The following is a 56,320-nucleotide window of genomic DNA, read 5'->3' on the forward strand; positions in this document are numbered from 1 at the left end:
GGCCCCCCCGGGCGGCCGGCCCAAAACCCCACCCCGCGCTGGCGCCCCCCCACCCCCCGCCCCCCCCCCGCGGTTCGACTCGCTGGCGCTCTCGCGCCGAGCGTCGCTTACTGGCTGAACAGCTTCTTGTACAGCGCGGACGAGTTCGGGACCGTGACGGGAATCGTGGCAACGTCGCTGTAGATCACACCGTTGGGGCCGCCCGACGGGGTATTCCAGTAACCGGCGTAGATAACGCTCGAGCCGCCCGCCTGGATCCAGTCATGCATGCCCTGAACGAACGCCGTATCGTCGCCGCGCCCGCTCGAGGCCGTGGAATCGGCCCACTCCGTGTACGCTTCCGGCTTGTTGTGCTGACGCGCAAAGTTGCGCAGGAACGCGAGGCCTTCATAGCCGTTCAGGATGTTGTTCCAGCCCGTGTTCCACTGGTCATAGGTATCCATCCCGATGACGTCGACGACATCATCGCCAGGGTAGGCCGTCGTCCAGTCGAATTTCGGGCTCGAGCCCCACGCGAGGTTCCATTCGAAGTGCAACACGTTGCATTGCGAACGCATCACTTGAACGACGTGCCGGTACGCTTTGACATAGGTGGCTGCGCCGCTCGTCACTGCCGACCAGGGGTACCACGTGCCGTTCAATTCCCAGCCGAGCCGGATGACGACTCGTTGCGGGGCGCCGGTCTTGGCGGCCAGATTGGCGGCGAGCTGCTTGAAGTAGGTGTCGTACGTGCCGTTCGCGACGGCGGCGAGCGTGCTCGGGCTGTCCGAGATCGGCATCAGCGGAACCGTGACGATTTCATAGCGGTTCGGGTTCGAAGCCAGCCACGCTTTCGTGCTCGTGCTGAAGTAGTAGGGCGACGCGATCGTGCTCCACGAGCTTTGATCGACGAACGTCACGCGGTACATGACGTCCTTGCCGAGCCACTTGCTGAAATCGTTGTATTGCGTGATGTAGCTGTCGCTGCCCATGTGCAGGCCGATGCCGGCGGCTTGCGCACCGGTGCAAACACCCGTGAGGAGTGCGGCGGCGAGGGCGATGTTACGCAGAAACTTCGTCTTCATGAGAAACTCCAAAATATCGAAATAAAGAGTGAGCGAATTATCGAGGGGCGGCAGCTCACAGTTGCCGCGCAAATCAAGTTAAGAAATCGACTTGAGGCGAATTGAGTTATCTGGTTTGCGGTGTTTGCGGCTGGCGCAAACAAGATTCAAAAGGCTCATTCTCTAATTCCGTTCACTGATTATTCGAAGGCAAAAGGGCGCCCGATCCGGCATCGGATGAATGCCGGGATATTTCGATGTGGTGCCGTTTGGATTGCGAGTTGACTTTGATTGCGTCTAGCGACGAGGTCAGAGCCGGTTCGCGTCCTATCTCTTGCGTCTATTCGAAGGGGTTAATCAAATCGCAGTTTCCTAAGACAAAACCTGTCCTGCCCGGCGTCCGCATCGCGGATCCGGTGCCAATTACAAACGTTTGCGGAGTTATCTAGACTTCCGGGGGCTATCGAAGCGACCGCACCATCAAGCTATCTGTGTCCGTGTTCAAGCATTCGTTGGACGAGATTATTGCGGAAGCCCAATCGTAATAACAGTCGTCAGTCGCTGGACTTTGGGTAGTCTTACCGGTCGGCCTGTCGGTTTTTGCCTACATGAGTAACAATGGCCTGGCTTACAAATTGCGCGGAAAAAATTGCCGATTTCCGGGCTCGAGTGTGCCCGCCGGTAGGGGTATTGAGTAGCTTTTTCGTGCTTTGGAGCGGCGCGAGGCTTGGCGGCGCCTCACTTTCTTGCTATTCGTAAGGAAAGCGGAAGGGCGGATAGGATGATCGGATGATCGGGTGCCGGGGCGGCTAGGTCAGGCGACGCCCCGGCGGCGCACGGCTCGCGCGTCGCGCGTGCCATGCAAGAACGCAGCGGCTCGGGTGAATCACCCCATCCGAGCCCTATGCGGTAGCCGGTTAGTGGCTGAACAGCTTTTTGTAGAGTGCCGCGGACTTCGGCACAGTCACGTGGACGGTGCTGGAGTCGCTATAGATGATGCCGTTCGGACTGTTGGTCGCCTTCGTATTCCAGTAGTTGGCGTACAGAACGTTGCTGCCCCCCGCCTGGATCCAGTTGTACATCTCCTGCACGAAGGCGGTGTTGTCGCCATGTCCGATCGGAGAAGGCTGAACCGACAAGCCCCATTCCGCATACGCCTCGGATTTGCCGTGCTTGCGGGCGAAGTTGCGGAAGAACGCCAGCCCTTCATACGTGTTCAGCAGATTGTTCCAGCCCGTGTTCCATTGGTCGTAGACGTCCATCCCCATGACGTCGACGACATCGTCGCCCGGATAGGCGGTCGTCCAGTCGAATTTCGGATTCGTGCCCCAGCCTACGTTCCATTCGAAGCGCAGCACGTTGCATTTCGAGCGCATCACCTTAACGACGTGCCGGTACGCGGCCTTGTACTCGTCCGCCGCACCGACTGCCGACCAGGGGTACCACTTGCCGTTCAATTCCCAGCCGAGCCGTAAGATGATGCGCTGGGGCGCGCCGGTCTTGGTGGCCAGATTCTGGGCGAGCTCTTTGTAGTAGTTGTCGTAGGAGCCGTTCGCGATGTCGCGGAGCATGCTCTGATGCCCCGAGTTCGGCATCAGTGGGACCGAAATGACCTCGTAGCGGCTCGGGCTCGAGGCGAGCCAGTGCTTCGTGCCGGAACCGAGGATGTACGGGGACGCGATCGTGCTCCATGAAGAGCCATCGAGGAACGTCAATCGATACGTGACCGATTTGCCGAGCCAGTTGCTGAAGTCCTGGTATTGCTTGATCTCACCGTCGCTGCCCATGTGCAGGCCGATGCCGGCGGCGTGAGCTCCGGTGCAAACACCGGCCGCTAGGGCGGTGCAGACGGCGATCTGGCGTAGAAACTTCGTTTTCATCAAGGAAACTCCAAGGATGGCTTTTAGTGGATCGATTTCCGAACGGCGGCTCACGGTTGCCGCACGGTAAATCGAAGGGAACGGCGACTCGTGACGAATCGAGCGCGTTCGAATCACGTTGCTTGCGATGTCTGCCGACGATGCAAACAAGGCTTCGGGCGGCTCGTTTTCTCCATTGCGTCGCGGATAAAACGAGGACAAAAGGATTCCCATGCCCGGGCTTTTCCGAAGAGGCCCGGAGCTCGTGAATCGCGGGTTCGAATCGCGGGAATTACATCGAACGCTCACGCGATGAGCGAGGAGCGGTGGTGCTCGTCCTATCTCTTGCGTGTTCGAAGGATCTGATCAACGGGTATTTCATCAAGCAAAACCTGTCGATTCCGGCGTCCGGCCTGCGGAGCCCGGAATTCGGCAGCAAACGTTTGCCAAGCGATTCGATATTCTTCATACTAATTACTGCATCATCGACATCAAATTCTCTCCGTTCGAACGCGGAAGCCGCTTTCCGGCGTGAAGGATCCGAGCGCCAGCCGGTCTACCGAAGGCCGGCGCCCATAACTAAAAAAGGCCATGCGTCATCGCGATCGCCGAACCTCACGCGCTACTGCGATGTAAAAACGCGAGCGGAAAACGTGAGCGGGGCACGCGGTCCCGGGGTGAAGGGTTCGACTCTCGCGCTTGTTTGACCGAGTGCACTGAGCGCCCCTGCAGAAAAAAGTTCGTATTTTTTTACGGGGTCGGATAAATAAAAGGATTAAATGGCGCGATTTTCTCGTTCTTCGCGCGCCCACCGCTCCGATCGAAGAAACGGTGCACGAGCGCCAGGCGCCATTCCAACTGTCCGTTTTCGACGTGTCGCGGCACCGGTGCGCACGGCTGCGATGACCTAACGCTCCCGGCTACCGCGGGCCGGCGCTAGGCGTTATTCGCCAATTTCGGCGCCGATGTTGCGCCGCACGGGGCAAACCCGGATATTTGCCGCGTACTCGGCTCGAGGCACGGTGGGATGCAGCGTCATACCCCTTTGCGAGTGTGAAAACTATTTGACTTAGTAATCAACGACATGATGACCGGGACAACCTTCGATCCGCGTCGGCTGGCGATCGCCGAAACGCTGCTTAAAATGGAGCGATCCTTGTGTTTATCTACCGAGGTCGCGCGCTTGGAGAATCCAGACATCCGCGCGGCGTTCCAATCCGGGCTCGATTGGATGGAACGATTCGTGATGAAGCCCCACCCGCATCTCGGGAGGAAAGGAGCCGTTTGCCCGTTCGTCCATCCCGCGCACGAAGGAAAGCGCTTGTATTTCTGCGCGATCGATTGCCGTGAGATGTGCTTCGAGCTGTTTCTCGAAGTAATGATGGCAGTGCCGGCGCTGTTCGGCCGCATTGCCGAACAATTGACGACGCGCCGCGATCTATTATCGCTCTGCATCTTTCCGATCAATTTACCGGTCGCGAACTACTACAAATTTGTCGATTGCGCCCATTCGATTCTCAAGCCGATCTATATGGTGGCTGGATTGATGATCGGGGAATTCCATCCGCTGAGCACGGCGACGGGTGCGCATTCCGAGGGCATTCGTCCGCTGCGCGCCGACGTTCCGTTCTTTGCGGCGCGGTCGATGGCGGTCCACGACAAGCTGTTCATCGATCGAGCATCGGGCTCGGTCGGGCAACGCATTCATGAGCTCGAGTGTTATCTGCGCTGGACGCGCAGCTCGCTCTCGCTCGAGGACATTGCGCGCTGCACGGCGCGCATCGATGAACTCAAGCATCAATTGATCGGCGACGAGGATCACGCCGACGCGGCTGTCTGACGGCCACGGCGGGGCGAGCGTTACGTCGCCCGGCGCCGCGGCGAAGTTCGGTGGCCGCGGGCATCGTAATACGTTCATTTCCCACATGGGGGAAACATGCGTCTGTACAAGGCCGGCGGGCTGCGAGCGACTGCGAAGGGCCAGTACTCGCCGGACCACGAGCCGGAAAGTATGCGTGAAGGGGCGGCGGCCCGCGCGGGCGTGGGCTGCCGAATCGGTGTGGTCATCAGCGACGATTGCTCCTCGAGCGACGTGGCGAGAGTGCTGGCGAGGACGTGCGAGCGCTTCGGCTCGGACCACGGCCGGGCGGGGCAAGCGGGCGCGATCAGCATCACCATCATCGCCGGGCGAAGCGGATTCGTGCTTCGAGAAAACGCGTGCCTCCCGGTGTGGTGCGAAGCGATTTACGACGTGGACCCGCTCGATTTCAACTATTTCGTCGTGCCGAAATCCGGCAGCGGACCGTTGGAGCCCAGGCCCGAGATCGTTGCGTGGTTGTCGCGCGCGGGCGAGGAAGCGAAGATCATTCGGCTGCCTCTCGACGCCGATGCCGCGAAGGGGGACCTGCTCGCGCAATCGGGACATCCGGCGCACGGCGCGGAGGCAACGCAGGAGAGCGACGCTTCGCCTGCGCACCGGGGCGATATCGGGCAGGGAGAGGCACGCGAGGCGAACACCGGGCAGGGGGCCGACGCCGCCGGTGCAGCGCGGGCGGCCTCATCGCTCGATAAGCCCGCACCGAGCGAACGAATCAAGGCGACGGTCGAATGGATCAATGAGAACTACGGCGCGCGCATCTCCATCTCGAGCATGGCCGAGCACGCCTTGATGAGCGAGCGGAACTTCTTGCGGCGATTTCGCGCGGAGATGGGTCGTACGCCGCATGACTATCTGTCGGCGATCCGGCTGCAAAGCGCTTGTCAACTGCTCGTTACCACCGCGCTTCCCGTCGACAAGATCGCGCGGCATTGCGGGCTGTTCAATGGAGATCATTTGCGCAAGCATTTCGTGAGGCATTTTGGAATGAGCCCTGTCGAATATCGGTCGGCTCGCTTCAAGGCGTTGCAGTCGCGAAGCGAGCCCGACACGGACGAACAGTGAACCCTCAACCATGCGGCATCGGTGAGCGACCCGGGAGCGGCAAGGGGCGGCGCGCAGCGCCCACCCCTAGGCTTTCCGATTCGCCGAGTTGCACTTTCATGGCGATCGAATGATGAAAGGCGTCGAAAAAACCGGAGCATTGGACATCTACGTTCTCGGAGGCGGCATTGGTCTGGCCGATCGCGTCAGCCGCTGCTTCAATCGGGTCGACGTCAACGTCATCCCGATCGACGATCTGATGATTTCGCCGGCACCGGCGGCGATGCGCGCGTCGGTGGCGGTCATCAGCACCCGTGCCGTGGGCGATTCCGCGGCGATGCTCGAAGAGTGCCAGCGGGCGAGCGTGATGCCCGTCATTTGGGTGGGAGAATCGGAGCCGTTGTCCGAACTTGCCGCGCACGCGAACCTGCATGTGCTGCCGCTCGAGTTCAGCGCCGCCGCGTTGCGCACCATGGTGGCAAAGCTCGCCGCGCAAGTGCGCTCGCCGGTGCCCGAGACGCGCGAGGCGAACCCGTTCATCGCGCATTCCGAATGCATGAGCGCGCTGCTGCATGAAGTCGACATGTTCGCCGACTGCGACACCAACGTTCTGATTCGCGGCGAGACCGGCGTCGGCAAGGAGCGGGTGGCCAAGCTTCTGCACACGAAGCATCCTCGCCGGAGCCGGCACGCGTTCGTCGCGGTCAACTGCGGGGCGATTCCCGACGGCCTGTTCGAGTCGCATTTCTTCGGGCATGCGAAGGGCGCATTCACGGGCGCTGCCGGCGCGCATCAGGGCTATTTCGAGCAAGCGGATGAAGGCACGCTGTTTCTCGACGAAATCGGAGATCTCCCGCTGCACCAGCAAGTCAAGCTCTTGCGTGTGCTCGAGGACGGCGCCGTCACGCGAGTGGGCGCCAGCACGTCGATGAACGTGAATTTGCGCGTGCTGGCCGCGACGAACAAGGATCTGCCGCGCCTCGTCGCCGAAGGCTCGTTCCGGGCCGATCTGTACTATCGCCTCGCGGTCATCGAGGTGTACGTGCCTTCGCTTCAGGAGCGGGGTGTCGCCGACAAGATCGGTATCTTCAAGTCGGTGATCAGCGTCGTGTTCGGCGAGGAGGTGCTCTCGACGCTGCCGGATATGCCCCCCTGGCTGACCGACGCAATCTCGAAAATGCGCTTCCCCGGCAACGTCCGTGAGTTGCGCAACCTGGCCGAGCGCATCGGCGTGACCGTAAGGCAGATGCGGACGTGGGATCCGCAGCGGCTGCAAGCGCTGCTCGCGCACGCTCAAAGGACGCAGGCCGCGCTCTCGGAGCGCTCGCCCGACGTCGCGCGGTGGGACATGGCCGACCGCACGCGCGTGCTGGACGCCTTGACGACGAACGGATGGCGGCGCCAGGAAACGGCGCAATACCTCGGCATCAGCCGCAAAGTATTGTGGGAGAAAATGCGCAAGTACCGGATTTCCGACACGGAGCGGGTGAGGGCTTAGGCGCGGCCCGTTCGTCCCGAGCCCTTTCTCGGTTTCTCGCAGCAGTGGGCGAACGCGGCGTTCTTGGCCGCGTTCGCCATTTTTGCGCCCGGCGTGCCTCGTTCGGCGCCGCACCGCGGTCGCCGTACAGCGCCGCGATCGCTCTCCGGCGGCGCCCATCTTCCCGTCCCGGCCTGTTCCGAAATCATCGAAATCGAGCGGTCGTTGGCCGTTCGGAAGGCTGTCGGCACGCTCGGCGCCGGCGCGAAAATCGTCAGCCATGATGATTTCCACGGAAAGGGACGATCTGAGCGATGAAACACGAGATGAAGAGGAAAACGCCGCTCGCGGTCCGGGAGGCGAGCGTTGCGGCCGACACTTGGCGCCACGGCTTGCCTGACATGCAATCATTGATTAAACTGCAATCAATGATTAACGGAGGGCAGCGACATGGCGAGTATGACGATCCGCAACATCGACGAGCAACTCAAATCGCGCTTGCGCGTGCAGGCGGCGCATCACGGGCGTTCGATGGAGGACGAGGCACGGGACATCTTGCGCTCGGCCCTGTCCACCCACGAAGGCGGTCGGCAAAGTCTGATCGAATCCATCCGCTCGCGCATGGCGCCGTTCGGTGGTGTCGATCTGGAGTTGCCGGCTCGGGAGACGATTTCGAGCCGAGTGGATTTCGGGGAATGATCGTCCTCGACACCAACGTCCTGTCGGAAACCCTGAGATCGGCGCCGGACCCGCGTGTGATCGAGTGGTTTCGCACGCAGCGGCGTGCTGCGCTGTTCACCACTACCATCACGCGAGCCGAAATTCTCTATGGCGTGGGCCTGTTGGCCGATGGTGCGCGCAAGCAAGCGTTGTCGGTCGCCGTCCAGGCCATTTTCGAACAGGATTTCGCTGGCCGGCTGCTCACTTTCGATAGCGACGCGGCAGACCTCTACGCCGCCATTGCCGTATCGCGTAGGAACGCCGGCAAGCAGATCAGCCAGTTCGATGCCATGATTGCTGCCGTGGCTCGCTCCACGGGCGCGACATTGGCGACGCGAAACGTGCGCGACTTCGTCGGCTGCGGGATCGCGGTGATCGATCCTTGGACGGATCACACGGAATCTTGACGACGATGACGAGGGCGATGTGACCTTCGTGGAATGCTCCCGTAGGCTTCATGGGTCTCGGTGCGATGGGCGAGCCGATGGCGCTCAATTTGAGAAAGGCGGGTGTCCCGCTCATCGTCTGGAATCGGTCGGCGGCCAAGCAAGCGGTGCTTGCGCAGGCAGGCGCGAGCGTCGCGGAACACGCGGCGCAGGTCTTCGAGCGCTGTGAAGTCGTACTCTTGATGCTGACCAACGCTGAGGCGATCGACGCCAGAAGCGAAAGCGAGGACGCACGCCCTTAGCCACGCAGTGGACGATGCTCCCTGCGAGGTATATAAGTGATGAACGAGGCCTGCACGGCTGTCGGCCCGCATTGCCTCGCCCACACGAGAATCGATAGGAACGCGCACCATGACTCCCGATCCGAACCGGACGAACGATGATTCGAAGCATCCCGATGCCGATCATCTCAACGACGCACTGAATCACGTCGATACGCTGCTGTCGTCGGGCAATATCGCCGTCAGTGCGGCGAAGGGCATCCTATACAGCTTGATCGAGACGCTTGGCGCGCTGGTGGGCGATCCCGATTTGCCCGAGCACAGCCGCGCGGGTTACGAGGGCTTGTTGGAAACGGCGCGCGAGCTGCGCACGAAGGTCGGCAAATAATCGGCGCGAGCCATGCAAAACGGCACCGCCACTGGGGCAGTGCATCCATTGTCCGGACGGGTTGGCGCCGAGCCGCACCGGGCGGCGAGGCTCGAGCAACCGCGATCAGAGGGAGCGCTCCATAAAACCGAATTCGACTCCCTGCTAAAATGCGCGTGCCGCAATGTAGTGGATCGCAGATGAAATTGCTTGATGCCTTGGTCGAACAGCGCATCGCCGCCGCCGCCGCGCGTGGCGAGTTCGACGACTTGCCGGGTGCCGGGGCGCCGCAAGACCTAGATGACGACTTGCTCGTGCCCGAGGAAGTCCGAGTCGCCAACCGCATACTGAAAAACGCAGGTTTCGTGCCGCCCGCGGTCGAGCAGTTGCGCTCGCTGCGCCACCTGCAGGACGAACTGAACGCCGCGAGCGACAATGCGACGCGCTGTCGGCTGCAGGCGAAGCTGCTTGCACTCGATATGGCGCTCGAATCGCTGCGCGGCGAGCCCACGGTGGTGCCGCGCGAATACTGCCGCCGCATTGCCGAAAGGCTCACGGAGCGGGTGCTCGCCGGCGAGAACGACACGGCTGGCGTCCACGGCGTGGAGCTTTCGTGAGCGGCTTCGTCCCGCCTCAGGCCCCTGGGGCGCCGGCATGCGACGGCCCGGCCGGCGGCGTTATCGGCGGGGAGGCCGAGGCCGAGGCGGGTGGCACTGAGCGTGACCGGCACTACATGGCGCTCGCGCTCGAGGCTGCGCAGTCGGCGCGTGCGGCGGGCGAAGTCCCGGTCGGAGCGGTGCTCGTGCGCGGCGATGAAGTCATCTCGACCGGCTTCAATCATCCGATCGGCGGCCACGATCCGTCCGCTCATGCAGAAATGGTCGCGTTGCGCGCGGCCGCTCGATCGCTGCTGAACTACCGGCTACCGGGCTGCGAACTGTACGTGACGTTGGAGCCGTGTCTCATGTGCGCCGGGGCCATCATGCATGCAAGGATCGCGCGCGTCGTGTTCGGCGCCCACGATCCCAAGACGGGGGCCTGCGGCAGTGTCGTCGATGCATTTGCCAATCGCCAGCTCAACCACCACACGAAAGTGGCAGGCGGCGTGCTCGCCACCGAATGCGGCGATGCGCTGAAGTCGTTCTTCGCTCACAGGCGCGAGGCGATTCGCGCCGAACGCGTGGCGGCCGCCGCCGAGGCCCGGGCGTGCACGCCCGAGCAGCCAATCTAAGGCGAGCATAAGGCCAGCGCCACGCATGCTCGTCAATCAATCACAACGCCCATCATGAGCCGTTCACGCACGATCGAGATTGTCGCACCGTCCGGTTATCCGCCCGACGAAGCTGCTGCCGAGCGCGGTATCGCGCGGCTGCGCGCCGACGGTCATCGAGTGGTCGGTGGGCAAGCCGCGCAGCGCCGCCATCTGCGTTTCGGCGGCACGGACGCGCAGCGCGCGCAGGACCTGAACCGCCTTGCCGATCCCGCTCATCCGCTGCCTGACGTCGTCCTCGCCATGCGCGGGGGCTATGGCGCCGTGCGGATCTTGAATGCGCTCGACTATGCCGGGCTTCAGCGCCGGCTGGCCGGCGCGCGCATCGCCATCTGCGGCCACAGCGATTTCACGGCGATTCAATTGGCGCTCTTCGCACGCGCAGGCATCGCGACGTTCGGCGGTCCGATGTTGACGGCGAACTTCGGCGCCCCGGAGGTCAGCACTTTTACTGTCGAGCACTTTTGGCGGGCGCTGGAATCGCCGGAATTCACCGTGCGCGAATCGGCTGCGCAGGTGAGCGCAGTCGATGTCAGCGGCACGCTGTGGGGCGGCAACCTGGCCATGATCGCGTCGCTCGTCGGCTCGCCGTTCATGCCGCGCATCGAAGGCGGAATCCTGTTCTTGGAAGACGTCAACGAGCATCCGTATCGCGTCGAACGGATGCTGTACCAACTTCACCTTTCCGGCATCCTGGCCCGCCAGCGCGCGCTCGTGCTCGGCGACTTCACGGGCGGCAAGCTCTCGCCCTACGACAACGGCTACGACTTGCCGGCGATGGTCGAGCATATCCGCGAGGTGACGGGGCTGCCGATCGTGACCGGATTGCGATTCGGCCACGGCGCCGATCTCGTCACGCTCCCATTTGGTGCGCAGGCTCGGCTGCAGGCTACGCGCGATGGCTTTTCGCTTACCGTCACCGGGCACCCCACGCTGAGCTAGGTCTCGCGCGGAAAGTCCGTCTTTTGCCCGGTCATTGTCCCTAGGATTGTTGACAATTTTTGCCGCCGCTCCCGCGAATTTGGCGTTGTGGATACGCTGCCTACGCACGTCGTCGGTGCGATTTCGCGACAAATTCGGGCATTCCTCGGGAATTCACCGATAAGGTGCGCGCATCGGTGCAAAATAAATTGTTGACAATCTTTGTGTCGAATCTACTATACCCAACATGTCGACGACGAAATTGTCCGAGCCGGCGGCGATTGCCGAACGTATCCGCGATGCGATTCTCGAACATCGGCTAGAGCCCGGCGCAAAGCTCACCGAGGCTCAGTTGTGCGAGGTGTTCGGCGTCAAGCGCGGCCCGGTGCGTCAAGCGTTGTCGCTGCTTGCTTCCGAGCATCTCGTCGACCTGGAGCCGAATCGCGGCGCCTTCGTGGCAAGCCCGTCGCTGCAGGAGGTGCACGAGGTATTCGAGATGCGTCGCATCGTCGAAAGCGCGGTGATCGAGCGCGTATGCCGCAATCAAGACGGGCGGGGCGAGGCGCATTTGAAAGCGATCGCCAAGATGATCGAGCGCGAGCGCAGTGCATTCGAGCACCGGGATTTTCGGTCGTGGATCCGCCTATCGGGCGAATTTCACACCGCGCTCGCTCAACTGACGGGCAACGGCGTGCTGTGCGATTGCTTGTCGGGGCTCGTCGCGCGCTCGACGTTGATTTCGGCGCTGTACGAATCGCTTGGCCGCAGCCCGTGCTCGTTCGACGAGCATGCGCAAATCGTCGAGGCGATCGGTGCGGGCGACACCGCACGCGCGTCGAATCTGATGGTGAGGCATTTGGAAACGGTCGAATTGAAGATGCTCGATCGGCCTGCGCGCGGCGCGGCGGATCTGCGAGAAGTTTTCGGCGCCTGAGGCGCCGACATCGACGATGCGGTAGGCGCCGATGTTTCCACGTAGTTAATTAGGACAACTAACTACTAGTCGATGCAACGGCCGCAGGCGGCGCCGACTGCGACCGGTCGAACGAGGCGCCCATTTGCGCCGGCACGGGAAAGTGCCGTCCGGCAATACGCTTGTCCTTTCCCCGGAGATGCTCATGCCTGACTTGTCCGTACCCACTGATGCCGGTGCCGTGGGCCCGTCCCCCGCTCGAACCGAGGCCGCTTTGCCGGCAGGCTATAGCGAGCGCTTGTGCAATGCCGATCTCGCGCCGCTGCGCGATCAGCATTGGGGCAGTTACAACATTTTTGCGTTTTGGATGTCGGACGTGCACAGTGTCGGCGGCTACGTCTTCGCGGGCAGCCTCTTCGCACTGGGGCTGACGAGCTGGCAAGTGTTGATTGCGCTGCTCGTCGGCATCGGCATCGTCAACGTGTTCGCGAACTTGATCGCGAAGTCGAGCCAGCGCAACGGCGTGCCGTATCCCGTCATCTGCCGGGCCACGTTCGGCGTGCTCGGCGCCAACATTCCGGCCGTGATTCGCGGCCTCATTGCCGTCGCTTGGTATGGCATTCAGACCTATCTCGCATCGAGCGCTTTCGTCATCGTTCTGCTCAAGTTCGCGCCGCAGTTGATGCCCTATGCCGACGTGCATCGGCATGGCTGGCTCGGGCTGTCGACGCTCGGCTGGGGGGGCTTCATGGTGCTTTGGGTGCTGCAGGCGCTCGTGTTTTGGAACGGCATGGAGACGATCAAGAAGTTCATCGATTTCGCCGGACCGGCTGTCTATGTCGTCATGTTCATCCTGGCCGGCTACATGGTGGTGCGCGCGGGCATTTCGAACATCAGCCTCAATCTCGGCGCGGTCAAGTATCACGGCTGGGAAGCATTGCCCGTCACGATCACGGCCATTTCGCTCGTCGTCTCGTATTTTTCGGGCCCCATGCTGAATTTCGGCGACTTCTCCCGGTACTGCAAGAGCTATGAAAGCGTCAAGCGCGGCAATTTCTGGGGGCTGCCCGTCAACTTTCTCGCTTTCTCGCTCGTGACCGTCATCACGACGTCGGCGACGCTGCCCGTTTTCGGCGAGATGATCACGGACCCCGTCGCGACGGTTGGCCGGATCGATCAGCCTTTCGCCGTCGTCCTCGGCGCGCTGACGTTCATGATCGCCACGATCGGCATCAACATCGTCGCCAACTTCGTCTCGCCGGCGTTCGATTTCTCCAATGTGGCGCCGAAGCACATCAGCTGGCGCGCAGGCGGAATGATGGCCGCCGTCGCGTCGGTGTTCATCACGCCTTGGAATCTGTTCAACAACCCGGCCGTGATCCATTACACGCTCGACGTCCTTGGTTCGTTCATCGGGCCGCTGTATGGCGTGCTGATCGTCGATTACTTCATCGTGAAACGCCAGCGCGTCGTGCTCGACGACCTCTACTCGATGTCGGAGTCAGGCTCGTATTGGTACAGCGGCGGCGTGAACAAACGTGCCGTCGCGGCGGTGGTCGCGGCCGCCGTCATCGCCGTGCTCTGCGTCATGACGCCTGCGCTGGCATCGCTCGCCAATTTCTCGTGGTTCATCGGCGTCGCGCTCGGCGCGGCGTTCTATGGCTTCGCGGCGCGTGGCGTCCGTAGCTGACGTGCGACGTTTCGTGCATCGGAGAACCGCGCGATGAAGATCAAGCTCATCAATCCCAATACCACGGCACGCATGACCGAAGCGATGGAAGGTTGTGCACGGGCCGCCGCCGCACCCGGTACCGATGTCGTGGCCGCCACGTCCACCATGGGGCCGCCGTCGATCGAAAGCTGGTACGACGAGTCGCTTGCGTTGCCGGGTTTGCTCGCCGAAGTGGCGAGCGGCGAGCGTGAGGGCGTGGACGGCTACGTCATTGCATGCTTTGGCGATCCGGGGCTGTACGCCGCGCGCGAATTGGCGGGCGGTCCGGTCGTCGGCATTGCCGAGGCCGCAATGCATGCCGCGAGCGTCATTGCTCCGGGCTTTTCGGTCGTGACGACGCTCGCGCGTACGACGGGCATGGCCTGGCATCTTGCCGAGCGGTACGGCATGAAGCGGTTTTGCCGTAGCGTTCGCGCGACCGATGTCGCGGTGCTCGATCTCGACCGGCCGGGCAGCGCGGCGCGACGGCTCATCGTGGACGAATGCCGGCGCGCACTCGATGAGGATGGCGCCGATGCGATCGTCCTCGGATGCGCAGGCATGGTCGATCTCGTGCACGCCATCGAGGACGAGATCGGTGCGCCCGTCGTCGAAGGGGTCACGGCTGCCGTCAAATGGGTCGAGGCGCTGGTATCGCTCGGGCTCGGCACGGCGAAGCGGGGCGAATACGCTCGCCCTCTCGTCAAGCGCTATGACGGGCCGCTGGCCGATTTCAGCCCGCGCGAGGGCTGATGCCCGCCGTGCCTTGCGCCCGCTTTGTTTTCCCGCAGTTTGCCGCGCCGGCGCGCCCATCGACATACGCACGCGGTGACCCCCGCTATCTCCGTCGCCGTATGGGCGTGCACGGTCGATTTCTATACACTGATTCAACTGAATCGAGCCGTCGCGGCAGGCTGCGCGCGTTCCCACATTCCGCGCCACCGCGTCGATCGCCCTCAATGCTTGCCTGAACCTTTGCCATGACATCCGACTCCCGCTATCCGCGCGATCTGATCGGCTACGGCCGGCACCCTGTCCAGGCCGATTGGCCCGGGCACGCCCGCATTGCCGTTCAATTCGTACTCAATTATGAAGAGGGCGGCGAAAACTGCGTCCTGCACGGCGATCCCGCCTCGGAGCAGTTCCTTTCCGAGATCGTCGGTGCGGCAGCTTATCCGGCGCGGCACATGAGCATGGAGTCGATCTACGAGTACGGATCGCGTGCCGGCGTGTGGCGCATCCTGCGCGAGTTCGAGAAGCGCGGCTTGCCGCTCACGGTGTTCGGCGTCGGCATGGCCATCGAACGCAACCCCGAGGTGGCGCGCGCTTTCGTCGAGCTCGGGCATGAGATCGCTTGCCACGGCTGGCGCTGGATCCACTACCAAGACATGTCGCCGGAGCGCGAAGCCGAGCACGTGCGGCTCGGCATGGAGGCGATCGAGCGCGTGACGGGCGTGCGGCCGCTCGGCTGGTACACCGGCCGCGATAGCCCCAACACGCGCCGGCTCGTCGCCGAATACGGCGGCTTTCTGTACGACTCCGATTACTACGGCGACGATCTGCCGTTCTGGGCCGACGTGCAGGTGACAGGCGGCGAGATCCGGCCGCAGCTGATCGTGCCGTACACGCTCGATACGAACGACATGCGTTTTGCGACACCGCAAGGCTTCAATACCGCGGATCATTTTTACACCTATTTGCGCGATGCCTTCGACGTGCTGTACGAAGAGGGCAGTGAAGCGCCGAAAATGCTCTCGATCGGCATGCATTGCCGATTGCTCGGGCGTCCGGGGCGCTTGCGCGCGCTGCAGCGCTTTCTCGACCACATCGAGCGCCACGATCGCGTTTGGGTGGCGCGCCGCGTCGACATTGCGCGCCATTGGCGCGCGCACCATCCCTATCAGCCGCAAACGGACGACTCACGCGCATGAAGCCCATGCAATACTCGTTGGAACAATTGAATTCGATGCCGCGCGACGCGTTCGAAACGGCGCTTTCGGGTATCTTCGAACATTCGCCATGGGTGGCGCGGCAGGCGGCCGATGCGCGGCCGTTCGCGAGCGTCGACGCGCTCTACGCGACGATGCGCGACATCGTGGAGCAGGCGGGCATGGACCGTCAGCTCGCACTCATCAACGCGCACCCGGAGCTTGCGGGCAAGGCGGCGGTGCGCGGCGAACTGACGGCGGAATCGACGCGCGAGCAAAGCGGTGCTGGACTCGCGCACTGCTCGCGGGAAGAATTCGACAGACTGCAGCGCTTGAACGCCGCGTACCGAGAGAAGTTCGGTTTCCCGTTCATTCTCGCCGTGCGCGGCTACGACCGTGCCGGAATCATCGCGAACTTCGAAGCGCGCGTGAATCACTCGCGCGAAGACGAGCTGCGTGCGAGCTTGGAGCAGATCTACCGCATCGCACGGTTTCGCCTCGACGATCTCGTGACGGGGTGAACGCAAAGGCATGAGGGCACGCGCCGGCACGGCGCGATGCCGGCTCGATGCGGCAAGACGATATTTCATTCGCAGTGCGAACGCATTCGAACGAATCTGAACGAATTGACAGACACGAAGGACGACAACGATGGCTCTCCCGATTCTCGATCCCAATGCGCCCGATTTCACGCGCCGCTACGTCAACCTGGCCGATCCGCGGCTCGGTGCGCAGGCGCTCGAGGCGAGCGATGAATTTTTCGCGCCCAAAGCGCGCATGCTGAACCCCGAGCCGGCCGTGTTCATTCCAGGCAAGTACGACGAGCACGGAAAATGGATGGACGGATGGGAAACGCGCCGCAAGCGGACGACGGGATACGATTGGTGCATCGTCAAGCTTGCGCGGGCGGGCATCGTGAAGGGCCTCGACATCGATACGAGCCACTTCACGGGCAACTTTCCGCCGGCGGCGTCGATCGAGGCGGCCTACGTGCCGGGCGGCGAGCAGCCCGGGAGCTCGACGCAATGGACGCAGATCGTCCCCTCGACGACGTTGCAGGGAAACGCGCACCACTACGTCGAGGTGCCCAACGACCAACCCTACACGCACCTTCGCTTGAACTTGTATCCCGACGGCGGCGTCGCGCGCCTGCGCGTCTACGGGCAACCGCAAGTCGACTGGACGAACGTGAGCCGCGGCGCACCGGTCGATCTCGCGGCGATGGAAAACGGTGCGTATGTCGTGGCCGCCAACAATCAGCACTTCGGGGCCGCATCGAACATGCTGATGCCGGGCCGCGGCGTGAACATGGGCGACGGCTGGGAAACGCGCCGCCGCCGCGAGCCTGGCAACGATTGGGCCATCATTGCGCTCGCACGTCCCGGCACGATTACGAAGATCGAAGTAGATACGGCGTTCTTCAAGGGCAATTTTCCGGATCGATGCTCGATCCAGGCCGCGTTCGTCACGGGCGGAACCGATAGCTCGCTGATCACGCAAGCGATGTTCTGGCCGACCTTGCTCGGCGAGCAGAAGCTCGAGATGGACAAGCAGCATTTCTTCGAGTCGGAAGTCGCGGCGATCGGCCCGGTGACGCACCTGCGCCTGAACATCATCCCCGACGGCGGCGTTTCTCGTCTGCGCGCATGGGGCGTGCTCGCATGAGCGGCACAGTGATGAAGGCGCTCACGATCGAGCCCCTGACGCGGGACGCGTTCGCGCCGTTCGGCGACGTCATCGAGCTTCAGGGCGCGCGTCAAATTCCGATCAACCTCGGCACGACGATTCGGTATCACGATCTCGCGCGCATCGACGTCACGGACGCGGGGGGGCGGGCGATCGTCAATCTGTTTCGGGGCCAGCCGCGCGTGCTGCCGTTCGAAGTGACGATGCTCGAACGCCATCCGCTCGGCTCGCAGGCTTTCATTCCGTTGACGGACAAGCCGTATCTCGTCGTCGTCGCGGCGGCGGGCGAACTCGACCCGGAAGCCGTGCGCGCCTTCGTGACGCGCGGGTGGCAAGGCGTCAATTATGCTAAAGGGGTCTGGCACCATCCGCTCATCGCGCTCGACGACGTCAGCGATTTCATCGTCGTCGATCGCGGCGGCGAGGGCCACAACTGCGACGAGCAAGCACTGCCCGAATCGCTCTGGCTGACTTCCGAGGGCCTGCGGGGCGCGGCAGGCTGATCCACCTCTGCACTCCGTTATTCGAACGCCCGTGTGAAATGCGCACGGGCGTTTTTACGTCGGGGCGCGCGTAGTGCTTACGCACGCTTCGCGTAGGAAACGGCTGACAAGCGCGCTGCCAGATATTACGCAAGGTTCAGCGGCGGCTGATTTGTTTCCGCCGGGCGCTCGCCGATACTTTCGTCACAGGAAACCGTTTCGTACTACGCATGACGGCGCGAACGGTTCCAGCTTCGAGACACGGAGAGATCGCCATGAGCCGCTTCGCCAAAGACCTCATCGAACTTCAACGCCTTTGCCTCGGCGGTTCCGGCGCGCTTACGCAGCATCTGCTGCGCGAGATCGCCTGCAGCCTGATTGCTGCCGGCGTGGCCGACGAGCGCTGCTGCTGCTGATCGCCCGCTTGCGCAAACGTTTGGCGCGCAAACGCGCGTTTTAAGCGACGGAAGAGGGGCAGGACGTTGCATCGCTGCTTATCCGTCAACTCTTTATTCGAACCACGAACCCCTGGCAGAGATAGTCATGAACGGTTGCGAGACGCTCGAATCGATCCGCGAAATCAACTTGTCCTACCTTTCGCTTGCACAACGCCTGCTGCGGACGGACCGCGCCGGCGGCATGGCACGGCTTGGGCTTTCCGCACAAGTGGCCGATGTCATCGCCGATCTGTCGGGGCCGCAACTGTTGAGGCTCGCCGCCTGCGATCAGCTCGTCTGCTTCTTCCGGTTCAACGACCGGTCGATGCTTTCCGCGCTGGCCGCTCCCGCTGCACGATCGTCGCCCGCTCTCGAGACGCTCGCGCAAGCAGCCTGACGTTCCACCGGCCGCGGCACCGGCGCGCCGGTACCGAGTTTGCCTGACCGCTGCGTCGAAGAAAAGTGCTGCCGCGCACTTCGTGCTTCGTGGTCATGCTCCATGCAAAAGCCCCTCGGTGCCCGTAAGGGCCGAGGGGCTTCGTTTCGTCCGGCACCGATTCGCCGGCCATCTCTTCGCGCACGAGCGGCGCGTGCAGCCGACGGTCTCGGCCGGTCGCTACGGCTGCTTGCCCGAGTTGAACCAAGCGGCGATCTTCTCGCGCTCGTCCGGCGTCATTTTGGTGACGTTGCCGAGCGGCATCGCTTTGAGGACGACGGCCTGTTCATAGAGCCGCTGTGCGTTCGCCGAAATTTCCTGCGGCGTGTCGAACAGCACGCCGGCCGGGGCGCTTCCCATCAACGTCGGGTGCGCCGAATGGCACGCCGCGCACCGTTGCTGCAGGATCGGCTGGATATCGGTCAGCTTCACGGCCGGCGCATTGGCCGCCTGTGCTTGCGTCATCACGGGTCTCGGCAGCGTGACGGCCAATGCCGCCGCGAGCAGAGCCACGCCGCCCGCCGGCAGGTACCACAGCACCTGGCCGCGATGGCGCATGACGAAGAACTGGCGGATCAGTGCACCGGCGAACATGATGATCGCCAATACGGCCCAGTTGTATCGGTGCGTGTAGGTCATCGCATAGTGATTCGACAGCATGGCGAAGACCACGGGCAGCGTGAAGTAAGTGTTGTGCACCGAGCGCTGCTTACCGCGCTTGCCATAGATCGGATTCGGCGCTTCGCCCTTCAGCATCGCGTTCACCATCTTGCGCTGCCCCGGGATGATGACGAAGAACACGTTGGCCGACATGATGGTCGCAAGCATCGCCCCGACGATCAGGTAGGCGGCACGCCCCGAGAAAACATGGCATGCGAGGTAAGCGGCAGCGAGCACGTAGAGGCCGACGGCGATACCGAGCAGGCCGTCCTTGTTGCCGAGCAGCCGGCACAGCGTGTCATAGACGATCCAGCCGGCGGCCAAAAAGCCCAATGCGGCCGCGACCGCTTCGACGGGCGACATCGCGAGCACGTTGGGATCGATCAGGTACGTGCTCGGCGAGAACAGATACAGCACGGTGAACAGCCCGAAGCCGGACATCCAGGTGGTGTACGAGGGCCACTTCGACCAGTGCAGGTCCTCGGGCATCTGCGCCGGCGCGACCATGTACTTTTGCATGTTGTAGAAGCCGCCGCCGTGGACATGCCACAGTTCGCCGAATACACCGCGTTCGACGAGTGCCGGATCCTTCGGTTTCTTCAAGCCGTTGTCGAGTGCGACGAAATAGAACGATTCGCCGATCCACGCGATGGCGGCGACGACGTGCAGCCAGCGAATCGTGAGATTCAGCCAGTCGGTGATAAAGCCTTCCATGAAATTGCCTCCAAGCTCCTGATGTCGTTGGTATGTGGGTGTTCAGGTTCAGCTGCCGCGATAGGTGCTGTAAGCCCACGGAGAGACCAGGAGCGGCACGTGATAGTGCGCCTGTGCATCGGCGATGCCGAAACGCAGCACCACGCGATCGACGAAGCGCGGCGCCGGCACGGCGACGCCGGCAGCCGCGAAGTAGTCGCCCGCATGAAATACGAGTTCGTACTCGCCGGGGACCATCGCCTCGCCTTCGAGGAGCGGCGCGTCGCAACGGCCGTCATCGTTGGTGACGGTTCGTTTGAGCAGACACCGAGCATCGCCTTCGAGCTTGAACAGCTCGACCTCGATGCCGGCGCCGGGGCGCCCGTGCGCCGTGTCCAGAACGTGGGTAGTCAGCTTTCCCATTCGCAGTTTTCCTTGTGATGAACGCGAAAAGTGTCGAGCAGCGACTCGATCCAATACGCAAGCGGCGGATCGAGGCTCCACGTCGGTGGCTACATACCCGTCGGCGATTCGATGCGAGCGCCGTGTCGCCATTCTAAGAACTTGCCGGCGGCTCGCGCGCACGCGATAGGAAAGATAAGGAGCACCGCATGAGCCGCGGCGGCACGCGGCGTGAAATACAGGCTCGTTCGTCGAAAACGGCACCAATATATCGAAACGGTGAAGGCGAGTATCGCTGCGGCGGACATTGCCAGCGCTATTTTGGCTCCCGATCGTTATGCCGGTGCGGGACGGCGCAGGCAACTCGGTTCAGGCGCGCTCGACGAGCGTGCGCGTCGCATCGGCGACGAGGCTGCGCAGCCAGCGCACTTCGTCGGAATAGTGGCAGCGCTCGTGCCAGAGTTGGTAGTACTGCATCGGCGGAAAGTCGAGCGGGGCGGGCAGGACCGTGAGCGGCAGGTACTTGGCGTAGTGGTCGGCGAACAGCCGTGTCGTCGTGAACAGGAGATCCGACTTGATCAGCACGTACGGGGCGAGGTTGAAGTACGGTAACGTGACCACGACGTGACGCTTGAGCCGCTCGCGCGCGAGATGGACATCGATGGCCCCGCGCTGGCCGACCGAATATGGGGTCGGCGCGAGATGAGGTGCGTTCAGGTACTGATCGAGCGTGAGCGCGCCCCGCTTGGCGAACGGATGCGCGCTGCTCATGAGGCAGACGATTTCGTCGATGAACAGATTGGACAGGTGCAACTGTTCGGGCGGCTCGGGCCAATTGCCGATGACGACGTCGAGCTTGCCGTCCTCGAGTGCGAGCTCGTAATCGAACGAGGGGCCGAGCGAGTGGAATTCGAGTTGAGCGTTCGGTGCGGCCTGGCGGAAACGTTCGACGACGGTCGGCACGAACAGGACGTTCAGGTAGTCGGGGCAGCCGATCCGATAGCAGCGGATCGACGTGGCGGGATCGAAGTTGTGTTGCTGGAAGCGGATGCGCTCGATTTCGCGCAGCGCATTTTGCACGGGCTCGAGTAGGCGCAGGCCGTATTCGGTCGGCACCATGCCGGATTTGCCGCGCACGAGCAGCGGATCGCCGGTGATGTCGCGCAGGCGGCGCAGCGCCGCGCTGATGGCCGGTTGAGATTGATTGAGCTTGACGGCCGCGCGCGTGACGCTGCGCTCCATCAAGAGGGTGTGCAAGACGCGCAATAAATACGTGTCGATCGCCTCGCGTTGCTGACTCATGAATTGCTCCGATATATGTTTCGGCTGATGCAGTGGGGGTGGGGATATCAGGTTTTTAATATGTGCAATTGCGCACGTCAAGGCGGCAAATACCCGTGTGGCGCATCGGCGAAACCGAGCAGCCGCAGGATATTGACGGCTCGACGCTCGGTCCCGATTTGGGTATCGTCGGACCACGGCTGCGCGCCGGGACCGCGCAGGCTCGCCCGATCAGCGCGACCGGTAGCGGGGTGGACAGGGGTGCGACGAGCGATCAGCGTGTTGCGCGGGAACGAATAAGCAATCAGGTTTGGCGAATTTCATGGGCGATCATTCAAGCTTCGAGGGCCGGACGAGCGCGAGCTCGCCGGTCGCCCCGCGGCTCGCGCTGGCGGGCATCAGCAAGCAGTACCCCTCGGTGAGGGCCAACGACGGCGTGGATCTCGTCGTGGCGCCCGGCGAGATCCACGCCGTACTCGGCGAAAACGGCGCGGGCAAGAGCACGCTGATGAAGATCATCTACGGCTCGGTGCGGCCCGATGCAGGCGAGATCCGGTGGGAGGGAGACCTCGTCGAGATCTCGAACCCCGCGCAGGCGCGCAAGCTCGGGATCGGCATGGTCTTTCAGCATTTCTCGCTGTTCGAAACGCTGACCGTCGGCGAGAACATCGCGCTCGCGCTCGACGAGCCGTTCGATCCAACTGCGTTGTCCAAGCGCATTCGCGACGTATCGGCCGAATACGGCCTCGACATCGACCCGCAGCGGCACGTCCATAGCCTGACCGTCGGCGAACGCCAGCGTGTGGAGATCGTGCGCTGCCTGTTGCAGCACCCGCGGCTGTTGATCATGGACGAGCCCACCTCGGTGCTGACGCCGCAGGCCGTGCGCAAGCTGTTCGATACGCTCAGGCGCTTGGCCGCCCAAGGCTGCAGCGTGCTCTACATCAGCCACAAGCTCGACGAGATTCGCGAGCTCTGCGATACCGCGACCGTCATGCGCGGCGGCCGCGTCACGGGGCACGTCAAGCCACGCGAACAAACCAACGAGTCGCTCGCGCAGCTGATGGTCGGTCATGCTCTGCCCGATTACACGCGCCGCGCGCATGCGCCAGGCGAGGTCTTGCTCAGCGTGAAGCGCCTGTCGGCGGCGAGCGACGACCCGTTCGGGACATCGCTCGAGAACGTGACGTTCGACGTCCATGCGGGCGAGATCTTCGGGATCGCAGGTGTATCGGGCAACGGCCAGGCGGAGCTCTTGGCGGCGCTCTCGGGGGAAAAGCGCTTCGCCGCGGACCCGGACGCCGTGACGATATGCGGCAAGCGCGCGGGGCGGCTCTCGGCCGGTGCGCGCCGCCGCCTCGGCTTCGCATTCGTGCCGGAGGAGCGGCTCGGGCGCGGCGCCGTGCCGGCGATGTCGCTCGCCGACAATGCGCTGCTGACCGCGCATCGCCTGCCCGGCATGGTCCGCCACGGCTGGATCGGCGCGCGCGCGATGCGCGCGTTCGCGACACGCTGCATCGAGGCGTTCGACGTGCGCTGCGGAGGCCCCGATGCGCTTGCGCAGTCGCTCTCGGGCGGGAATCTGCAAAAGTACATCGTGGGCCGCGAGGTGCTGCAGGCGCCGAAGGTGCTCGTGGTGGCGCAGCCCACGTGGGGCGTCGACGTGGGTGCTTCGGCGTTCATTCGGCAGCAACTGCTCGATTTGTCGGCCAGGGGTGTAGCCGTGCTCGTGATCTCCGAAGAGCTCGACGAGCTGTTCGACATTTGCGACCGCATCGCCGTTCTCGCGCGCGGCCGTTTATCGCCGGCGCGCAAGACAGGCGAGACCAACGCCGAGGAAATCGGCTTGTGGATGGCGGGCCTGTTCGGCGATCACGGCACGGCGCCGTCCGCGGAGCGGACCGCACATGCCTGATCGCCGTTCGGCATCGTCCCGGCGCCGGGGCCCGGTGCCCCAGCGAACGAGCCGGTGCCGCCCGTGCCGCTGGTGCGGATAGGGACCGGACGCTTGCTCACACGAACAACGAACGAACAACGAACGCTCGAATAGACCATGCATTTTCCTTATCGACTCGAAGCACGCCCGACGCCATCGCGCGCAATGAGGCTCGCCGTGCCCCTCATCGCCGCGCTTTTGACGCTTGCGATAGGCTTTCTGATCTTCGGCCTCGTCGGGCGCGATCCGGTGCAGGCGATGCGAGCTTTCTTCATCGATCCGCTTTCCGACGTCAACGGCTGGTCGGAGCTGCTGCTCAAAGCCTCGCCGCTGTGCCTGATCGGCCTGGGCTTGGCCGTCGGCTATCGCGCGAACGTCTGGAACATCGGCGCGGAGGGGCAGATGCTCGCGGGCGGCATCGCCGCGAGCGGCGTCGCGATCTACTTCGATCAGGCAAGCGGCGTATGGATCCTGTTCCTGATGATGGGCGCGGGCATCGTCGGCGGCATGCTGTGGGCGAGCATTCCAGCCTTCTTGAAGACCCGCTTCAACACCAACGAGATTCTGACGAGCCTCATGCTCACGTACGTGGCGGCGCAGCTCTTGATCTATCTCGTCAGCGGTCCGTGGCGCGATCCGCAGGGGATGAATTTTCCGATTTCGGAGATGTTCTCGGGCGACGCGCTTTATCCGACCTTCGGCGGCGATTGGCATTGGCACTGGCTGCGCGGGACCCGGCTCAATGCGTCCGTGTTCCTGACGCTCGCGGCGATCCCGGCCGTCTGGCTCTTCATGCGCAAGAGCTTCGCGGGCTTCCGCATGAACGTCGGGGGGCTATCGCCGCTCGCCGCTCGCTATGCCGGCTTCTCGGATGCGCGCACGGTCTGGACGTCGCTGCTTTTGAGCGGGGCGCTGGCGGGCCTCGCGGGAATGGGCGAAATCGCCGGTCCGATCGGACAGTTGCAGGCCACGTGGTCGCCGGGCTACGGCTTCACGGCGATCATCGTCGTCTTCGTCGGACGGCTGCATCCGCTCGGCATCGTGCTGGCGAGCTTGCTGATGGCGCTGCTCTATCTGGGCGGAGAGGCCGTTCAGACGTCGATGCAATTGCCGCAGGCGCTCTCGGGTGTATTCCAAGGGCTGCTGCTGTTCTGCCTGCTCGGCGCGGATCTGTTCGTCAATTACCGCGTGCGCCGCATCGCGCATGCCGTGCATGGATGATCGGTCCCCGCTGATCGAAATACAACGCGAAATAGAACGAAAGACCATGGATATTCAACAAGCCGGCTCGCTTGCTTCCAGTGCCGTCGTTGCCGCGATTCCGTTGATGTTCGCCGGCATCGGCGAACTCGTCACGGAAAAGTCGGGCGTGCTCAATCTCGGCGTGGAAGGGATGATGCTGATGGGCGCCGTGACGGGCTATGCCGTCACCGCCGCAACGGGCCATCCTTGGCTCGGCGTGGCGGCGTCGATCGGTGCGGGCGCCGCAATGGCGCTGCTGTTTGCGTTTCTCACGCTGACGATGCTCGCCAATCAAGTGGCGACGGGGCTATCGCTCGCGATCTTCGGCACGGGTCTGTCCGCCTACGTCGGCAAGCCGTACACGTCGGCGTCGATCAGCGCCGCGATCGGCGCATGGCCCATTCCGGGGCTCTCGCACGTGCCCGTGCTCGGGCCCGCGCTGTTTTCGCTGACGCCGCTCGGGTATCTCGCGTTCGCGATGTTCGGCGTCGTCGCCTGGTTCCTCTATCGCACGCGCGCGGGGCTCGTGTTGCGCTCGGTCGGAGAATCGCCGAGCGTGGCGCATTCGGTCGGCTTTCCCGTGATCGGCGTGCGCTACGGCGCAACGCTGTTCGGGGGCGGGATGGCGGGGCTCGCCGGCGGCTATTATTCGATCGTCTACCTGCATCTGTGGCAAGAGCAATTGACGTCGGGGCGCGGCTGGATCGCGCTCGCGCTCGTCGTGTTCGCCACCTGGCGGCCCGCTCGGCTGCTGATCGGCGCGCTGCTGTTCGGTGCCGTGACGGGGCTGCAGTTCTATGCCCAGGCCGTGGGCGTGCCCGTGCCGACGCAATTTCTCGCGATGCTGCCGTACCTCGCGACGATCGTCGTGCTGGCCGTCATTTCTCGCAATCCGAACACCATCAAGCTCAATGCGCCGGCATCGCTCGGCAAGCCGTTCTTTGCGACGAGCTAGGCAGTGCGCGGCCCGTTCGATCGATATCCGCTCAGGTGGCAAGCTGCTGCTTGCCCGACCGTTTCACCACACCACTGGAGAAGTTCGATGAGAAGAAAGACGTTGACCTCGCTCGCCGCAAGCACGGCGCTCGCGCTGGGTGCCGCGCTCGCGCTCATGCCAACGGCGCAGGCCGCGGACGTGCCCGGCGTCGCCTTCGTGTATCTGGGCAATCCCGGCGATGCCGGCTGGACGTACGCGCACGATCAAGGCTCGAAGCAAGTCGAGGCCAAGTTCGGCAACAAGATCAAGGTTACGCGCGTCGAGGACGTGCCCGAGTCGGCCGATTCCGAGCGCGTATTCCGTGAACTCGCGAGCAAGGGCAACAAGATCATCTTCGGCACGAGCTTCGGCTATCAGGACTTCGAACTGAAGGTCGCGAAGGATTTCCCCGATACGGTGTTTCTGCACGCAACGGGTTACAAGAAGGCGAAGAATTTCGGCACTTACGACGTGCGCATGTATCAGGGTGCGTACCTCGCCGGCATCGTCGCGGGCCACGTAACGAAGACGAACACGCTCGGATTCGTCGCCTCGGTGCCGATCCCCGAAGTGGTACGCAACATCAACGCATACACGCTTGGTGCTCGCTCCGTGAACCCGAAGATCCATACGAAGGTGATTTGGATCAACAGCTGGTTCGATCCGGGCAAGGAGAAGCAGGCCGCCGAGACGCTGATCGGGCAGGGCGCCGACGTACTCTTGCAGAACACCGATTCGAGCGCCACGCTTGCGACGGCGCAGGAAAAGCACGTGCACGCATTCGGCTGGGATTCTGATATGAAGAAGTTCGGCCCCGAGGCGGCGCTCGGATCCGTCGTCGCGCACTGGGGTGTTTATTATCAAGCCGCGATCCAGCAGGTGCTCGACGGCAAATGGAAGAACGATCCAGTCTGGTGGGGGCTGCCTCAGCAAGCCGTTGACCTTGAAAACCTGAACACGGCGGTGCCCGCCGCGGCACGCGCGGACGAGAAGAAGGCGCACGACGAGATCGCCAGCGGCAAGCGCGATGTCTTCACGGGCCCGATCAAGGATCAGTCGGGCGCGGTCAAGGTGCCGGCGGGCAAGACCCTCACCGATCCCGAGCTGCAGCGCCTGAACTGGTACGTCGAAGGCGTGGACGGCACGCTGCCGCACTGACCGGCCGGCGCTGGCGGGAAAGGGCGGCGCGGCGCGAGCGTCGCCCGCCCTCAATCGTCGAGGCGCATGCCGAGCTTCAGCGTGACCTGCCAATGCACGACGGCGCCGTTTTCGATGTGCCCGCGCGTTTCGGTCACTTCGAACCAATTCAAATTGTGCAGCGTCTTGGAGGCGCGCTCGATTGCGCAGCGAATCGCGTCGTCGCTCGACTTCGTCGACGAACCGGTCAGCTCGATCGACTTGTAGACATGCTCGTTCATGTATCGTCTCCGTTTATCGCCGACAATGGAGAGACCAGTATAGGCAACGGGGAGCATCAGCGCTCGCGAGGGCCGATCGCTGCGTGCGATGCCGCGCCCACTCGGCATGCGCGTGCCGGGACGCCCGGCTTTCGTCTCAGGAGGACAGACCGATGGACATAGGATTTTGCGGGCCGGGCCTCATGGGCGCGCCGATGATCCGGCACCTGCTGCGCGCTGGGCACACGGTGTCGGTCTGGAACCGCACCCGTGCAAAGGCGCAGGCACTCGCGGGCGATGGCGCGCGCGTCGTCGATACGCCGCGCGAACTCGTCGACAAGGCGCAGGCCGTCTTTCTGTGCGTCTCGGACACGCATGCCGTCGAAGAGGTCGTGTTCGGGCTCGGCGGCTTGCTGGGCGAGGATACGGCTGACGCAGGCGCGGGCCGCGTCCGTTGGATCGTCGATCACTCGAGCATTGCGCCCGAAGCCACGCGCGGCTTTGCCGCGCAAGCGGCCCGGCACGGCGTCGGGTGGGTCGACGCGCCGGTTTCGGGCGGCGTGCCGGGGGCCGAGGCCGGCACGCTGGCCGTCATGGCCGGCGGCGACGCGGCCGACGTAGCCGCCGTCGAGCCGCTGATCCGTGCTTATGCCGCGCGCCTCACGCACATGGGCGCGGCGGGGGCGGGGCAAATGACCAAGCTGTGCAATCAAGCGATCGTCTGTGCGACGGTGGCCGGCATCGCCGAAGCGGTCGGGCTTGCCCAAGCTGCCGGCATCGATGCGTCGCGGCTACCCGAAGCGCTAGCCGGTGGTTGGGCCGACTCCGTTTTGCTGCGCACGTTCGTGCCGCGCATGACGGAAACCGGCCTTGCGCCCCTCGGTTCGTTGAAGACCTTTCAGAAAGATATCGATACCGTCGCTGCCGCGGCCCAATCGACGGGCGCCGCGATGCCCGTCGTGGGCGCGGTGCAGCAGGTTTTGCGCTTGGGGGCGGCGATGGGGCTCGGTCAGGCCGATCTGGCGGCATTTATCGACATCGTGCGGCCGCACGCGCGCGCCGCGCAGCGCAATCGATCGGATTGACGGCGGCTAGCGGCGGTGACGTCCGCCGAGCGCCGCGCGGACCCACGACGCATCAACGGAACGAGCGCGGCGCGGCGTCGCCCGCATTTTGCCGGCGCGCGCCGCGCGTCGCGGCACCCGCACCGAACTCGGGCAAGATCTTCGCGCGTGCGCGGCTCGCGAAGACGAGAAAGCCGAACCCGTTCGTCTCGTACCAGTAGCCGCCGTTCTCGAGTCCGTCGAGCGGCTGCTCGAGCGCATTCGCGATCGATTCGACGCAACGGCGCCGCAGCTCGTCGACATCGGGATAGGGCGGTTGAGCGCCGCGCACCGTGCACAGCAGAACATCGAGCCCGGGCAGCACGTGCTCGTAGAGCACCGGCTCGTCCTGCGAGCGTGCGCGGGCGATTTTCGTGTCGAGTTGGACAAACGGCTTGAACTGGCGCAGCACGGCGAGGAAAGACTCTTTGCTTTCCGCGCTCGCGCGCCTGCGCTTTCTCGGGAAGGACATAAACATTCGCCTGAAAAAGAGTTGCAAGAAACACAGCGTCCTCATGCGACCACTCCCGGCTCTCGCGCGCCGCACGTCCAATCTTTTATAGCATACGAAATCGTGGGATTCACGACGGCCGTGGCCTGTTTCACCTGCATCCCCGAAACTCGCATGCAGTCATGACGAACTCGCGCAGCATCAGCAGCACCATCGCGCGCTCGACATCTATGGCAATAATAGGCCCGAGTTTCGCCGCCGTGCTGATCGAACTCATAAAAATTGCCAACTTCCGTGCGCATGCGCGCTTCTATATCGTCCGTTGAAATATCTTGGAACAGCACGGATAATGGTCCGGTTTCGCTCTTGCACCACGTGCAACGCAAGCGCCGTGCCGCGCCGTGCACGATATGCGACTCGAGAGTCTGCCAAGGACGCATGAAACTATTCACGAAGGGGCTGCTGCTGATCGCCGTTCCGAGCTTGATCGAGCTCGCGCTCGTTGGCATGCTGTCGAAGACCCAGGAGCAATCGAGCGAGGCCGCGCAGTGGGCGTCGCACAGCAAGCAAGTGCTTTACCAAGCATCGGTCATCGTCGATCCGCTTTTGCGCGAGGCCGCGCGCGTGCGTTCCGGCCTCATTCTCGGCGATGCCTCCTTCGTAGACAGACAGGTCGTTTGGGTCGATCTCGGCGATCGGCTCTCGCGCCTAGAAAAGCTCGTCGCCGACGATCCGCTCCAAGTGGAGCGCGTGCGGCGCATGCGCGAAGCGGTCAGCGCCTATCGGGCGCATGTCGACCAGATCTCCGCCGCGCTGCGCGAGGGCAAGAGCGTGCAGCTAACTTCGTTCGACAGTGCACCGCTGCCGCCGCAAATCCAAGCGTTTCGCGATGAGCTCGGCGCATTCGTCGCCGACGAATCCCGGCTCGACAGCGAGCGCAGCGCGCAGTTGGCCGCAACGCGCGAACGGCAGCGCTACGCACTGATCGCCGCGATCGGGGGATCGATGCTGATTTGGGCCATCGCGGCGCTGGCGTTCGCGGGCAACATCGGGCGGCGCTTGCGGACGCTGATCGCCAACGCGCAACGGCTCGGCCGCGCACAGGCGCTCGGGGCGCCGCTGGCCGGCAACGACGAGTTGGCCGAGCTCGATGCGGCGCTGCACCGAACGAGCGTCTTGCTGACGGAGTCCGAGCACGATCAGGGCGCGCTGCAGGCGACGCTCGAGGCGCGCGCGCAGGAACTCACGCAAGTGAACGATAGCCTGCGTCAGCAAAAGCAGGACAACGACATGTTCATTTACAGCGTGTCGCACGACTTGCGCTCGCCGCTCGTGAACTTGCAAGGGTTTTCGCGCGAACTGCAAGTGTCGTGCGACGAATTGCGCGCGATGCTGGATGCGGCTCGCCTGCCGGACACCGAGCGCACGCGCATCACGCGCGTGCTCGACGGAAACCTCAGCGAAGCGTTGCACTTTTTGCGCACAGCCGTGTCGCGCTCCGCCTCGATCATCGATGCCCTGCTGCGCATTTCCCGCGCGGGCAGGCTCGAATATCAGTGGCAGCGCGTCAGCGTCGCGCGGGCGGTCGCGCGTGTCGTCGAATCGCTGCATCAGGCGATCGTCGAACGCAGCGTTTCGGTTTCCGTCGGCGAGTTGCCGCCGGTGTGGGGCGATCCGACGGCGATCGAGCAAATCTTCTCGAACCTGATCGGCAATGCCGTCAATTATCTCGATAGCTCGCGCGCGGGGCGGATCGAAATCGGCACGCTCGAGCAGCCGCCGCAGGCAAGCGGCGAACGAGCGCCTAGAATGCGTACATACTACGTGCGCGACAATGGGCTCGGGATTCCCGAAGCCTGCATGCCGAAAATGTTCAGCGCGTTTCAACGGCTGCACGGCGATCGCGCCAAGGGCGACGGCATCGGGCTCGCGCTCGTGCGTCGCGTGACCGAGCGCCATGGAGGGCGTGCGTGGGTCGAATCGACGGAAGGTGTCGGCTCGACGTTCTACGTGACGCTGCCAGAACAACCGTTGCGGATCAGCTGACGCACGAGGCATCGCGCCGAACGAACCTTTCAAACCGTATGACCGACGTTTCTCGCCAAGAGCCAGCCCGCGTGCTCGTCGTCGACGACGACGAGGGGATCTTGCGGCTCGCGCGAAAATCGCTCGAGCGCGCGGGGTGCCGCGTCTTCGCTTATCCGAGCCCGCAAGCCGCGCATGCGCAACTTGCGGCCGATGCACCCGACTTGCTCGTGCTCGACTACCAACTCGATACCGCCGAGACCGGCCTCGATTTCTTCCGGCGCTTGCGTGCCGAGGGCATTGCGTTGCCCGCTATCCTCGTGACCGGCTTCACCGACGAATCGCGCGTGATCGAAGCGCTGCGCACGGGCATCTCGGACGTCGTCCCGAAATCGGGCGGCTACCTCGATTACCTGCCGGAGGCCGTCGAGCGCGTGCTGACGCAGGTGCGGCTGCAGCGCGCGTCTGCCGAGGCACTCTTGCTGCGCGATCGCGAGGCGCATTACCGCAGCTTGTCGGAAGCGCTGCCGCATCTCGTGTTCACGAGCAACGCGCAGGGCGAATGCGAGTTTTTTTCGAAGCAGTGGTATGAGTATACGGGGCTTGACGAAGCCGCCTCGCGCGGGCTCGGCTGGTTCGATGCCGTGCATCCGGACGATCGCGAAGCGCTGCGCCGCTCGTGGCTCGACGCGGTCAGCGGTGCGACGGGCGCCGATTACCGGCACGAGTTGCGGTTGCGCGCGGCGGATGGCACGTATCGCTGGTTCGACATGCGCATCGCCGACGTTCGCGACGCGAATGGGCGTGTCGGCAAGTGGTTCGCGAGCTGTACCGACATTCAACCGCAGCGCGAGGCAATGGAGGAGCGCGAGCGTCTGCTCGCGGCCGAGCAATGCGCACGGCAGACGGCCGAGGAGGCCAATCGCGCGAAGGACCGCTTTCTCGCCATGCTCTCTCATGAGCTGCGTACGCCGCTCACGCCGGTGCTCGTCGGCACGCGCGTGCTCGAAACGATGCCCGAATTGCCGCCCGCGGCGCGCTCGAGCGTGAAGATGATCCGGCGCAACATCGAACTCGAGGCGAGGCTCATCGACGATCTGCTCGACTTGACGCGCGTGGCCAACGGGAAGTTGCGCCTCGCGCTCGAAAGGGTCGACGTGCACGATGTCGTCGATAGCGTCCTCGAGCTGTTTCATGCCGAGATCCAAGTCAAAGCGCTCGACGTGCACGTGGAAAAGCGCGCGGAAAATCATTACGTGCTGGCGGATCCAGCCCGTCTGCAGCAGATGCTCTGGAACCTCGTGCGCAATGCCGCGAAGTTCACGCCCGACGGCGGCCACATCTACGTGCGCACGCGCGACGCGCGGATGCGCATCGAGATCGAAATCGAAGATACCGGCATCGGCATCGCCCCGGAGCAGATCGGCAAGTTGTTCAATGCGTTCGAGCAGGGCAGCCAGCGCATGACGCAGCAGTTCGGCGGGCTGGGGCTCGGCCTCGCCATCACGAAGGCGCTGACCGATGCGCATGGCGGCACCGTCAGCGCGCGTAGCCCTGGCCCGCATTGCGGGGCGACGTTCACGATCGCGCTGCCGACGACGTCCATGCCCGCGCACGAGCCCGTGCAGGCGGCATCGGCGAAGGCGGGCGGCGACGCGCGAATCGCGATTCTGCTCGTCGAGGACCACGAGGATACGGCTGATGTCATGGCGCATTTGATGCGCTCGCTCGGGCACGACGTGGCCGTTGCCTCATCGGTGGCCGAAGCGTTGGCGGCGACGCGCGCAAGAACGTTCGATCTGATCGTCAGCGACGTCGGCTTGCCGGACGGCACGGGGCTCGATTTCGTCAGTTCGGTGCGCCGGCATTCCCAGGTGCCGGCGATCGCATTGACGGGATACGGCTCCGACGACGACGTGCGGCGCTGCTTGGCCGCGGGGTTCACGGCGCATTTGACCAAGCCAGTCAATTTCTCGCAGCTCGAGGTGCTGATTCAGCGCACGGCCGAGGCCAAGACCAAGACCCAAGGCGGTGCCACCGCGTTCTAGCGGCTCGCGGCGAGAGGCGTCCTTTGCTCCGGCGGTTCGCTCAGCGCTGCTTGAGCGAATCGCGGATTTCGCGCAACAGCAGGACGTCTTCCGGCGGGGGCGGCGGCTCGGCAGGCGCGGCTTCGGGTTCCGTCTTGCGCAGCGAGTTCATGAACTTGACGAGCGCGAATACGATCAGCGCCAGAATGATGAAATTGATGATCGCCGTAATGAACGAGCCGTAACCGAACACGGCTACGCCGGCGGTTTGCAAGTCCTTGTACGAATCGGGGTTGCCCTTGAACGTGGCGGGGATCTCTCCCAGGCGAACGAACTTGTTCGAGAAGTCTAGGCCGCCCGTTGCGGTGCCGACGATCGGCATGATCAGATCCTTGACGACCGAGTTGACGATCGTGGAGAACGCGCCGCCGATGATGACGCCGACGGCCAGATCCATCACGTTCCCTTTGACGGCGAACTCCCTGAATTCCTTGACGATGCCCATATTGTTGTTCCTCCTTGGCTGACGGGACGCATGCGAGTCGCACCGAGTGCGCAAGGCGCATGCCCTCGTGGCCATGATAGCGAACGGCCGATCGTCCCGGAAGGAGTTTCGCGGCTCGCGCCGCGCTCGCAATCGCCTCAGGTCTTGTAGGCGAGCCTCACGCCGCCCCAGTGGCGGCCGCGCACGTAGATCGGCGCGGAGGCGTCCTTCATCGTCGCGAATGCGCCGCCGCCCATGTCGCGCCGATAGGCCTGCAGCAGGAACGGTTTCGTGTGCGTCGCGGCCGCGAGCCCCGTGCGATCGTTGAAGATGCGCCGGTTCCGGCAGTTGGCCGCGTTCCAGACCGCATCGCCGGCTCGCTGCGGCTGGGAGAACTTGCGGTTGTGCGTCGGCAGATAGCCGCGCACGTCGACGGCGGCGCAAAACGCCACGCGTTCGTCCAAGGTCAGCACGGGCTCCAGAATGTCGGGCAAGACGCGATCGGTGAGCGCCGTGAATTGCGTCATGTATTGCTGCGGATCGGTGCCCGGGATCGGCACGTAGCGAGCATCGAACAGGGCGGCCTCGGTGATCTCGCCGCGCGCGAGCGCTTGCTCGAAGCGCTTGCCGACGAGGGCGGCCGTGCGCTGCGCCGCTTCGATGAAGCGGGAATCGGGCGTCTCGACGCCGGTGGCGGCCGTCAGCTCGATCAGTTTTTCGGAAACGGACAAGAGGCTCGCGAGACGGTCTTTGGCCTGCAAAAAGTTCGCACTCGAATGCTCGACGCCGCTCGCCATATTGCCTACTTGCTCTTCCAAGCGGTGACATTGGGTCTCGATGTCGCCGCTCAGCGTCGCGATTTGCTCGGCCTCTTCATGCAACTGCGTGATCGCCGTGCCCGTCGACTCGACGATCCCGCCGATCGTTGCCGACCCTTGCTTCACGCGATGCGCGCGCGCCGTATTCTCGGCGCCGTCGGCGATGAGCTGCTCCGTCTGCTGCGTCAGGCGCGCAAGCGTCGCTTCGATTTGGGCCGTGGCTTGCGCGGTCTTGCGGGACAGGTTTTTGACTTCGGCCGCGACGACGGCGAAGCTCTTGCCCGATTCGCCGGCGCGGGCTGCTTCGATCGCCGCGTTGATGGCGAGCAGATGCGTTTGGCGCGCGATCAGCGAGATTTCTTCGGAAACGGTGCTCACGTGCCCGAGCGCCTCGCGCAGCGCTTCCATTTGCGCGGCGATGCCCGTCACGCCCTCGACGAGGCCGTGAATGTCGGCCAGCGACGCATCGAGGGTTTGCCGCGACTGCTCGACCGAACTCGACGCTTCGCTGCTGACGATGCGTACCTGGCGCGCGGCTTCGGCGATCCGATGGTTGCCTTGCATCGTGACCGAAGCCGATTCGCGCAGCGACCGGCAGACGTTCGCCTGCTGCGCCACGCGGCTCGCCACTTCCTCGACGTGGCCGGAGACATCGCAAATCTCGATGCCGAGCTTGCCCGCATGTTCGGCGATGTCGCCCACGATCGATCGCGCGGCGCGCGGCCGGCGCAAGGTCAAACGCATGGTCGCTCCTTGGAGTAGCTTTCCTATGCGTTAACGGACGATGTGCGGCCGAACTTGAGGGGGGATGACGATAGTATGACAATAGTGTTTCCAGCCATTGCGCAATCGGCGGGAAACCCTTAGATTGCGCGAGAACCTTCGCACGCACGACGCGCCCGATCAATCCACTCGCAGCAGGCCGGGTATAGCCGACGCTCCGTCAGAGAGCCGCATGTGCGCGCATCACCATCACTACGGAGGGGACGGTGCGGCGCCTCGTCATGAGCGCGCGCACGTCGATGCCATGTTCAAACGCTTCACGATACGCGGCGGGCTGACGCTCACGATCGCGGGCTATACGCTCGCGCTGATGGCGGCCATGGCCGCCGGCATGCTGGGGCTGCAAAAGAGCAACGACGCGCTCAAACAAATGTATGCGACCGATACGGCCGCGCTCACGCATTTGAAGACGAGCTCCGAACGCATGCTGCAAGTACGGCTCGCACTGGGCAGTTACGAGACCCTGTTTTCGATGGGCAAGGCCGGCGACGACCTGCTGCCCAAAGCGCATGGCGTCTTGAAGGAAAGCGATGCGCAGTGGGCCGACTATCTGAACAAGCCGCGCGACGAGAACGAATCGCGTCTGGCCGACGCGGTCGGCGCGGCGCGCACGGCGCTCGTGCAGCAGGCGATCAATCCGGAGTTTCAAGCGCTCGAGCAGAACGACTTCAATACGTTCCGCACGCTCCAAGGCCAGACGGCGAACGAGCTCTACGCGCGCTATGAGGCAGCGATCAACGAACTCGAAGCGCTGCAGGTCACGCACGAGGAAGCGCGCTACGGCGCATCGCAAGCGACCTTCCATGCGCTGGCGACGGCGGCGGCCGTCATCGCGGCCATCGCGTTTCTCATCGGCATCGTTGCACGCGCGGCGCTCGTATCGGCCGTCGTGCGGCCCATCGACGCCGTCGTGCGCCATTGCGAGCGCATTGCCGCCGGCGACTTGACGGGCACGATCGTCGCCGACAGCAAGAACGAAATGGGCCGGCTGCTGGTCGGGCTGCAGCGCATGCAGGCGGCGCTCGTCGCGACGGTCGCGCGCGTGCGCACGGGATCGGAGGTGATCATGCACGGCGCCCGCGAAATCGCGACGGGCAACGCCGATCTCTCGCAGCGCACCGAGCAGCAGGCGGCCTCGTTGCAGGAAACGGCGTCGAGCATGGAGCAATTGACGTCGACGGTGCGGCTCAACGCCGATCACGCGGTCGAAGCGAGCTCGCTCGCGCGCGACGCCTCGGATACGGCGGCTCGTGGCGGCGAAGTCGTCGGCGACGTCGTTCGCACCATGGAGGACATCGCCTCGAGCTCGAATCAGATCGGCGACATCATCGGCGTGATCGAAGGCATCGCGTTCCAGACCAACATCTTGGCGCTCAACGCTGCGGTCGAAGCCGCCCGCGCAGGCGAGCAGGGCCGGGGTTTCGCCGTGGTGGCGGGAGAAGTGCGCAGCCTCGCGCAGCGCAGCGCGAGCGCGGCCAAGGAGATCAAATCGCTGATCGCGGCCTCGGCCGACAAGGTGCAGGCCGGCAGCGCGCTGGTTGGGCGAGCGGGCGAGACGATGGGCCAAGTCGTGGCCTCGGTGCACCGCGTGACCGACATCATCGGCAAAATCAGCGCGGCGTCGAGCGAGCAATCGACAGGGATCGAGCAGATCAATCTCGCCGTGGTTCAGATGGACTCGGTTACGCAGCAAAATGCGGCGTTGGTGGAGCAGGCTGCCGCAGCGGCGGCCTCGCTCGAGGAGCAAGCGGCTCAGCTGGACGCGGCGGTCGCGGCGTTCCAGTTGGAGGCGCATGCGAACGCGAACGCGGCGTCCTCGCGGGCCGCTCGTACCGAACCCGCGGCGCTCGGCACGGTGCTGACGCCGGCCTGATTCGGCCTGCGGCCTGATCGCCGCCACGTTCTCGCCACAGCGCCGGCCGGCAAGCAGGTGCCGCGCCGGCATGGCGGCAGGCTAATCGCCGAAACGGTAGTCACTGGCCCTGACGCGCCGCGTCAGCCACCGGAATGCGAAGCTGAACCCGGGCCATAATGCCGCATTTCGGCCGCGCTTCGACAGGTACCAGCTGCGGCAGCCGCTCATCCAAACAGTGCCCCGGAACGCGTGTTCGAGCCGTTCGTTGAACGCGTGCTCGGCTTCGGACCGCACTTCCATCGTCCGCGCGCGGCGCCGGCAGAGGGCGCGTAGGCAGCCCGCGATGTAGGCGATGTGCGATTCGATCATGAAGATCATCGAGTTGTGCGCGAGGCCGGTGTTGGGGCCGATCATCATGAAGAAGTTCGGAAAGCCCGAGATGCTCGTGCCGAGATAGGCTTGCGGGCCTTCGCTGAGCCAGCGTGCATCGAGATCTGCGCCTCGTGTCCCGATGACGGGGAAAGGGGCGCCGGCGTCGGCCAGTTCGAAACCCGTGCCGCAGATGATCGCATCGACTCGGTGGTGGCGGCCATCCTCCGTAATGAGGCCATCGGCCACGATCTCGCGGATCGGCGTGGTGACGACTTCGACGTTCGGCTGCGCGAGCGCCGGATAGTAATCGCTCGAGAGCAGCACTCGTTTGCACCCCAGCAGATAGTTGGGCGTCAGCTTCGCACGCAACACCGGGTCCGGCACGCGCCGCGCGAGATAGCTCGAGGCGAACTGCATCGGCGTGTGCATCCACTTTGGATTGACGATGAAGGCGAGGGCCCGCGCTTCGTGCCGCCAGTAGATCGTCCACCGTGCGAGCCGTTGCGCGAACGGCACCCAGCGGAACGTCCGCTGGGCGTAGCTCCCGATCGGGCGGTCGGGCCTAGGCATGATCCACGGCGGTGTGCGCTGAAACACCTGGAGTCGCGCCGCGCGCCGCTGAAGGTGCGGGATGAATTGCACCGCGCTCGCACCGGTGCCGATCACGGCGATCGTTTTGCCGTCGAGCGGATAGCCGTGATTCCAGCGCGCCGAATGAAAAAGCGCACCGTCGAAGCGGTCGAGGCCTGGGATATCGGGGAGTGCCGGGCGCGAGAGCGGCCCGTTCGCTGAAATGACGACGTCGACTTCGACCGTTTCTTCGGATCGCTCGGGCACCGGCGCGCCGGGTCTCGCCCCGTTTTCGCTGGATGTGGAGACGATATCGAGCCGCCAGACACGGGCACCGTCGTCGAAACGTGCCCTTGCGACGCGCGCGTTACAGCGGATCACCGATTCGATGCCGTGCTCGCGCACGCACCGCTTCAGATAGTCGAGGATTTCATGCTGCGAGGCGAACGTGCCCGACCACGACGGATTTTGGGCGAACGAGAACGAGTACAGATGCGAGGGGATGTCGCAGGCGGCGCCAGGGTAGGCGTTGTCGCGCCAGGTGCCGCCGATCTCGTGCGCCGCCTCGTAGACCGTCAACGAGGCCACGCCCATCTGTTTCAGCCGGACCGCCATGCCGATGCCGGCGAACCCGCTGCCGATGATCGCCACGCGCAGCGGGAGCTTCGACGAACGCCTCACGCTCAGTTATCGCTCCAGCCGCCCGAATCGTCGCTGCCGAAATCGACGCCGCCGTCGCTGCCGCCGTTGTCGTTCCAGTCGTTCGAGCCCTGGCCGAAATCGACGTTGCCGCCGTCGTTGCGTTCGGCGGCACGGCGGCGCGCTTCGTCGTCGATGTAGACGTCGCGTTCGATCACGCGATCGCGGCCGTGCGACAGCGCCTCGCCGAGCAGCACGCCCGTGAGCAGGCCGCCCATCCCGCCGCCGCCTTGCTGAACGACGATCGGTGGCTGCTGTTGCGGCGGATAGGGCTGCTGCATCCCGTAGGGCGCCTGTTGCTGCTGCAGCCGCTCGGCTTCCTGGGCATAAGCGGAGGCGCCGGCACCGGCCGCCTGGGCATTCGGGTCCGGGCGCCCTTCGGCGCGCGCCCGCAGGCTGTCGAGCTGCCGCGAGAGGTCTTCAAGCTGGTAGGCCGGGACCGGATTGCCGTTGTTGGAGAGCGATTCGACGAGCGTGCGCAACTGGTTCTCGACGGCTTCCACTTCGCTCGCCAGCGTTTCGTGGCCCGCCGCGCTCGACAGGCGCGCGTCGAGCTTCAATGAGCGAGCCGCGTTGAGCAATTCGGTCGCGCGCTTCAGTTGTGCGCGGCGTTCCTCTCCGGCGCGGCTATCGTCGTTCGAGCGGGCGCGGCGCAGCGTCCAGCGCAGGATCAACGCGATCGCGATGATGACGATCGCCAGCGCAATCCACGCGCCCATGGACGGCCCGCGATGAGTCGGCGCGGGCGCCGAGGGCAGGGCGCCCGCGAGCTGGGTTCCGTTGTTGTGCGCCGGTGCGGCCGTCGCGCCGGCGCGGTTGGCCGCGGCTTCGATGCGCGATTGCACTTGGTTGAAACGGTCCGGGCTCGTGAAGCGAATCTGCGGATCGAGCGTCTTGGCTTGTTTGAGTTGAGCGAGGGCGTCGGCGTAGCGGCCCTCGTTCGCGAGGACTTGACCGTACAGATAGTGGGCGTGGGCGTTGTTCGGATGCGCCGCGAGTACTTGCGAGAGCTCGCTGTCGGCTTGCTGCCAGTTGCCTTGCGCCATCGCGCGCTCGACTTGCTGGGCACTCGGCACGGCGAAGGCCGCGCTCGAGACGAAGAGCAAAGCGGCCCCCAAGGCTGCGAGGAATGTCTTCATAGACTGAACCGGGCGGCAGGCGCCCGTCTCCATAACCATCGACCTGTTCGAGCGCCGCGCCGGCTGGCGCGGCGCATCGCACGACGTCATTGCGCCGGCGTATTCGCGTTCATTTGCTTCTTGAGCGCCTCGAGACGATCCTCGACCGACGGACCGTGATCGAGCGCGGCGAGCTTGTCGTCGAGCGCCTTGCCCGACGAGGTGTCGGCCGAGTTCAGCCGAGCGTCGGAACGCGCGTTCGACAGCGCGACCTTGTCTTCGAGCTTGCGGAAGTCTTCCGACAAATTCTTGCCGCCGATGCCGCCGAGTGCCGTGGCCGCCACGTCCTTGGCCTGGGCGATCTCCTGCTTCGCTTGCAGGATGTTCGAGCGTGCGTTCAGATCGTTGCGGCGCTGGCGCATGTCGGCGATCTGGCTTTTGAGCTGATCGACGGACGGCTCCAGCGTGGCGAGCTCCTTGGCCAGCGCGTCGCGCTCGGCTTCGGCGTTTGCCTGCGCCGATAGCGCTTCGCGCGCGAGGCCTTCGTCGCCCGAGAGCAGCGCACGCTTCGCCCCTTCTTCGTACTTCTTCGCTTTTTCGGCCGCGGCGTCGCGCTTGCTTTGCTGCGTGGCCACCTGTGCCTCGATCTCGATCAGCGCGTTTTCGGCCTTGCCGATGCTATCGTCGAGCTCGCGCACGATTTGACGCGCGTCGCGCGAGGGGTCCTGCACGGACTCGGCCGCATCGTTGAGCAAGCCTTTGACGGTGCGCGAAATAGAGTCGAATAGCGACATGAAATCCTCCGTGATTTAAAGTCGGCGCCGGGTGCGAGCGGGTGGCGGTTCATCCCATACCGATGTCTATGCTACGCCGCGTTGCATCGGGCAGCGCGGTGCGCGAGCCGAATGTCGGGGCACGCACCGCGATTGCAAGAGTCGCGTCACCTATCGCGTCCCAATTTTGATCGCCAGCGGATAGTACATCAGCGCATCGTTAAAGCTCGCTTAAACCGGGCCTTCCGACGCGGGATGAATGACTCGGGCGACGAGCGCTTCGGTTTCGGCGTCCACGGGCTCGTCCGATTGGGCCGCTTCCTGCGCAACGAGTGCCCGCGCCACGGCCGCGGCCACGGGCAAGGCCGTGGAGCCCTCGGTGGCGGAGGTGTCCGGCGCGGCGGGCGCGGAAAAGTCGCCGCCGGACACGAGCGATCCGTCCACGGATTGCGCAGTGCCGGCGCCCCCGCGCCCGTGCGTCGCGGCCTGCGTTTGCGTCTGCGTCTGCGCTTGCGCTTGAGCGAGACGGCGCAGCGTGTCGTTGCGGCTCGCCTCGCTGGCGGCGCCCAGGCGATCGACGAGCCCCGCCGCGCGTACTTCCTGTCCCGTATCGTCGAAGGCGAGCACCGCGCGGCGCACGAGTTCGCTGAGGCTGATGCCCATGCGCGCGGCCCGCGCCGCCAGGACGCGCTTTTGCGCGGGCGTGACGAAAACGACGAGGCGTTCGCTGTTTTGGCTCATGGTCGACTCGCTGGCAGCAGGGGCGTTTTTCACGACATTGTCCATCATAGAGGGTCGCGCGCTGCACCAAAATGAACGTAGCAGCGATATTCGTGCCGTCTCAACGACTTACGCGCGTTTTCTGCAGCTTCTCCACAGGTCTTTCAACATTTTCTGTTGATAACCTTCCTCTATCGGGCGAATGTGCCGGATCGTGTCAATTCTTACAAAAAAATTCCGATGCGCCGGCAGCGATTTCATTAAAATGCGCAGTTGGCCCGCTCGGCGGTTCGCTGCCGAACACGGCCGGCCACACGATCAAACGAGTTGCGCGGCGGTTGCCGCCCGCGCGAGCGGGGCGCCGAGAGCCCGCCATCCATGCCGTCATGCCTATCATTAAACGACCGCCTTCCGCCAGCCGTCCTTCCGACGACCGAGACTCTCCCCGCACCGCTTCCGTCAGCCGCCGCTCCCTCGGCGCTCGCATCGCGCTGACGTTCGCGGGCCTCGTGGCCACGCTGGCCGTCGTCGGCGCGTTGATCGTCGGCTACGCGCTGATCGTCATGGCGCCGCAGCTGCCTTCGCTCGACGCGCTGACCGATTACCGCCCGAAGGTACCGCTGCGCGTCTATACGGCCGATCACGTGCTGATCGGCGAATTCGGCGAAGAGCGGCGCAGCCTCGTGCGTTTCAACGACATCCCCGACATCATGAAGAAGGCGGTGCTCGCGATCGAGGACTATCGCTTCTACGAGCATGGCGGCGTCGACTTCATCGGCATCTTGCGCGCGGGCACGACCGATTTGCTGCACGGCGGCGCCTCGCAGGGTGCGAGCACGATCACGATGCAGGTGGCGCGCAATTTCTTCCTCTCGAGCGAGAAGACCTATACGCGCAAGATCTACGAGATGATGCTCGCCTACAAGATCGAGCGCGCGCTCACGAAGGACCAGATCCTCGAGCTCTACATGAACCAGATCTATCTGGGCGAGCGCGCCTACGGCTTCGCGGCCGCCGCGCGCGTGTATTTCGGCAAGGATCTGAAGGACATCACGGTGGCGCAGGCGGCGATGCTGGCGGGGCTGCCCAAGGCGCCGTCGGCGTACAACCCGATCGTCAATCCGAAGCGCGCGAAGATCCGCCAGGAATACATCCTGAAGCGCATGTTCGAGCTCGGCTACATCACGCAGCCGCAGTACGACGAGGCCGTGAAGGAGCCGATCCATACGAAGGCTGCCGGCACCGAGTACAGCGTGCATGCCGAGTACGTCGCCGAAATGGTGCGGCAGATGATGTACGCACAGTACAAGGACGAAACGTACACGCGCGGCTTGACCGTCACGACGACGATCGATTCGGCCGATCAGGACGCCGCCTATCGCGCCGTGCGCAAGGGCGTGATGGACTACGAGCGCCGGCACGGCTATCGCGGGCCGGAAGGGTTCGTCGAGTTGCCGGCAGCCGGCGACGACCGTGACGAAGCGATCGACGATGCGCTCGCCGATCACCCCGACGACGGTGAGCTCGTCGCCGGCGTCGTCACCGAGGCGAGCCCGAAGCAGCTCACGGTGCAGTTCGTCGACGGCGGCACGGCGCAGGTCACCGGCGAGGGGCTGCGTTTCGCGGCGTCCGCGTTGAGCGCACGTGCGTCGCAGACGCAGCGCATCCGCCCCGGTTCGATCGTGCGCTTGATGCCCGATGCGAAGGGCAATTGGCAGATCACGCAGTTGCCGCAGGTCGAGGGCGCGCTCGTGTCGCTCGCGCCGCAGGACGGCGCCGTGCGCGCGCTCGTCGGCGGCTTCGATTTCAACAAGAACAAGTTCAACCACGTCACGCAGGCATGGCGCCAGCCGGGTTCGAGCTTCAAGCCGTTCATCTATTCGGCCTCGGTCGACAAGGGCCTCGCGCCGGCCACGATCATCGACGACGCGCCGTTGTATTTTCCGCCCAGCACGCCGGGCGGGCAGCCCTGGGAGCCGAAGGACGACGATCATCCCGAAGGGCCGATGACGATGCGCGTTGCGCTCGAAAAATCGAAGAACCTCGTCTCGATCCGGATCTTGTCGTACATCGGCACCAAGTACGCGCAAGATTACGTGACGCAGCGGTTCGGCTTCGATGCCGACAAAACGCCGCCGTATTTGCCGATGGCGCTCGGTGCGGGGCTCGTCACGCCGCTGCAATCGGCCGTGGCCTACTCGGTATTCGCCAACGGCGGCTATCGCGTCAACCCGTATCTGATCGCCGAAGTCGACGATGCGCGCGGCCAGCCGATCGCGAAGGCCGATCCGATCGTCGCGGGCAAAAATGCGCCGCGCTCGATCAGCGCCGGCAACGCGTACATCATGAACAGCTTGTTGCACTCGGTGGCGACCGCAGGCACGGGCGCGGGCACGAACGTTTTGCATCGCTCCGATCTGGCGGGCAAGACCGGCACGACGAACGACGCGAAGGACGGCTGGTTCGCCGGCTATCAGCCGACGCTCGTCGCGGTGGCATGGATGGGCTATGACCAGCCGAAGAGCCTCGGTAGCCGCGAATTCGGCGCGCAGCTCGCATTGCCGATCTGGGTCGAATACATGGGCCGCGCGCTGCGCGGCGTGCCCGACCAACCCATGCCGATGCCGGAAGACGTGGCCTCGATCGGCGGCGAGCTCTATCTGGCCGACAAAGTACCGGGCAACGGCTTCATCGCCAGCATCGGCATGGAATCGGGCACGGCGCTGGCCGGCGGAGCCAGCGATGCGAGCGCCGCAGTCGGATCGGTCGGCCCGGCGGGCCTGGCGACGCCGCCGGCTCCGCCGCCCGACGTGACGCAGCAAGAGCAGAAGCAGATCCTCGATCTCTTCAAGGGTCACTGACCCTGCCACTCGACTGACGCAAATGGGGCTCGCCGAGAAAATCGTTGTGCGTACAACCGCTTAGCGCGATCGCCCCAAGCTTATCAACAGGTCTGTCAACACAATCTGGGGATAACCTGGCTCGGAGGCCCTGCGAGGCCCCGGGCTGCTCAGCCTTTGATGCCCTCGATCTGCGCGGCGAACGTCGCGGGATCGGTGTTCGAGCCGCCGAGCAGCACCCCCACACGCTTGCCTTGCAGCGTCTCGCGCAACGGACCCAGCAGCGCCGCGAGCGGTGCCGCGCAGGCGGGCTCGACGGCGATCTTCAAGCGCGTGAACAGTTTGACCATCGCGGCGCGCAACGCATCGTCCGAAACGGTGACGATGCGATCGATATGGCGGCGACAGAGCTCGTAGCTGTATTGCTCCGTATGCGGCGCCGCCAGCGAGTCCGCGATCGTATCCGTCGCCGCGAGCCTGACCGTATGGTTGGCCGCGAAGCTCTTGCTCATGACGTCGGCACCTTCCGGCTCGACGCCGAATACGTGCACGCGCGGATTGGCCAAACGCAGCGCGGTCGACACCCCCGCCGCAAGGCCGCCGCCTCCGATCGGCACGATCACGGCATCGAGGTCGGGCGTCTGCGTTGCCCACTCGTAACCGAGCGTGGCCGTGCCGAGCACGGTTCGATAGCCGTTGAACGGGTGCACGAAAAAGCGGCCTTCCTCGGCCTCGATGCGGCGTACCAGGTCGAATGCCTGAGCGGGCGAGTCCGCGATGACCACTTCACTACGGTAGAGCTCGCATAGCGCGACGCGCGCACGGCTCGTCGTATGCAGCAGGACCACTTTCGCGCTCGCGCCGAGCCGCATCGCCGCATAAGCGACGGCAGCCGCGTGATTGCCGCTCGAGACGCAGGTGACGCCGACGCTGCGTTGGGCTGCGTCGAGCGCGAGCAGGTTCGTGAAGGCGCCGCGCGCCTTGAACGAGCCGCTCGCCTGCAGCAGCTCGAACTTGAAGTTGACCGACGTGCCCTCTAGCGACGGAAAGTCGTGCCGCTCGAACACCGGCGTGCGCAGCACCCATGGGGTCAGCGCGAAATGCTGCGCGGCGATCGCATCGAGCGTGGGGATCGGTTCTGCGTCGATCGTGCGATTAGTGGGCTGCGGCATGGCGGTGGACATGGCTCGTGGCACGCGTCGTGATCGTGAGTGAAAGATGCCGTCCGGCGCGCTATGTCTGTGCGCCGACCGACATGCTGCGGATGAATTTGCGCAGGAAGTCTTCGCATGCGCAAAGCTGTGCGAGCTCGACGTATTCGTTCGGCTTGTGCGCCTGCTCGATATCGCCGGGGCCGCAGACGATGCTCGGCACGCCGGCGCGCGCGAATAGCCCGGCTTCCGTGCCATAGGCGACCTTGCGCGTTTCGCGGTTGGCCGTCAGCGTTCGCACGAGCGCCGTGATCGCCGCTTGCTCCGACGCATCGAGGCCTGGTGCGGCCGCGATCTTCGTGAATTCGATGGCAGCATCCGGGTGCTCGCGGCGCATTTGCGGCAACAGCGTCTCGTGCGCATAGCGTTCGATGCGCGCGAAAATCGCGTCGGGATCGAGCGTGGGCAGGTTACGGAATTCGAACGCGAAGCGGCATTGCCCAGGCACGGTGTTGATCGCGTTGCCGCCTTCGATCGTGCTCGTTTGTGCCGTCGTGAACGGCACGTCGTAGTGCTCGTCGAACGGGCCGTCGCGGCGCATGGCATCGGCCAGGTCGCGGATGTGGCAGATGAGCCGCGCCGCGTACTCGATCGCATTCGATCCCTTCGGCGTCAGCGAGGAGTGCGCCGCGTGCCCGCGCACGCAGCAGCGATAGGCATTGATGCCTTTGTGCGCCACGATCGGACGCATGCTCGTCGGCTCGCCGACGATGCATCCTTCGGGCGTCACGCCGCGCTGCTGCAAATCGGCGATCAGGTACGGCGCCCCCGCGCAGCCGATCTCCTCATCGAACGAAAGCGCGAGGTGAATCGGCTTGGCGAGCTTGGCCGCTTGCATTTCAGGGACGAGCGCCAGCGCGCTGCCGATGAAGCCTTTCATGTCGCAGGTGCCGCGCCCGTAGAGCCGGCTGCCGCGTACCTCGGGCTTGAACGGGTCGCTGTCCCACGCCTGGCCATCGACGGGTACGACGTCCGTGTGCCCGGACAGCACGACACCGCCGTTCGTCGCCCCATCGTGTGCCGGTATCGTGGCGAACAGATTGGCCCATTGGCCGCGGTGATCGTGCGTCAGCGTCGATGCAATGCCGAGCGCCGCCAGCGCATCGCGCACCATCTCGATCAAGCCGAGGTTGGGCACGCGACTCGTCGTATCGATCGATACCAAACGCTCGATCCATGACAGGCCGAGCGGCGATTGCGAAGCGGAGGCGAGGGGAGCCGAGGCAGGCTGGGAGGAAGGAGGGGAAAACTGCGCGGTTTCAACATCCTGCGACATGACGAAGCTCCTGCCTTTGAGTGGCTCCGATCATACCGAAAAATTCGGGTAGACCCCAAGTGATGGCGCGGATTCGCGCTTGTGCAGTGCGCCATCGGGCGCCCCATACGGCCAGGGCGGCGAGGGCAATTCATCGATGACGGGCGTGCCGCGCCCGCCGCCGTCGGGCCGCCGAACGGCGGCGGCCCCTCCCGTTCAGCGCGCGGCAGCGCCGGCGCTTTGCCGCGCCGGCGCGCCCAGGGCGCGCAGCGATTCCTTGACCGTCGCGAGCCGCACCGACAAATCCGGGCTGCGCGTCTCGATGCGCAGCTTGTCTTGTCCGGCGAGCTTGATGTGCTTGTGCTTCTGCACCATTTCGATGATGCGCATGGCGTCGATCGGCGGGTTCGGCACGAACTGCAGGCTGATCGCCGCCTCGCCGGCATCGATCTTCGAAATGCCGAGCGGTTTCGCCGCGAGCCGCAGCCGATGGGTTTCGACGAGCGCGTGAGCCTGCGCGGGCAGCTTGCCGAAGCGATCGATGAGTTCTTCCTGGATGTCGTCGATGGCGTCGCTCGTCTCGCAGCTCGCGAGGCGCTTGTAGATCGATAGGCGCTCTTGCACGTCGCCGCAGTAGTCGGCCGGTAAAATCGCGGGCGCGTGCAGATTGATTTCGGTCGTCGCGGCAAGCGGCGCCGTGAGGTCCGGTTCCTGTCCGTTCTTGAGCGCCTTCACCGCGTCGGCCAGCATGTCCGAATACAACTGGAAGCCGATCTCGTGGATCTCGCCCGACTGCTTGTCGCCGAGCACTTCGCCCGTGCCGCGAATTTCGAGGTCGTGCATCGCGAGATAGAAGCCCGAGCCGAGCTCTTCCATCTGCTGAATCGCTTCGAGCCGGCGCTGAGCCTGCTTCGTGAGTCCCTGCGGATCGTGCACGAGCAGGTAGGCATAGGCTTGGTGATGCGAGCGGCCCACGCGTCCGCGCAACTGGTGCAACTGCGCGAGGCCGAACTTATCGGCGCGGTGGATGATGATCGTGTTCGAGCTCGGCACGTCGATGCCGGTCTCGATGATGGTCGTGCACAGCAGCACGTTGGCGCGCTGCGCCACGAAATCGCGCATGACGCGTTCGAGTTCGCGCTCATGCATCTGACCATGCGCGACGGCGATGCGTGCCTCGGGCACGAGCGCTTCGAGCATCGCTCGGCGGTTTTCGATCGTTTCGACTTCGTTGTGCAGGAAGTAGACCTGGCCGCCGCGCTTCAACTCGCGCAACATCGCCTCGCGAATGACGCCGTCTTCTTCGCGCCGCACGAACGTCTTGATCGCGAGCCGCTTTTGCGGCGCCGTCGCGATGACGGAAAAATCGCGAAGCCCCTCGAGCGCCATGCCGAGCGTGCGCGGGATCGGCGTGGCCGTCAGCGTCAGCACGTCCACTTCCGCGCGCAGCGCTTTCAGCGCCTCCTTCTGGCGCACGCCGAAGCGATGCTCCTCGTCGATGATGACGAGGCCGAGCCGCTTGAAGCGCACGTCCGACGACAGGAGCTTGTGCGTGCCGATGACGATGTCGACCGAGCCGTCGTTGATCTGCTCGATGGCGGCGTTCACCTCCTTGGTCGATTTGAAGCGCGAAAGCTCGGCGATGCGTACGGGCCAATCGGCGAAGCGGTCGGTGAAAGTCTGCGTGTGCTGCTCCGCGAGCAGCGTCGTCGGCGCGAGCAGCGCGACTTGCTTGCCCGCCATGACCGCGATGAACGCCGCGCGCAGCGCCACCTCGGTCTTGCCGAAGCCGACGTCGCCGCACACGAGCCGATCCATCGGCCGACCCGCCGTCATGTCGCCGATCACGGATGCGATGGCCGCGGCCTGGTCCGGCGTTTCCTCGAAGCCGAAGCTTTCGGCGAATTTTGCGTAATCGCGCGGCTCGAGCTTGAACGCGTGGCCCTCGCGCGCGGCGCGGCGGGCGTAGAGGTTCAACAGCTCGGCTGCCGTATCGCGGATTTGCTGCGCAGCCTTGCGCTTCGCTTTTTCCCACTGGCCCGAGCCGAGCGCATGGAGCGGGGCGCTTTCGGGATCGGCGCCGCTGTAGCGCGAGATGACGTGCAATTGCGCCACGGGCACATAGAGCTTGCTGTCGCCCGCGTATTCCAGATGCAAGAACTCCGTTTCGCCCTCGCCGAGATCCATCGCGACGAGGCCCATGTAGCGGCCGATGCCGTGCTGCGCATGAACGACGGGATCGCCGATCTTCAACTCCGACAGGTCGCGCACCATCGAGTCGACGCTGCTCGCTTGCTCTTGGCGCCGGCGGCCGGCGCGGCGAGCGAGCGCGCCGTAGAGCTCGGTTTCGGTGACGATCGCGATGCCTTCGACAGGCAGCGAGAAACCGCTCGTCAACGGCGCGACGCCCAGTGTGAACGGTGCGTCGCTCGTTAGCCAATCCTCGAAACCATCGACCGAGTCGGGGCGCAAGCCATGCTCGGCGAACAGTTGCGCGATCGTCTCGCGGCGGCCTGCCGATTCGGCTGCGACGAGCACGCGCCGTTCGCCGCTGTCGACATAGCGGCGCAGGGCGAGGACCGGATCGTCGGCATGACGATCGATCGCGAGCGTCGGCAGCGCCGTGGACCATGCACCGCCGCCGTTCGTCGGCAGGACGAGGCGCGCGAACGGCTTGGCGAGCGTATAGAAATCTTCATCCGACAGAAAGAGCCGCTCAGGCTCGAGAATCGGCCGCTCTCGGTCGTGCGACAAGAAGTTGTAGCGCTGTTTCGTATCGGCCGTGAAGCGGCGGATCGCGCCGTCCAGATCGCCGACGAACGCGAGGTGGGCATCGGCCGGCAAGTAGTGAAAGAGCGTGGCCGTTTCGTCGAAGAACAGCGGCAGGTAATACTCGATGCCGGCCGACGGCACGCCGTTGCCGATGTCCTTGTAGATCGAGGAGCGGCTCGGATCGCCTTCGAAGACTTCACGCCAGCGGCTGCGAAATGCCGTGCGGGCCGCCTCGTCGAACGGGAATTCGCGCCCGGGCAGCAGGCGCACGTCGCGCACCGGGTAGAGGCTGCGCTGCGTATCGGGATCGAACGCGCGAATCGAATCGACCTGATCGTCGAACAGATCGATCCGGTACGGCAGCGGCGAGCCCATCGGGAAAAGATCGAGCAGCGAGCCGCGCACGCAGTATTCGCCGGGGCGCACGACTTGGCTCACGTGCTCGTAGCCGGCCAGCGTCAACTGCGCTTTCAGCTTGGCTTCGTCGAGCCGCTCGCCTTGGGCGAACGAGAACGTGTAAGCGGCGAGAAAGGCGGCGGGCGGCATGCGGTACAGCGCCGTCGTGGCCGGCACGAGCAGGATGTCGCAGCGGCCTTCGCCGAGGTCGTGCAGCGTCGCGAGCCGCTCCGAAACGAGGTCCTGGTGCGGGGAGAACGTGTCGTACGGCAGCGTCTCCCAGTCGGGCAGCAGGCGCACGCGCGCGTTCGGCGCGAACCAGGGAATCTCTTGAGCGAGGCGCTGTGCGTCGACCGCGCTCGCGCAAATGACGGCGGTGAGCGGCTGTTGCCCCTTGGCCGCCTGAGTGCGTGCCGCTTCGCCGTAGCGCGCGATCAGCAGGGCATCGGACGAGCCGTGCGTGCCGTCGAACGCGAAGCGTTGACCGGCTTTGACGAGCGCGAGCGGTAGAGTGGACGAGGCGGACGAGGCGGACGAGGGGGCGGATTGGGGCATGACGAAGAGCGTGCGGCCTTGCTGTAAAGTGGCGAAAGCCCCCGCGGCAGCAAGCTCAGGCGGCCTAGCGAACGGCTTTCGAGCGCCGGGCGCGGTGCCAAACGGCGAACGGGCAGCCCGGAGCAAAGCGCCTATTATAAAATCCGTCGTCCATTTTTGACTGGCGGCCTCATCGGGCCGATTCCAACTTCGTGACTTCCCGCTTTTTCGCACTCATTCCTTGCGCGGGCACCGGCAGCCGTTCGGGCGCGCCGTTGCCCAAGCAATACCACGCCGTGGCCGGCCGCGAGCTGCTGCATTTCACGCTGGCCGCGTTCGACGCCTGCGAAGAGCTCGCGCAAACGCTCGTCGTCATCTCGCCCGACGACACCCATTTCGACGCGCAGCGCTTCGCGCCGCTGCGCTTCGCCGTGCAACGCTGCGGCGGTGCGTCCCGGCAGGCGTCGGTCAGGAACGGCCTCGATGCGCTCATCGAGCTGGGCGCAACCGACGACGACTGGGCGCTCGTGCACGACGCGGCCCGGCCCGGCATCACGCCCGAGTTGATCCGTTCGCTGATCGCGGCGCTGGCCGACGACGAGGTGGGCGGCATCATGGCGCTGCCCGTCGCCGATACGCTCAAGCGCGTCGACGCCGTCCGCGGCGACCGCATCGCGCGCACGGAGCCGCGCGGCGGGCTGTGGCAGGCGCAAACGCCGCAGATGTTCCGCATCGGCATGTTGCGCGAGGCCATCGCACGGGCCGAGCGAGACGGCCACGATCTGACCGACGAAGCGAGCGCGATCGAATGGCTCGGCCATGCGCCGCGCCTCGTGCAAGGCAGCCTGCGCAACTTCAAGGTCACGTATCCCGAAGACTTCGCGCTCGCCGAGGCGATCCTGGCGTATCGGCCTTGAGTATCGGCCTTGGGGCGAACCGCGCGGCGGCAGCATTCCGCGCTCGCCGGCGGCGCAGCCTCTCGCATAGGCGCACGGTGGCCGTCGAAGAGACGACCTACGGGTGCCCCATCATCGAACCGCAACCTCGGGTTGCCAAACCAAAACCGCAGTGAGACTCGAAAATGAACTTCAGAATCGGACAAGGCTATGACGTGCACGCACTGGTGCCGGGCCGCCCGCTCATCATCGGCGGCGTGACGGTGCCCTACGAGCGTGGGCTGCTCGGCCACTCCGACGCGGACGTGTTGCTGCACGCCGTGACGGACGCGCTGTTCGGTGCGGCGGGGCTCGGCGACATCGGCCGCCATTTCCCCGACACCGACGAACGTTTCGCGGGCGCCAACAGCCGCGTGCTGCTGCGCGAATGCGCCTCGCGGATCAAGGAAGCCGGTTTTGCGATCGTGAACGTCGACACCACGGTCATCGCGCAGGCGCCGAAGCTCGCGCCGCATATCGAGGCGATGCGCGCGAACATCGCCGAGGATTTGGGGTTGCCGCCCGCGCGCGTGAACGTCAAAGCGAAGACGAACGAGAAGCTCGGCTACTTGGGGCGGGGCGAGGGGATCGAGGCGCAAGCCGCCGTGCTGCTCAGCGTCGCGGGCGAGGGCGCGTAAAAAAGGCGGATCGCACCTGGTGCGATCCGCCCATTCGAATGCGGCACGAATGCGGCACGAATGCCGCGGCGCGAAGCGCTTCGGGCCGCTTACTTGCCTTCGGCGGCAAGCACCTGCGCCGCCGCGTTGACGACGGCAGCGATACGGCCCACGTCACGCAGCTGCTGCACGGACATGCCTTGCTCGTTCTTGAGCAGCGCGAAGTGCGACTTCACGCAGAAGTGGCACTTGCCGACGATCGACGCCGCCAGGGCATACATCTCGAAGCGGCGCTTGTCTACGCCACCGTGCGACGCGTAGGCGCCCATGCGCAGTTCCGCGCGCTGCGTCTTCAGATCGGCGTCGTCGGCCATCTCGACGAACGGGTACCAGGCGTTGTTCATGCCCATCAGCGCCGCAGCCGTTTGCGCGCCGTTCACCTCTTCGGGCGACAGCACCCCGGCCGCGCGGATCGCCTCGATGATCGTGCGGCTTTGTGCGGCGAAAGCAGCCGCCAGCGCGACGCCGACCGCATCGTTGCCCTCCAGCGACGAACGCACGATCGTGCCGTCGAGGTTCAGGCGAATGTCCTTCGCGTAGTCGGGGATGAGTTCCTTAATCGCGGCCACGAATTCCATTGTTTTCTCCTATCGCTGATCGGATAAAAAAGCCCGCCGGCTCGTCAGAAGCATAGCGGGCTTCGGGCTACGGCTACGCTTACAGCGTTGCGCCGCCGACCGAGCGGTTGCACGGGCACAGCTCGTCCGTTTGCAGGCCGTCGAGGATACGCAGGATTTCTTGCGTATTGCGGCCCACGTTCAGGTTGTTGACCGAAACGTGCTGGATCGTGTTGTCCGGGTCGACGATGAACGTCGCGCGCAGGGCCACGCCGGCTTCCTTGTCGCGCACGCCGAGCTGGTCGATCAGCTCGCCCTTGACGTCGCCGAACGCGTAGTGGTTCAGCTTGTCGAGGTCCTTGTGCTCACGGCGCCATGCGAGCTTGACGAATTCGTTGTCGACGCTGCCGCCCAGCAGCACGGCGTCGCGCTCTGCGAAGTCCTTTTGCAGCTTCGCGAATTCGACGATTTCGGTCGGGCAAACGAACGTGAAGTCCTTCGGGTAGAAATAGATGATCTTCCACTTGCCCGGGAACGATTGTTCGGTGATCTCTTCGAACGCCGACTGGCCGTTTTCTTCATGGTTGTTGAAGCCCGGCTTCGCAGCAGTGACGGTGAACGCTTCGAGTTTATCGCCCACGGTTTTCATGCGGTGACTCCTATGTCTGGTTGAGAAGAGAAAAGAAACTGTCCAAAGCTACCTGCTCGCTGTAACGAATGCGTTACACACACGCCACTATAACGCTATTGGACCGTTGATTCAATAGAAAAAATCTAACGTTTCCCATAGAATATTTCAACGGCGTCGATAGCTTTCCTCTTGGGGCCGGCCATGGCGGCATCCTCCCGCCGCTGGTGCCGCCCGCACGCGGGCGCATGGCCAGTCGGCTCAGGCGCTCTTCGTCTGCGGAAACTCGATCGTCACCTCGAGCCCCGGGCCGGGCAGGCGGTTGCGCAGTTTCAGCGTGCCGCGGTGGCGGCTCACGAGGCGCTGCACGATGGCCATGCCGAGGCCCGTTCCGTTCGCCTGCGTGCGTGCGGTGTCGACGCGATAGAACGGGCGGGTGACGAGGCCGATCTGGTCCTCCGGGATACCGGGCCCCTCGTCGAGCACGGACAACTCCACACGCGAATGGGATACGCGCGTTTCGACCACGATGTGCGGAATGCCGTCCGTTTCGCTCAAACCGTACTTCTTGGCGTTCTCGAGCAAGTTGCCGACCACACGCCGCACGTCTGTCTCGTCGGCGTCGATGATGGCTGACTCGGCCAACTCGACACTGAGCCTCACGCCGTCCTCGCTGGCCAGGCGCGCGGCCATATCGCCCGCGATCACCGAAAGGTCGACCGGCCGGGAGAAGTGCTGCGGCGGGCGTGCATAGTCGAGGAAGCGCCCGATGATGGAATCCATCTGCTCGATATCGTCGATCATCGCGTCCTTCGTGTCCTGATCGGATGGGCTCATCTCGGTTTCGAGCCGCAGCCGCGCGAGCGGCGTCCGCAAGTCGTGCGAGATGCCGGCGAGCATCAGCGCGCGATCGGCCTCGAGCTGTTCGAGGTCACGCACCATTTGGTTGAAGCTGCGATTGGTTTCCGCGGCGACCCCGAGCCCGCGTTCCGGCAGCGGCTCGGGCGCCTGTCCCAAACCGACCCTGCGGGCGGCGGCCGCGAGCCGCGCGAACGGCCGATTGACGAGGCTCGTGATGAAGGCCGCCCCGAAGAGCGATAGGCAAAGTGCGAAGATGCCCCAGCCGGCCCACTGCAGGCCGGTGACGTTGTCGAGCTGATCGCGGTCGAGGGCGACCCAGTAATCGTCGTCGTCGATCTTGAAGCTGATCCAGACACCGGGTATGTCGTTGACCGATTGCGCGATCACGGTGTCGTCGCCGAGCCGCCCGCGGATGTCGTGCTCGATGAGCCGGTTCAGCGATTCATCGGGCTGCAGCGTGTATTTGTCGGTGCTTTCGCGCGGATAGACGCGCACGCCCTCGTTGCTTTCGAGATCTTGCAGCAGCGCGCGGCGCAGATCAGGATCGGAGTAGAGCAGGGCCGTGCGCGTGAGCTTGACGATCGCGACGAGCTGCAGCGCGACGCGCTGTGCGCGCGGCTCGCGCTCGATCACGCGAAAGCTTTGGAACCACGCGGCCAAGCTGACGGCAATCAGCAGTGCAATCAGCAAAAAGGTGCGCCAAAACAGGCCCCCGAACGCGTGGGCGAGAAACCGCCGGTTGATGCGCATGGGGGCCTAGCGAAGGGCGCGGGGCGAACGGGTGAGGTGCGTCACGCCGCGCCGTCGGGAATGAAGACGTAGCCGAGGCCCCAGACGGTTTGGATGAAGCGGGGACTGCTGGGATCGACCTCGATCAATTTGCGCAGACGCGAAATCTGCACGTCGAGACTGCGATCGAACACTTCGTATTCCCGGCCACGCGCAAGCTCCATGAGCTTCTCGCGAGAGAGCGGTTGGCGCGGATGGCGCGCGAAAACTTTCAGCACCGAGAATTCGCCCGTCGTCAGCGGAATCTCTTGCCCGGCCTTCGTGAGCGTGCGCGTGGCGAGGTTCAGCGCGAAATCGCCGAACTCGAACGTCTCGGCCGTTTCCGAGGGGGCGCCGGGCAGCTCCGACGGCGATTGGCGGCGCAGCACCGCATGGATGCGGGCCACGAGTTCGCGCGGGTTGAATGGCTTGGGCAGATAGTCGTCGGCGCCCATTTCGAGGCCGACGATGCGATCGACGTCTTCGCCTTTCGCCGTCAGCATGATGATGGGCGTGCGGTCGTTGCTGCCGCGCAGCCGCCGGCAGATCGACAGCCCATCCTCGCCGGGCAGCATCAGATCGAGCACGAGCAGATCGAACCGTTCCCGCACCCAGAGCTTGTTCATCGCGGGCGCGTTCTCCGCGACGTATACGTTGAAGCCCTGCTCGCCGAGGTAGCGGCGCAGCAGATCGCGCAAGCGGGGGTCGTCGTCGACGACCAAGATCTTAGAAGGGTTTTTCGTTTCCATGGCCGGCATCTTAGCGCGATTGCAAAGCGTGACGCGAAAGGGTGAATTATCGGGTTACAGACAGTTACAAAATTTACCCGGGTTGATGCGCCGCGTAAACGGTGCACACATAAACTTCTTCACTGATGGCGACTGTTCGGTGGATACTTCATCCCATTCATATGATTCTCTCGCGCCCGATGGTTGGCTCGGGCATCAGTACACGTAATTCGAGGTAGCCGGTTGCCGCACGACGAAGGGAACAAGATGACGGTGGGACTCGCGTGGCCGCGCATGCGAGCGCGGATCGTCGCGGTCGCCATCGCCGGTGCTGTCGCGAGCCTGCTCGTTGCCGCCGAGGCGCGAGCTCAAGCCCCGCAACGCGAGCGTCGCGTCGAGCATCCCCATCGATTCCGTCCGTACGGTCACCGCTATCTGCCGCCGGAGCCTGCCCCGACATCCCATCCCACGCCGCCGGCCGCGCCGATCATGCGCACGGCGTCCTCGCCGGACGACTTCGCCGATCACCAGCGTGACGGTCACATGACACCCGAAGAGCGGCGCTTGCTGCGCCAGCATATCGAAGACGCCGTACGGGAACTCTATAAGCGGTGAAGGCCGCTTGACCTTCGGTGGAAGGCGACGCCGCGACGATCGACGTTGCTCGTGCCATCGCTTCGTTCGCGCGCCCCCCCTCGACCGCCTCAGCGCCTGCGCGCCGCGCGCCACGCGATCCAGAGCTTGCGAATGGGCGTCAGTGCGATTCGTTGATGCAGCACTTGGAATTCGTCGCGCTCGATCTCGTCGAGTAGTGCGAGCGCCATCGCCGACTGCGCGCGCAACGTGCGTTGCGTCGGGCGTTCGGCCGGCGGAATGCCGGCCAGCGCAGCCTGCAGCGTTTCGCGCGCGCGGTTCGTCTGAAAGCGCATCAGTTCG

Annotated in this window: 54 protein-coding genes (1 of these 54 cut by a window edge); 32 read left to right on the forward strand and 22 right to left on the reverse strand. The window is 64.5% G+C overall.

The window, feature by feature from the left end; all coding sequences use genetic code 11:
* Nucleotides 1–107: 107 nt before the first annotated feature.
* Complete coding sequence (locus ACTHNZ_RS01470) at nt 108–1,064, reverse strand: glycoside hydrolase family 26 protein (RefSeq protein WP_440540717.1); 957 nt, start codon at nt 1,062–1,064, stop codon at nt 108–110.
* An 896-nt stretch (nt 1,065–1,960) separates the two neighbouring features.
* Nucleotides 1,961–2,923, reverse strand: a complete 963-nt coding sequence (locus ACTHNZ_RS01475; RefSeq protein WP_440540718.1) for a glycoside hydrolase family 26 protein — start codon at nt 2,921–2,923, stop codon at nt 1,961–1,963.
* Nucleotides 2,924–4,058: 1,135 nt separating this feature from the next.
* On the opposite strand from ACTHNZ_RS01475, the gene ACTHNZ_RS01480 reads away from it, so the two are divergent.
* The 20 genes from ACTHNZ_RS01480 (at nt 4,059) to flhD (ending at nt 18,798) form a co-directional block, all read left to right on the forward strand.
* On the forward strand, nt 4,059–4,742 hold the full coding sequence (locus ACTHNZ_RS01480; RefSeq protein WP_440540719.1) for a DUF6875 domain-containing protein: 684 nt from the start codon (nt 4,059–4,061) through the stop codon (nt 4,740–4,742).
* Between the two features lie 96 nt (nt 4,743–4,838).
* Nucleotides 4,839–5,843 carry a helix-turn-helix domain-containing protein gene (locus ACTHNZ_RS01485; protein ID WP_440540720.1) on the forward strand — a complete coding sequence of 335 codons (1,005 nt, stop codon included), beginning with the start codon at nt 4,839–4,841 and terminating at the stop codon, nt 5,841–5,843.
* A 112-nt stretch (nt 5,844–5,955) separates the two neighbouring features.
* A complete protein-coding gene (locus tag ACTHNZ_RS01490; protein WP_440540784.1) occupies nt 5,956–7,320 on the forward strand; it encodes a sigma 54-interacting transcriptional regulator in 1,365 nt (454 codons plus the stop codon).
* Between the two features lie 63 nt (nt 7,321–7,383).
* Nucleotides 7,384–7,617 carry a hypothetical protein gene (locus ACTHNZ_RS01495; RefSeq protein WP_440540721.1) on the forward strand — a complete coding sequence of 78 codons (234 nt, stop codon included), beginning with the start codon at nt 7,384–7,386 and terminating at the stop codon, nt 7,615–7,617.
* Between the two features lie 132 nt (nt 7,618–7,749).
* On the forward strand, nt 7,750–7,998 hold the full coding sequence (locus ACTHNZ_RS01500; RefSeq protein ID WP_440540722.1) for a FitA-like ribbon-helix-helix domain-containing protein: 249 nt from the start codon (nt 7,750–7,752) through the stop codon (nt 7,996–7,998).
* Nucleotides 7,995–8,426, forward strand: a complete 432-nt coding sequence (locus tag ACTHNZ_RS01505; protein ID WP_440540723.1) for a type II toxin-antitoxin system VapC family toxin — start codon at nt 7,995–7,997, stop codon at nt 8,424–8,426. The genes ACTHNZ_RS01500 and ACTHNZ_RS01505 overlap by 4 nt, the downstream gene beginning before the upstream one ends.
* A 50-nt stretch (nt 8,427–8,476) precedes the next feature.
* A complete protein-coding gene (locus ACTHNZ_RS01510) occupies nt 8,477–8,707 on the forward strand; it encodes an NAD(P)-binding domain-containing protein (RefSeq protein ID WP_440540724.1) in 231 nt (76 codons plus the stop codon).
* A 109-nt stretch (nt 8,708–8,816) separates the two neighbouring features.
* The gene (locus tag ACTHNZ_RS01515; RefSeq protein ID WP_440540725.1) at nt 8,817–9,074 is read left to right on the forward strand and encodes a hypothetical protein; all 258 of its coding nucleotides are present in this window, start codon (nt 8,817–8,819) and stop codon (nt 9,072–9,074) included.
* Between the two features lie 179 nt (nt 9,075–9,253).
* Nucleotides 9,254–9,670, forward strand: coding sequence for a DnaJ family domain-containing protein (locus ACTHNZ_RS01520; protein WP_440540726.1), 417 nt, complete (start codon nt 9,254–9,256; stop codon nt 9,668–9,670).
* A complete protein-coding gene (gene tadA / locus ACTHNZ_RS01525; RefSeq protein WP_440540727.1) occupies nt 9,667–10,284 on the forward strand; it encodes a tRNA adenosine(34) deaminase TadA in 618 nt (205 codons plus the stop codon). The genes ACTHNZ_RS01520 and tadA overlap by 4 nt, the downstream gene beginning before the upstream one ends.
* Nucleotides 10,285–10,338: 54 nt before the next feature.
* Nucleotides 10,339–11,265: a muramoyltetrapeptide carboxypeptidase gene (gene ldcA, locus ACTHNZ_RS01530; protein ID WP_440540728.1), complete on the forward strand. Its 927-nt coding sequence runs from the start codon at nt 10,339–10,341 to the stop codon at nt 11,263–11,265.
* 226 nt (nt 11,266–11,491) lie between these two features.
* Nucleotides 11,492–12,178: a GntR family transcriptional regulator gene (locus tag ACTHNZ_RS01535; RefSeq protein ID WP_440540729.1), complete on the forward strand. Its 687-nt coding sequence runs from the start codon at nt 11,492–11,494 to the stop codon at nt 12,176–12,178.
* A 184-nt stretch (nt 12,179–12,362) separates the two neighbouring features.
* On the forward strand, nt 12,363–13,847 hold the full coding sequence (locus ACTHNZ_RS01540) for an NCS1 family nucleobase:cation symporter-1 (RefSeq protein WP_440540730.1): 1,485 nt from the start codon (nt 12,363–12,365) through the stop codon (nt 13,845–13,847).
* 33 nt (nt 13,848–13,880) lie between these two features.
* Nucleotides 13,881–14,621 (forward strand): aspartate/glutamate racemase family protein, encoded by a 741-nt coding sequence (locus tag ACTHNZ_RS01545; RefSeq protein WP_440540731.1) that lies wholly within the window; start codon nt 13,881–13,883, stop codon nt 14,619–14,621.
* A gap of 227 nt (nt 14,622–14,848) precedes the next feature.
* Entirely contained in the window at nt 14,849–15,799 is a 951-nt protein-coding gene (puuE, locus tag ACTHNZ_RS01550; protein ID WP_440540732.1) for an allantoinase PuuE, read from the forward strand.
* Entirely contained in the window at nt 15,796–16,317 is a 522-nt protein-coding gene (uraD, locus tag ACTHNZ_RS01555) for a 2-oxo-4-hydroxy-4-carboxy-5-ureidoimidazoline decarboxylase (RefSeq protein WP_440540733.1), read from the forward strand. Before puuE ends, uraD begins: the two co-directional genes overlap by 4 nt.
* A gap of 130 nt (nt 16,318–16,447) precedes the next feature.
* A complete protein-coding gene (alc, locus tag ACTHNZ_RS01560; protein WP_440540734.1) occupies nt 16,448–17,461 on the forward strand; it encodes an allantoicase in 1,014 nt (337 codons plus the stop codon).
* An 11-nt stretch (nt 17,462–17,472) separates the two neighbouring features.
* Nucleotides 17,473–17,985, forward strand: coding sequence for an ureidoglycolate lyase (locus tag ACTHNZ_RS01565; RefSeq protein ID WP_440540785.1), 513 nt, complete (start codon nt 17,473–17,475; stop codon nt 17,983–17,985).
* Between the two features lie 254 nt (nt 17,986–18,239).
* Nucleotides 18,240–18,380 (forward strand): hypothetical protein, encoded by a 141-nt coding sequence (locus tag ACTHNZ_RS01570; RefSeq protein ID WP_440540735.1) that lies wholly within the window; start codon nt 18,240–18,242, stop codon nt 18,378–18,380.
* 127 nt (nt 18,381–18,507) lie between these two features.
* A complete protein-coding gene (gene flhD, locus ACTHNZ_RS01575; protein ID WP_440540736.1) occupies nt 18,508–18,798 on the forward strand; it encodes a flagellar transcriptional regulator FlhD in 291 nt (96 codons plus the stop codon).
* A 219-nt stretch (nt 18,799–19,017) separates the two neighbouring features.
* On the opposite strand, the gene ACTHNZ_RS01580 is transcribed toward flhD, so the two are convergent.
* From ACTHNZ_RS01580 to ACTHNZ_RS01590, 3 genes are all read right to left on the reverse strand, one after another.
* Nucleotides 19,018–20,211, reverse strand: a complete 1,194-nt coding sequence (locus ACTHNZ_RS01580) for a urate hydroxylase PuuD (RefSeq protein ID WP_440540737.1) — start codon at nt 20,209–20,211, stop codon at nt 19,018–19,020.
* Nucleotides 20,212–20,259: 48 nt separating this feature from the next.
* A complete protein-coding gene (uraH, locus tag ACTHNZ_RS01585; protein WP_440540738.1) occupies nt 20,260–20,613 on the reverse strand; it encodes a hydroxyisourate hydrolase in 354 nt (117 codons plus the stop codon).
* A 348-nt stretch (nt 20,614–20,961) separates the two neighbouring features.
* Nucleotides 20,962–21,894 (reverse strand): LysR substrate-binding domain-containing protein, encoded by a 933-nt coding sequence (locus ACTHNZ_RS01590; RefSeq protein ID WP_440540739.1) that lies wholly within the window; start codon nt 21,892–21,894, stop codon nt 20,962–20,964.
* Between the two features lie 301 nt (nt 21,895–22,195).
* On the opposite strand from ACTHNZ_RS01590, the gene ACTHNZ_RS01595 reads away from it, so the two are divergent.
* From ACTHNZ_RS01595 to ACTHNZ_RS01610, 4 genes are all read left to right on the forward strand, one after another.
* A complete protein-coding gene (locus tag ACTHNZ_RS01595) occupies nt 22,196–23,788 on the forward strand; it encodes an ABC transporter ATP-binding protein (protein ID WP_440540740.1) in 1,593 nt (530 codons plus the stop codon).
* A gap of 138 nt (nt 23,789–23,926) precedes the next feature.
* Entirely contained in the window at nt 23,927–25,030 is a 1,104-nt protein-coding gene (locus tag ACTHNZ_RS01600; protein WP_440540741.1) for an ABC transporter permease, read from the forward strand.
* 46 nt (nt 25,031–25,076) lie between these two features.
* Nucleotides 25,077–26,006, forward strand: a complete 930-nt coding sequence (locus ACTHNZ_RS01605) for an ABC transporter permease (RefSeq protein WP_440540742.1) — start codon at nt 25,077–25,079, stop codon at nt 26,004–26,006.
* 87 nt (nt 26,007–26,093) lie between these two features.
* Nucleotides 26,094–27,185: a BMP family ABC transporter substrate-binding protein gene (locus ACTHNZ_RS01610; RefSeq protein ID WP_440540743.1), complete on the forward strand. Its 1,092-nt coding sequence runs from the start codon at nt 26,094–26,096 to the stop codon at nt 27,183–27,185.
* A 50-nt stretch (nt 27,186–27,235) separates the two neighbouring features.
* Here the strand turns inward: ACTHNZ_RS01610 and ACTHNZ_RS01615 are convergent, their stop codons facing one another.
* Nucleotides 27,236–27,445 carry a dodecin gene (locus tag ACTHNZ_RS01615; RefSeq protein WP_440540744.1) on the reverse strand — a complete coding sequence of 70 codons (210 nt, stop codon included), beginning with the start codon at nt 27,443–27,445 and terminating at the stop codon, nt 27,236–27,238.
* Between the two features lie 152 nt (nt 27,446–27,597).
* Here ACTHNZ_RS01615 and ACTHNZ_RS01620 point away from each other — a divergent pair, with 152 nt between their 5' ends.
* The gene (locus tag ACTHNZ_RS01620; RefSeq protein ID WP_440540745.1) at nt 27,598–28,509 is read left to right on the forward strand and encodes an NAD(P)-dependent oxidoreductase; all 912 of its coding nucleotides are present in this window, start codon (nt 27,598–27,600) and stop codon (nt 28,507–28,509) included.
* A 52-nt stretch (nt 28,510–28,561) separates the two neighbouring features.
* Here ACTHNZ_RS01620 and ACTHNZ_RS01625 read toward each other — a convergent pair whose 3' ends face one another.
* Together ACTHNZ_RS01625 and ACTHNZ_RS01630 are read right to left on the reverse strand one after the other, a co-directional pair.
* Nucleotides 28,562–29,044, reverse strand: coding sequence for a hypothetical protein (locus ACTHNZ_RS01625; protein WP_440540746.1), 483 nt, complete (start codon nt 29,042–29,044; stop codon nt 28,562–28,564).
* A gap of 85 nt (nt 29,045–29,129) precedes the next feature.
* Nucleotides 29,130–29,255: a hypothetical protein gene (locus ACTHNZ_RS01630; protein WP_440540747.1), complete on the reverse strand. Its 126-nt coding sequence runs from the start codon at nt 29,253–29,255 to the stop codon at nt 29,130–29,132.
* Between the two features lie 161 nt (nt 29,256–29,416).
* On the opposite strand from ACTHNZ_RS01630, the gene ACTHNZ_RS01635 reads away from it, so the two are divergent.
* Together ACTHNZ_RS01635 and ACTHNZ_RS01640 are read left to right on the forward strand one after the other, a co-directional pair.
* Complete coding sequence (locus ACTHNZ_RS01635) at nt 29,417–31,024, forward strand: sensor histidine kinase (protein WP_440540748.1); 1,608 nt, start codon at nt 29,417–29,419, stop codon at nt 31,022–31,024.
* Between the two features lie 38 nt (nt 31,025–31,062).
* On the forward strand, nt 31,063–33,051 hold the full coding sequence (locus ACTHNZ_RS01640) for a response regulator (protein ID WP_440540749.1): 1,989 nt from the start codon (nt 31,063–31,065) through the stop codon (nt 33,049–33,051).
* Between the two features lie 40 nt (nt 33,052–33,091).
* On the opposite strand, the gene mscL is transcribed toward ACTHNZ_RS01640, so the two are convergent.
* The gene (gene mscL, locus ACTHNZ_RS01645) at nt 33,092–33,535 is read right to left on the reverse strand and encodes a large conductance mechanosensitive channel protein MscL (protein ID WP_440540750.1); all 444 of its coding nucleotides are present in this window, start codon (nt 33,533–33,535) and stop codon (nt 33,092–33,094) included.
* Between the two features lie 137 nt (nt 33,536–33,672).
* Nucleotides 33,673–35,076: a methyl-accepting chemotaxis protein gene (locus tag ACTHNZ_RS01650; RefSeq protein ID WP_440540751.1), complete on the reverse strand. Its 1,404-nt coding sequence runs from the start codon at nt 35,074–35,076 to the stop codon at nt 33,673–33,675.
* A 283-nt stretch (nt 35,077–35,359) separates the two neighbouring features.
* Between ACTHNZ_RS01650 and ACTHNZ_RS01655 the strand changes: the two genes are divergently transcribed.
* Nucleotides 35,360–36,988, forward strand: a complete 1,629-nt coding sequence (locus ACTHNZ_RS01655; RefSeq protein ID WP_440540786.1) for a methyl-accepting chemotaxis protein — start codon at nt 35,360–35,362, stop codon at nt 36,986–36,988.
* A gap of 81 nt (nt 36,989–37,069) precedes the next feature.
* On the opposite strand, the gene ACTHNZ_RS01660 is transcribed toward ACTHNZ_RS01655, so the two are convergent.
* The 4 genes from ACTHNZ_RS01660 to ACTHNZ_RS01675 all read right to left on the reverse strand — a co-directional run bounded on the left by ACTHNZ_RS01660 (nt 37,070) and on the right by ACTHNZ_RS01675 (nt 41,243).
* Complete coding sequence (locus ACTHNZ_RS01660) at nt 37,070–38,593, reverse strand: flavin-containing monooxygenase (protein WP_440540752.1); 1,524 nt, start codon at nt 38,591–38,593, stop codon at nt 37,070–37,072.
* A gap of 2 nt (nt 38,594–38,595) precedes the next feature.
* Nucleotides 38,596–39,750 (reverse strand): tetratricopeptide repeat protein, encoded by a 1,155-nt coding sequence (locus tag ACTHNZ_RS01665; protein ID WP_440540753.1) that lies wholly within the window; start codon nt 39,748–39,750, stop codon nt 38,596–38,598.
* Between the two features lie 86 nt (nt 39,751–39,836).
* Nucleotides 39,837–40,523 carry a PspA/IM30 family protein gene (locus ACTHNZ_RS01670; protein WP_440540754.1) on the reverse strand — a complete coding sequence of 229 codons (687 nt, stop codon included), beginning with the start codon at nt 40,521–40,523 and terminating at the stop codon, nt 39,837–39,839.
* A 210-nt stretch (nt 40,524–40,733) separates the two neighbouring features.
* The gene (locus tag ACTHNZ_RS01675; protein WP_440540755.1) at nt 40,734–41,243 is read right to left on the reverse strand and encodes a hypothetical protein; all 510 of its coding nucleotides are present in this window, start codon (nt 41,241–41,243) and stop codon (nt 40,734–40,736) included.
* Between the two features lie 365 nt (nt 41,244–41,608).
* On the opposite strand from ACTHNZ_RS01675, the gene ACTHNZ_RS01680 reads away from it, so the two are divergent.
* The gene (locus tag ACTHNZ_RS01680; protein WP_440540756.1) at nt 41,609–44,083 is read left to right on the forward strand and encodes a penicillin-binding protein 1A; all 2,475 of its coding nucleotides are present in this window, start codon (nt 41,609–41,611) and stop codon (nt 44,081–44,083) included.
* Between the two features lie 149 nt (nt 44,084–44,232).
* Here the strand turns inward: ACTHNZ_RS01680 and ACTHNZ_RS01685 are convergent, their stop codons facing one another.
* The 3 genes from ACTHNZ_RS01685 to mfd form a co-directional block, all read right to left on the reverse strand.
* Nucleotides 44,233–45,246, reverse strand: a complete 1,014-nt coding sequence (locus ACTHNZ_RS01685; protein ID WP_440540757.1) for a threonine/serine dehydratase — start codon at nt 45,244–45,246, stop codon at nt 44,233–44,235.
* A 49-nt stretch (nt 45,247–45,295) separates the two neighbouring features.
* Nucleotides 45,296–46,549 carry an acetylornithine deacetylase gene (gene argE / locus ACTHNZ_RS01690; RefSeq protein ID WP_440540758.1) on the reverse strand — a complete coding sequence of 418 codons (1,254 nt, stop codon included), beginning with the start codon at nt 46,547–46,549 and terminating at the stop codon, nt 45,296–45,298.
* A 195-nt stretch (nt 46,550–46,744) separates the two neighbouring features.
* Nucleotides 46,745–50,251, reverse strand: a complete 3,507-nt coding sequence (gene mfd / locus ACTHNZ_RS01695; RefSeq protein WP_440540759.1) for a transcription-repair coupling factor — start codon at nt 50,249–50,251, stop codon at nt 46,745–46,747.
* 191 nt (nt 50,252–50,442) lie between these two features.
* On the opposite strand from mfd, the gene ispD reads away from it, so the two are divergent.
* The gene (gene ispD / locus ACTHNZ_RS01700; RefSeq protein ID WP_440540760.1) at nt 50,443–51,147 is read left to right on the forward strand and encodes a 2-C-methyl-D-erythritol 4-phosphate cytidylyltransferase; all 705 of its coding nucleotides are present in this window, start codon (nt 50,443–50,445) and stop codon (nt 51,145–51,147) included.
* 164 nt (nt 51,148–51,311) lie between these two features.
* Nucleotides 51,312–51,803, forward strand: a complete 492-nt coding sequence (gene ispF / locus ACTHNZ_RS01705) for a 2-C-methyl-D-erythritol 2,4-cyclodiphosphate synthase (RefSeq protein WP_440540761.1) — start codon at nt 51,312–51,314, stop codon at nt 51,801–51,803.
* A gap of 89 nt (nt 51,804–51,892) precedes the next feature.
* On the opposite strand, the gene ACTHNZ_RS01710 is transcribed toward ispF, so the two are convergent.
* The 4 genes from ACTHNZ_RS01710 to ompR form a co-directional block, all read right to left on the reverse strand.
* Entirely contained in the window at nt 51,893–52,420 is a 528-nt protein-coding gene (locus ACTHNZ_RS01710; protein WP_440540762.1) for a carboxymuconolactone decarboxylase family protein, read from the reverse strand.
* 79 nt (nt 52,421–52,499) lie between these two features.
* Nucleotides 52,500–53,048 (reverse strand): peroxiredoxin, encoded by a 549-nt coding sequence (locus tag ACTHNZ_RS01715; RefSeq protein WP_440540763.1) that lies wholly within the window; start codon nt 53,046–53,048, stop codon nt 52,500–52,502.
* Between the two features lie 240 nt (nt 53,049–53,288).
* The gene (locus ACTHNZ_RS01720) at nt 53,289–54,638 is read right to left on the reverse strand and encodes an ATP-binding protein (protein WP_440540764.1); all 1,350 of its coding nucleotides are present in this window, start codon (nt 54,636–54,638) and stop codon (nt 53,289–53,291) included.
* Between the two features lie 41 nt (nt 54,639–54,679).
* Nucleotides 54,680–55,414: an osmolarity response regulator transcription factor OmpR gene (ompR, locus tag ACTHNZ_RS01725; RefSeq protein ID WP_440540765.1), complete on the reverse strand. Its 735-nt coding sequence runs from the start codon at nt 55,412–55,414 to the stop codon at nt 54,680–54,682.
* Between the two features lie 237 nt (nt 55,415–55,651).
* Between ompR and ACTHNZ_RS01730 the strand changes: the two genes are divergently transcribed.
* Nucleotides 55,652–55,999 carry a hypothetical protein gene (locus ACTHNZ_RS01730; protein ID WP_440540766.1) on the forward strand — a complete coding sequence of 116 codons (348 nt, stop codon included), beginning with the start codon at nt 55,652–55,654 and terminating at the stop codon, nt 55,997–55,999.
* A gap of 89 nt (nt 56,000–56,088) precedes the next feature.
* Here ACTHNZ_RS01730 and hpnD read toward each other — a convergent pair whose 3' ends face one another.
* Nucleotides 56,089–56,320: the 3' end of a presqualene diphosphate synthase HpnD gene (hpnD, locus tag ACTHNZ_RS01735; RefSeq protein WP_440540767.1), read on the reverse strand. The gene runs 629 nt beyond the window's last position; 232 of the gene's 861 nt are visible here — the last part of the coding sequence; its start codon lies beyond the right edge, outside the window — the gene reads right to left on this strand; its stop codon occupies nt 56,089–56,091.

It is taken from the genome of Trinickia sp., from assembly GCF_051953955.1.
Lineage (GTDB): Bacteria > Pseudomonadota > Gammaproteobacteria > Burkholderiales > Burkholderiaceae > Trinickia.

Coding starts and splice junctions, on each gene's coding strand:
- ACTHNZ_RS01670 (WP_440540754.1), bottom strand. CDS start 40,523: ATGTCGCTATTCGACTCTATTTCGCGCACCGTCAAAGGCTTGCTCAAC.
- ACTHNZ_RS01515 (WP_440540725.1), top strand. CDS start 8,817: ATGACTCCCGATCCGAACCGGACGAACGATGATTCGAAGCATCCCGAT.
- uraD (WP_440540733.1), top strand. CDS start 15,796: ATGAAGCCCATGCAATACTCGTTGGAACAATTGAATTCGATGCCGCGC.
- ACTHNZ_RS01490 (WP_440540784.1), top strand. CDS start 5,956: ATGAAAGGCGTCGAAAAAACCGGAGCATTGGACATCTACGTTCTCGGA.
- ACTHNZ_RS01715 (WP_440540763.1), bottom strand. CDS start 53,048: ATGAAAACCGTGGGCGATAAACTCGAAGCGTTCACCGTCACTGCTGCG.
- ACTHNZ_RS01565 (WP_440540785.1), top strand. CDS start 17,473: ATGAAGGCGCTCACGATCGAGCCCCTGACGCGGGACGCGTTCGCGCCG.
- ACTHNZ_RS01520 (WP_440540726.1), top strand. CDS start 9,254: ATGAAATTGCTTGATGCCTTGGTCGAACAGCGCATCGCCGCCGCCGCC.
- ACTHNZ_RS01500 (WP_440540722.1), top strand. CDS start 7,750: ATGGCGAGTATGACGATCCGCAACATCGACGAGCAACTCAAATCGCGC.
- ACTHNZ_RS01675 (WP_440540755.1), bottom strand. CDS start 41,243: ATGAGCCAAAACAGCGAACGCCTCGTCGTTTTCGTCACGCCCGCGCAA.
- ompR (WP_440540765.1), bottom strand. CDS start 55,414: ATGCCGGCCATGGAAACGAAAAACCCTTCTAAGATCTTGGTCGTCGAC.
- ACTHNZ_RS01650 (WP_440540751.1), bottom strand. CDS start 35,076: ATGCGTTTGACCTTGCGCCGGCCGCGCGCCGCGCGATCGATCGTGGGC.
- ACTHNZ_RS01545 (WP_440540731.1), top strand. CDS start 13,881: ATGAAGATCAAGCTCATCAATCCCAATACCACGGCACGCATGACCGAA.
- ACTHNZ_RS01590 (WP_440540739.1), bottom strand. CDS start 21,894: ATGAGTCAGCAACGCGAGGCGATCGACACGTATTTATTGCGCGTCTTG.
- ACTHNZ_RS01610 (WP_440540743.1), top strand. CDS start 26,094: ATGAGAAGAAAGACGTTGACCTCGCTCGCCGCAAGCACGGCGCTCGCG.
- ACTHNZ_RS01680 (WP_440540756.1), top strand. CDS start 41,609: ATGCCTATCATTAAACGACCGCCTTCCGCCAGCCGTCCTTCCGACGAC.
- ispF (WP_440540761.1), top strand. CDS start 51,312: ATGAACTTCAGAATCGGACAAGGCTATGACGTGCACGCACTGGTGCCG.
- ACTHNZ_RS01570 (WP_440540735.1), top strand. CDS start 18,240: ATGAGCCGCTTCGCCAAAGACCTCATCGAACTTCAACGCCTTTGCCTC.
- ACTHNZ_RS01630 (WP_440540747.1), bottom strand. CDS start 29,255: ATGAGTTCGATCAGCACGGCGGCGAAACTCGGGCCTATTATTGCCATA.
- ACTHNZ_RS01710 (WP_440540762.1), bottom strand. CDS start 52,420: ATGGAATTCGTGGCCGCGATTAAGGAACTCATCCCCGACTACGCGAAG.
- ACTHNZ_RS01685 (WP_440540757.1), bottom strand. CDS start 45,246: ATGTCCACCGCCATGCCGCAGCCCACTAATCGCACGATCGACGCAGAA.
- ACTHNZ_RS01665 (WP_440540753.1), bottom strand. CDS start 39,750: ATGAAGACATTCCTCGCAGCCTTGGGGGCCGCTTTGCTCTTCGTCTCG.
- ACTHNZ_RS01655 (WP_440540786.1), top strand. CDS start 35,360: ATGTTCAAACGCTTCACGATACGCGGCGGGCTGACGCTCACGATCGCG.
- ACTHNZ_RS01720 (WP_440540764.1), bottom strand. CDS start 54,638: ATGCGCATCAACCGGCGGTTTCTCGCCCACGCGTTCGGGGGCCTGTTT.
- ACTHNZ_RS01605 (WP_440540742.1), top strand. CDS start 25,077: ATGGATATTCAACAAGCCGGCTCGCTTGCTTCCAGTGCCGTCGTTGCC.
- ACTHNZ_RS01640 (WP_440540749.1), top strand. CDS start 31,063: ATGACCGACGTTTCTCGCCAAGAGCCAGCCCGCGTGCTCGTCGTCGAC.
- ldcA (WP_440540728.1), top strand. CDS start 10,339: ATGAGCCGTTCACGCACGATCGAGATTGTCGCACCGTCCGGTTATCCG.
- uraH (WP_440540738.1), bottom strand. CDS start 20,613: ATGGGAAAGCTGACTACCCACGTTCTGGACACGGCGCACGGGCGCCCC.
- ACTHNZ_RS01635 (WP_440540748.1), top strand. CDS start 29,417: ATGAAACTATTCACGAAGGGGCTGCTGCTGATCGCCGTTCCGAGCTTG.
- ACTHNZ_RS01485 (WP_440540720.1), top strand. CDS start 4,839: ATGCGTCTGTACAAGGCCGGCGGGCTGCGAGCGACTGCGAAGGGCCAG.
- ACTHNZ_RS01535 (WP_440540729.1), top strand. CDS start 11,492: ATGTCGACGACGAAATTGTCCGAGCCGGCGGCGATTGCCGAACGTATC.
- ACTHNZ_RS01620 (WP_440540745.1), top strand. CDS start 27,598: ATGGACATAGGATTTTGCGGGCCGGGCCTCATGGGCGCGCCGATGATC.
- ACTHNZ_RS01615 (WP_440540744.1), bottom strand. CDS start 27,445: ATGAACGAGCATGTCTACAAGTCGATCGAGCTGACCGGTTCGTCGACG.
- ACTHNZ_RS01730 (WP_440540766.1), top strand. CDS start 55,652: ATGACGGTGGGACTCGCGTGGCCGCGCATGCGAGCGCGGATCGTCGCG.
- ACTHNZ_RS01595 (WP_440540740.1), top strand. CDS start 22,196: ATGGGCGATCATTCAAGCTTCGAGGGCCGGACGAGCGCGAGCTCGCCG.
- alc (WP_440540734.1), top strand. CDS start 16,448: ATGGCTCTCCCGATTCTCGATCCCAATGCGCCCGATTTCACGCGCCGC.
- ACTHNZ_RS01625 (WP_440540746.1), bottom strand. CDS start 29,044: ATGAGGACGCTGTGTTTCTTGCAACTCTTTTTCAGGCGAATGTTTATG.
- ACTHNZ_RS01470 (WP_440540717.1), bottom strand. CDS start 1,064: ATGAAGACGAAGTTTCTGCGTAACATCGCCCTCGCCGCCGCACTCCTC.
- argE (WP_440540758.1), bottom strand. CDS start 46,549: ATGTCGCAGGATGTTGAAACCGCGCAGTTTTCCCCTCCTTCCTCCCAG.
- mscL (WP_440540750.1), bottom strand. CDS start 33,535: ATGGGCATCGTCAAGGAATTCAGGGAGTTCGCCGTCAAAGGGAACGTG.
- ACTHNZ_RS01540 (WP_440540730.1), top strand. CDS start 12,363: ATGCCTGACTTGTCCGTACCCACTGATGCCGGTGCCGTGGGCCCGTCC.
- puuE (WP_440540732.1), top strand. CDS start 14,849: ATGACATCCGACTCCCGCTATCCGCGCGATCTGATCGGCTACGGCCGG.
- ACTHNZ_RS01600 (WP_440540741.1), top strand. CDS start 23,927: ATGCATTTTCCTTATCGACTCGAAGCACGCCCGACGCCATCGCGCGCA.
- ACTHNZ_RS01510 (WP_440540724.1), top strand. CDS start 8,477: ATGGGTCTCGGTGCGATGGGCGAGCCGATGGCGCTCAATTTGAGAAAG.
- ACTHNZ_RS01475 (WP_440540718.1), bottom strand. CDS start 2,923: ATGAAAACGAAGTTTCTACGCCAGATCGCCGTCTGCACCGCCCTAGCG.
- ACTHNZ_RS01580 (WP_440540737.1), bottom strand. CDS start 20,211: ATGGAAGGCTTTATCACCGACTGGCTGAATCTCACGATTCGCTGGCTG.
- mfd (WP_440540759.1), bottom strand. CDS start 50,251: ATGCCCCAATCCGCCCCCTCGTCCGCCTCGTCCGCCTCGTCCACTCTA.
- ACTHNZ_RS01505 (WP_440540723.1), top strand. CDS start 7,995: ATGATCGTCCTCGACACCAACGTCCTGTCGGAAACCCTGAGATCGGCG.
- flhD (WP_440540736.1), top strand. CDS start 18,508: ATGAACGGTTGCGAGACGCTCGAATCGATCCGCGAAATCAACTTGTCC.